Annotated in this window: 58 protein-coding genes, 3 tRNA genes and 1 pseudogene; 34 read left to right on the top strand and 28 right to left on the bottom strand. The window is 61.8% G+C overall.

Annotated elements, in window-relative coordinates:
* Positions 1-15 precede the first annotated feature (15 nt).
* Positions 16-606, top strand: a complete 591-nt coding sequence (locus NKJ67_RS12705) for a DUF2155 domain-containing protein (RefSeq protein ID WP_128309022.1) — start codon at positions 16-18, stop codon at positions 604-606.
* Between the two features lie 75 nt (positions 607-681).
* Positions 682-1,068, top strand: coding sequence for a hypothetical protein (locus NKJ67_RS12700; RefSeq protein WP_127330800.1), 387 nt, complete (start codon positions 682-684; stop codon positions 1,066-1,068).
* A gap of 28 nt (positions 1,069-1,096) precedes the next feature.
* Here NKJ67_RS12700 and aat read toward each other — a convergent pair whose 3' ends face one another.
* The 6 genes from aat to NKJ67_RS12670 all read right to left on the bottom strand — a co-directional run bounded on the left by aat (position 1,097) and on the right by NKJ67_RS12670 (position 6,408).
* Positions 1,097-1,714: a leucyl/phenylalanyl-tRNA--protein transferase gene (gene aat, locus NKJ67_RS12695; protein ID WP_352581521.1), complete on the bottom strand. Its 618-nt coding sequence runs from the start codon at positions 1,712-1,714 to the stop codon at positions 1,097-1,099.
* Positions 1,715-1,726: 12 nt separating this feature from the next.
* Positions 1,727-3,070 (bottom strand): acetyl-CoA carboxylase biotin carboxylase subunit, encoded by a 1,344-nt coding sequence (accC, locus tag NKJ67_RS12690; RefSeq protein WP_127269233.1) that lies wholly within the window; start codon positions 3,068-3,070, stop codon positions 1,727-1,729.
* Positions 3,071-3,080: 10 nt separating this feature from the next.
* Positions 3,081-3,539 (bottom strand): acetyl-CoA carboxylase biotin carboxyl carrier protein, encoded by a 459-nt coding sequence (gene accB, locus NKJ67_RS12685; RefSeq protein ID WP_023812132.1) that lies wholly within the window; start codon positions 3,537-3,539, stop codon positions 3,081-3,083.
* 26 nt (positions 3,540-3,565) lie between these two features.
* A complete protein-coding gene (aroQ, locus tag NKJ67_RS12680; protein ID WP_013531359.1) occupies positions 3,566-4,000 on the bottom strand; it encodes a type II 3-dehydroquinate dehydratase in 435 nt (144 codons plus the stop codon).
* A gap of 148 nt (positions 4,001-4,148) precedes the next feature.
* On the bottom strand, positions 4,149-4,952 hold the full coding sequence (locus tag NKJ67_RS12675; protein ID WP_127272408.1) for a DsbA family protein: 804 nt from the start codon (positions 4,950-4,952) through the stop codon (positions 4,149-4,151).
* Positions 4,953-5,013: 61 nt separating this feature from the next.
* On the bottom strand, positions 5,014-6,408 hold the full coding sequence (locus NKJ67_RS12670; RefSeq protein ID WP_127271627.1) for a M48 family metalloprotease: 1,395 nt from the start codon (positions 6,406-6,408) through the stop codon (positions 5,014-5,016).
* A gap of 144 nt (positions 6,409-6,552) precedes the next feature.
* Between NKJ67_RS12670 and NKJ67_RS12665 the strand changes: the two genes are divergently transcribed.
* Together NKJ67_RS12665 and NKJ67_RS12660 are read left to right on the top strand one after the other, a co-directional pair.
* Positions 6,553-7,701, top strand: coding sequence for a pyridoxal phosphate-dependent aminotransferase (locus NKJ67_RS12665; protein ID WP_352581520.1), 1,149 nt, complete (start codon positions 6,553-6,555; stop codon positions 7,699-7,701).
* Between the two features lie 4 nt (positions 7,702-7,705).
* The gene (locus NKJ67_RS12660; RefSeq protein WP_292460306.1) at positions 7,706-8,689 is read left to right on the top strand and encodes a glutaminase; all 984 of its coding nucleotides are present in this window, start codon (positions 7,706-7,708) and stop codon (positions 8,687-8,689) included.
* Between the two features lie 170 nt (positions 8,690-8,859).
* On the opposite strand, the gene NKJ67_RS12655 is transcribed toward NKJ67_RS12660, so the two are convergent.
* Complete coding sequence (locus NKJ67_RS12655; protein WP_352581519.1) at positions 8,860-11,802, bottom strand: Rne/Rng family ribonuclease; 2,943 nt, start codon at positions 11,800-11,802, stop codon at positions 8,860-8,862.
* 653 nt (positions 11,803-12,455) lie between these two features.
* Here NKJ67_RS12655 and NKJ67_RS12650 point away from each other — a divergent pair.
* The 9 genes from NKJ67_RS12650 (at position 12,456) to NKJ67_RS12610 (ending at position 20,988) form a co-directional block, all read left to right on the top strand.
* A complete protein-coding gene (locus NKJ67_RS12650) occupies positions 12,456-13,718 on the top strand; it encodes an N-acetylmuramoyl-L-alanine amidase (RefSeq protein ID WP_127395904.1) in 1,263 nt (420 codons plus the stop codon).
* A gap of 1 nt (position 13,719) precedes the next feature.
* Positions 13,720-13,902: a hypothetical protein gene (locus NKJ67_RS12645; RefSeq protein ID WP_127323273.1), complete on the top strand. Its 183-nt coding sequence runs from the start codon at positions 13,720-13,722 to the stop codon at positions 13,900-13,902.
* A gap of 30 nt (positions 13,903-13,932) precedes the next feature.
* Positions 13,933-16,389, top strand: coding sequence for a penicillin-binding protein 1A (locus tag NKJ67_RS12640; protein ID WP_127395903.1), 2,457 nt, complete (start codon positions 13,933-13,935; stop codon positions 16,387-16,389).
* A 118-nt stretch (positions 16,390-16,507) separates the two neighbouring features.
* Positions 16,508-17,639, top strand: a protein-coding gene (gene prfB, locus NKJ67_RS12635) for a peptide chain release factor 2 (protein WP_127272597.1) whose coding sequence is annotated in 2 segments (ribosomal slippage) — positions 16,508-16,573 and positions 16,575-17,639 — 1,131 coding nt in all. Because the reading frame shifts where the segments join, the coding sequence is not laid out codon by codon here.
* Between the two features lie 79 nt (positions 17,640-17,718).
* A complete protein-coding gene (locus tag NKJ67_RS12630) occupies positions 17,719-18,138 on the top strand; it encodes a GFA family protein (protein ID WP_352581518.1) in 420 nt (139 codons plus the stop codon).
* Between the two features lie 286 nt (positions 18,139-18,424).
* Complete coding sequence (locus tag NKJ67_RS12625; RefSeq protein WP_352581517.1) at positions 18,425-18,802, top strand: hypothetical protein; 378 nt, start codon at positions 18,425-18,427, stop codon at positions 18,800-18,802.
* 158 nt (positions 18,803-18,960) lie between these two features.
* The gene (locus tag NKJ67_RS12620) at positions 18,961-19,329 is read left to right on the top strand and encodes a GFA family protein (RefSeq protein ID WP_128363345.1); all 369 of its coding nucleotides are present in this window, start codon (positions 18,961-18,963) and stop codon (positions 19,327-19,329) included.
* A 176-nt stretch (positions 19,330-19,505) separates the two neighbouring features.
* On the top strand, positions 19,506-20,156 hold the full coding sequence (locus NKJ67_RS12615; protein ID WP_013531371.1) for a YiaD family glycine zipper/OmpA-like lipoprotein: 651 nt from the start codon (positions 19,506-19,508) through the stop codon (positions 20,154-20,156).
* Positions 20,157-20,382: 226 nt separating this feature from the next.
* On the top strand, positions 20,383-20,988 hold the full coding sequence (locus NKJ67_RS12610) for a hypothetical protein (protein WP_127272004.1): 606 nt from the start codon (positions 20,383-20,385) through the stop codon (positions 20,986-20,988).
* 73 nt (positions 20,989-21,061) lie between these two features.
* Here NKJ67_RS12610 and NKJ67_RS12605 read toward each other — a convergent pair whose 3' ends face one another.
* Entirely contained in the window at positions 21,062-22,648 is a 1,587-nt protein-coding gene (locus NKJ67_RS12605) for a DEAD/DEAH box helicase (RefSeq protein ID WP_164748844.1), read from the bottom strand.
* Positions 22,649-22,850: 202 nt separating this feature from the next.
* Positions 22,851-23,624, bottom strand: a complete 774-nt coding sequence (locus tag NKJ67_RS12600; RefSeq protein ID WP_352581516.1) for an NAD kinase — start codon at positions 23,622-23,624, stop codon at positions 22,851-22,853.
* A 290-nt stretch (positions 23,625-23,914) separates the two neighbouring features.
* Here NKJ67_RS12600 and NKJ67_RS12595 point away from each other — a divergent pair, with 290 nt between their 5' ends.
* The 5 genes from NKJ67_RS12595 to NKJ67_RS12575 all read left to right on the top strand — a co-directional run bounded on the left by NKJ67_RS12595 (position 23,915) and on the right by NKJ67_RS12575 (position 29,057).
* Positions 23,915-24,079, top strand: coding sequence for a hypothetical protein (locus NKJ67_RS12595; protein ID WP_164748845.1), 165 nt, complete (start codon positions 23,915-23,917; stop codon positions 24,077-24,079).
* Between the two features lie 274 nt (positions 24,080-24,353).
* Positions 24,354-25,325, top strand: a complete 972-nt coding sequence (locus tag NKJ67_RS12590; protein ID WP_128363343.1) for an NAD-dependent epimerase/dehydratase family protein — start codon at positions 24,354-24,356, stop codon at positions 25,323-25,325.
* A gap of 364 nt (positions 25,326-25,689) precedes the next feature.
* Positions 25,690-26,724 (top strand): extracellular solute-binding protein, encoded by a 1,035-nt coding sequence (locus tag NKJ67_RS12585; protein WP_127330772.1) that lies wholly within the window; start codon positions 25,690-25,692, stop codon positions 26,722-26,724.
* An 88-nt stretch (positions 26,725-26,812) separates the two neighbouring features.
* Positions 26,813-28,240, top strand: coding sequence for an amidase (locus NKJ67_RS12580; RefSeq protein WP_352581515.1), 1,428 nt, complete (start codon positions 26,813-26,815; stop codon positions 28,238-28,240).
* Between the two features lie 115 nt (positions 28,241-28,355).
* Positions 28,356-29,057 (top strand): TetR/AcrR family transcriptional regulator, encoded by a 702-nt coding sequence (locus tag NKJ67_RS12575; protein ID WP_352581514.1) that lies wholly within the window; start codon positions 28,356-28,358, stop codon positions 29,055-29,057.
* A gap of 4 nt (positions 29,058-29,061) precedes the next feature.
* Here the strand turns inward: NKJ67_RS12575 and NKJ67_RS12570 are convergent, their stop codons facing one another.
* The 5 genes from NKJ67_RS12570 to NKJ67_RS12550 are packed head-to-tail and all read right to left on the bottom strand — an operon-like array spanning position 29,062 to position 33,648.
* Positions 29,062-29,823 carry an MBL fold metallo-hydrolase gene (locus tag NKJ67_RS12570; protein ID WP_352581513.1) on the bottom strand — a complete coding sequence of 254 codons (762 nt, stop codon included), beginning with the start codon at positions 29,821-29,823 and terminating at the stop codon, positions 29,062-29,064.
* Between the two features lie 20 nt (positions 29,824-29,843).
* Positions 29,844-30,908 (bottom strand): ABC transporter ATP-binding protein, encoded by a 1,065-nt coding sequence (locus NKJ67_RS12565; RefSeq protein WP_352581511.1) that lies wholly within the window; start codon positions 30,906-30,908, stop codon positions 29,844-29,846.
* A complete protein-coding gene (locus NKJ67_RS12560; RefSeq protein WP_352581510.1) occupies positions 30,905-31,687 on the bottom strand; it encodes an ABC transporter permease in 783 nt (260 codons plus the stop codon). Before NKJ67_RS12560 ends, NKJ67_RS12565 begins: the two co-directional genes overlap by 4 nt.
* A gap of 1 nt (position 31,688) precedes the next feature.
* A complete protein-coding gene (locus NKJ67_RS12555) occupies positions 31,689-32,555 on the bottom strand; it encodes an ABC transporter permease (RefSeq protein WP_352581509.1) in 867 nt (288 codons plus the stop codon).
* Between the two features lie 13 nt (positions 32,556-32,568).
* Complete coding sequence (locus NKJ67_RS12550; RefSeq protein ID WP_352581508.1) at positions 32,569-33,648, bottom strand: polyamine ABC transporter substrate-binding protein; 1,080 nt, start codon at positions 33,646-33,648, stop codon at positions 32,569-32,571.
* Positions 33,649-33,740: 92 nt separating this feature from the next.
* Here NKJ67_RS12550 and NKJ67_RS12545 point away from each other — a divergent pair, with 92 nt between their 5' ends.
* From NKJ67_RS12545 to NKJ67_RS12535, 3 genes are all read left to right on the top strand, one after another.
* Positions 33,741-34,355 (top strand): TetR/AcrR family transcriptional regulator, encoded by a 615-nt coding sequence (locus NKJ67_RS12545; protein WP_127396424.1) that lies wholly within the window; start codon positions 33,741-33,743, stop codon positions 34,353-34,355.
* Between the two features lie 125 nt (positions 34,356-34,480).
* Positions 34,481-35,050 (top strand): DUF2569 family protein, encoded by a 570-nt coding sequence (locus tag NKJ67_RS12540; protein WP_127330754.1) that lies wholly within the window; start codon positions 34,481-34,483, stop codon positions 35,048-35,050.
* A gap of 13 nt (positions 35,051-35,063) precedes the next feature.
* Positions 35,064-35,294 carry a hypothetical protein gene (locus tag NKJ67_RS12535; RefSeq protein ID WP_352581507.1) on the top strand — a complete coding sequence of 77 codons (231 nt, stop codon included), beginning with the start codon at positions 35,064-35,066 and terminating at the stop codon, positions 35,292-35,294.
* 203 nt (positions 35,295-35,497) lie between these two features.
* Here the strand turns inward: NKJ67_RS12535 and NKJ67_RS12530 are convergent, their stop codons facing one another.
* The 3 genes from NKJ67_RS12530 to NKJ67_RS12520 all read right to left on the bottom strand — a co-directional run bounded on the left by NKJ67_RS12530 (position 35,498) and on the right by NKJ67_RS12520 (position 38,803).
* On the bottom strand, positions 35,498-35,797 hold the full coding sequence (locus NKJ67_RS12530; RefSeq protein ID WP_352581506.1) for a DUF1236 domain-containing protein: 300 nt from the start codon (positions 35,795-35,797) through the stop codon (positions 35,498-35,500).
* 1,300 nt (positions 35,798-37,097) lie between these two features.
* Positions 37,098-37,802, bottom strand: a complete 705-nt coding sequence (locus NKJ67_RS12525) for a Crp/Fnr family transcriptional regulator (protein ID WP_352581505.1) — start codon at positions 37,800-37,802, stop codon at positions 37,098-37,100.
* Positions 37,803-38,419: 617 nt separating this feature from the next.
* Complete coding sequence (locus NKJ67_RS12520) at positions 38,420-38,803, bottom strand: hypothetical protein (RefSeq protein ID WP_352581504.1); 384 nt, start codon at positions 38,801-38,803, stop codon at positions 38,420-38,422.
* 224 nt (positions 38,804-39,027) lie between these two features.
* Between NKJ67_RS12520 and NKJ67_RS12515 the strand changes: the two genes are divergently transcribed.
* Positions 39,028-39,171 (top strand): DUF1515 family protein, encoded by a 144-nt coding sequence (locus NKJ67_RS12515; RefSeq protein WP_352556259.1) that lies wholly within the window; start codon positions 39,028-39,030, stop codon positions 39,169-39,171.
* Between the two features lie 32 nt (positions 39,172-39,203).
* On the opposite strand, the pseudogene NKJ67_RS12510 reads toward NKJ67_RS12515, so the two are convergent.
* Positions 39,204-39,612: pseudogene (locus NKJ67_RS12510) on the bottom strand (DUF983 domain-containing protein).
* A gap of 549 nt (positions 39,613-40,161) precedes the next feature.
* Between NKJ67_RS12510 and NKJ67_RS12505 the strand changes: the two are divergent.
* Entirely contained in the window at positions 40,162-40,401 is a 240-nt protein-coding gene (locus tag NKJ67_RS12505; RefSeq protein ID WP_127291337.1) for a hypothetical protein, read from the top strand.
* Between the two features lie 227 nt (positions 40,402-40,628).
* Here NKJ67_RS12505 and NKJ67_RS12500 read toward each other — a convergent pair whose 3' ends face one another.
* From NKJ67_RS12500 to NKJ67_RS12490, 3 genes are all read right to left on the bottom strand, one after another.
* The gene (locus NKJ67_RS12500) at positions 40,629-40,868 is read right to left on the bottom strand and encodes a DUF6894 family protein (protein WP_127291335.1); all 240 of its coding nucleotides are present in this window, start codon (positions 40,866-40,868) and stop codon (positions 40,629-40,631) included.
* A 9-nt stretch (positions 40,869-40,877) separates the two neighbouring features.
* Positions 40,878-41,603, bottom strand: coding sequence for a Crp/Fnr family transcriptional regulator (locus NKJ67_RS12495; RefSeq protein ID WP_352581503.1), 726 nt, complete (start codon positions 41,601-41,603; stop codon positions 40,878-40,880).
* A gap of 168 nt (positions 41,604-41,771) precedes the next feature.
* A complete protein-coding gene (locus tag NKJ67_RS12490) occupies positions 41,772-42,050 on the bottom strand; it encodes a hypothetical protein (RefSeq protein ID WP_352581502.1) in 279 nt (92 codons plus the stop codon).
* Between the two features lie 74 nt (positions 42,051-42,124).
* Between NKJ67_RS12490 and NKJ67_RS12485 the strand changes: the two genes are divergently transcribed.
* Positions 42,125-42,532: a response regulator gene (locus NKJ67_RS12485; RefSeq protein ID WP_352581501.1), complete on the top strand. Its 408-nt coding sequence runs from the start codon at positions 42,125-42,127 to the stop codon at positions 42,530-42,532.
* Positions 42,533-42,758: 226 nt separating this feature from the next.
* Here the strand turns inward: NKJ67_RS12485 and NKJ67_RS12480 are convergent.
* Positions 42,759-42,834, bottom strand: a tRNA-Thr gene (locus NKJ67_RS12480).
* A gap of 156 nt (positions 42,835-42,990) precedes the next feature.
* Here NKJ67_RS12480 and NKJ67_RS12475 point away from each other — a divergent pair.
* The 3 genes from NKJ67_RS12475 to NKJ67_RS12465 all read left to right on the top strand — a co-directional run bounded on the left by NKJ67_RS12475 (position 42,991) and on the right by NKJ67_RS12465 (position 44,357).
* Positions 42,991-43,158: a hypothetical protein gene (locus tag NKJ67_RS12475; RefSeq protein WP_352581500.1), complete on the top strand. Its 168-nt coding sequence runs from the start codon at positions 42,991-42,993 to the stop codon at positions 43,156-43,158.
* A 231-nt stretch (positions 43,159-43,389) separates the two neighbouring features.
* Positions 43,390-43,605 (top strand): hypothetical protein, encoded by a 216-nt coding sequence (locus tag NKJ67_RS12470; protein WP_023812096.1) that lies wholly within the window; start codon positions 43,390-43,392, stop codon positions 43,603-43,605.
* Positions 43,606-44,051: 446 nt separating this feature from the next.
* Complete coding sequence (locus NKJ67_RS12465) at positions 44,052-44,357, top strand: BA14K family protein (RefSeq protein WP_352581499.1); 306 nt, start codon at positions 44,052-44,054, stop codon at positions 44,355-44,357.
* Positions 44,358-44,437: 80 nt separating this feature from the next.
* Here NKJ67_RS12465 and bhcR read toward each other — a convergent pair whose 3' ends face one another.
* The gene (gene bhcR, locus NKJ67_RS12460) at positions 44,438-45,259 is read right to left on the bottom strand and encodes an HTH-type transcriptional regulator BhcR (protein ID WP_352581498.1); all 822 of its coding nucleotides are present in this window, start codon (positions 45,257-45,259) and stop codon (positions 44,438-44,440) included.
* A 212-nt stretch (positions 45,260-45,471) separates the two neighbouring features.
* Here bhcR and gcl point away from each other — a divergent pair, with 212 nt between their 5' ends.
* Genes gcl through NKJ67_RS12445 form a run of 3 tightly spaced genes read left to right on the top strand, consistent with a single transcriptional unit; the run spans position 45,472 to position 49,018 of the window.
* On the top strand, positions 45,472-47,253 hold the full coding sequence (gene gcl, locus NKJ67_RS12455; protein ID WP_352581497.1) for a glyoxylate carboligase: 1,782 nt from the start codon (positions 45,472-45,474) through the stop codon (positions 47,251-47,253).
* Between the two features lie 10 nt (positions 47,254-47,263).
* Positions 47,264-48,067: a 2-oxo-tetronate isomerase gene (gene otnI, locus NKJ67_RS12450; RefSeq protein ID WP_352581496.1), complete on the top strand. Its 804-nt coding sequence runs from the start codon at positions 47,264-47,266 to the stop codon at positions 48,065-48,067.
* Between the two features lie 33 nt (positions 48,068-48,100).
* Positions 48,101-49,018: a 2-hydroxy-3-oxopropionate reductase gene (locus NKJ67_RS12445; RefSeq protein WP_023812091.1), complete on the top strand. Its 918-nt coding sequence runs from the start codon at positions 48,101-48,103 to the stop codon at positions 49,016-49,018.
* Positions 49,019-49,125: 107 nt separating this feature from the next.
* Here NKJ67_RS12445 and rlmB read toward each other — a convergent pair whose 3' ends face one another.
* Positions 49,126-49,974, bottom strand: a complete 849-nt coding sequence (rlmB, locus tag NKJ67_RS12440) for a 23S rRNA (guanosine(2251)-2'-O)-methyltransferase RlmB (protein ID WP_023812090.1) — start codon at positions 49,972-49,974, stop codon at positions 49,126-49,128.
* 198 nt (positions 49,975-50,172) lie between these two features.
* On the opposite strand from rlmB, the gene NKJ67_RS12435 reads away from it, so the two are divergent.
* Both NKJ67_RS12435 and NKJ67_RS12430 read left to right on the top strand, forming a co-directional pair.
* Positions 50,173-50,257, top strand: a tRNA-Tyr gene (locus NKJ67_RS12435).
* 89 nt (positions 50,258-50,346) lie between these two features.
* Positions 50,347-50,420 (top strand) — tRNA-Gly (locus NKJ67_RS12430).
* A 76-nt stretch (positions 50,421-50,496) separates the two neighbouring features.
* On the opposite strand, the gene NKJ67_RS12425 is transcribed toward NKJ67_RS12430, so the two are convergent.
* Complete coding sequence (locus tag NKJ67_RS12425; protein WP_127268141.1) at positions 50,497-50,967, bottom strand: YidB family protein; 471 nt, start codon at positions 50,965-50,967, stop codon at positions 50,497-50,499.
* A 132-nt stretch (positions 50,968-51,099) separates the two neighbouring features.
* Here NKJ67_RS12425 and NKJ67_RS12420 point away from each other — a divergent pair, with 132 nt between their 5' ends.
* A complete protein-coding gene (locus tag NKJ67_RS12420) occupies positions 51,100-51,357 on the top strand; it encodes a GlsB/YeaQ/YmgE family stress response membrane protein (protein WP_127322984.1) in 258 nt (85 codons plus the stop codon).
* Positions 51,358-51,432: 75 nt separating this feature from the next.
* Here NKJ67_RS12420 and NKJ67_RS12415 read toward each other — a convergent pair whose 3' ends face one another.
* The 3 genes from NKJ67_RS12415 to NKJ67_RS12405 form a co-directional block, all read right to left on the bottom strand.
* Positions 51,433-51,570 carry a hypothetical protein gene (locus tag NKJ67_RS12415; RefSeq protein ID WP_164749104.1) on the bottom strand — a complete coding sequence of 46 codons (138 nt, stop codon included), beginning with the start codon at positions 51,568-51,570 and terminating at the stop codon, positions 51,433-51,435.
* A gap of 114 nt (positions 51,571-51,684) precedes the next feature.
* Positions 51,685-52,572, bottom strand: a complete 888-nt coding sequence (locus NKJ67_RS12410) for a DMT family transporter (RefSeq protein ID WP_352581495.1) — start codon at positions 52,570-52,572, stop codon at positions 51,685-51,687.
* A 12-nt stretch (positions 52,573-52,584) separates the two neighbouring features.
* Positions 52,585-53,682, bottom strand: a complete 1,098-nt coding sequence (locus NKJ67_RS12405) for a helix-turn-helix transcriptional regulator (RefSeq protein ID WP_352581494.1) — start codon at positions 53,680-53,682, stop codon at positions 52,585-52,587.
* A 342-nt stretch (positions 53,683-54,024) separates the two neighbouring features.
* Between NKJ67_RS12405 and NKJ67_RS12400 the strand changes: the two genes are divergently transcribed.
* Positions 54,025-54,463, top strand: a 439-nt coding sequence (locus NKJ67_RS12400) for a GTP-binding protein (RefSeq protein WP_352581493.1), incomplete at its 3' end; no start/stop codon positions are given.

Below are 54,463 nucleotides of genomic sequence, written 5' to 3'. Positions count from 1 at the left end.
CACCGGTATCTTTGCATGAGCTTTTCTTACTCAATATCGGCCAGTCTGGCGCTAGCCGCCGGTCTTGCCGTCAGCACCGTGGCCTTCGCCGCTTCGCCTGAGCCCGCGGCACCCGCGCCGGCGCTGCCCGCCGGAGCGGACCGGGTCACCAATGCCGTTGCCGAGTTTGCCGGTATCGACAAGATCACCGGCCGCATCATCACCTTCGATGTCTATATCGACGAGACGGTGCAGTTCGGCGCTTTGCAGGTGACGCCGCGCGTCTGCTATTCGCGGCCGCAGGCCGAGGCGCCGAAGACCGATTCCTTCGTCGAGGTCGACGAGATCACGCTCGACCGCAAAATTCGCCGCATCTTCACCGGCTGGATGTTTGCCGAAAGCCCCGGCCTCAATGCCGTCGAGCATGCCGTCTACGACGTCTGGCTGAAGGAATGCAAGCAGAAGTCGGATGTGCCGGCGCCCGACGGCGCCAAGGCTGACGCAACCAAAGCCGAGGCGCCCAAGCCCGCGGCGGCCAAACCGAAAGCCGCGACCGCTCCGGACGTGACAGAGCCTGGCGTGACGGAGCCGGACGCTTCGGACCCCGATACGACCGACACCAACTGATCCTCCGGAACCGTCCTTGCCACCATACGTTGGGGCACGGATGAGCGCGCATCTATGCGCAGGGAGGATCTTCCGATGTCAGACAGCAAGCGGATCACAGCCGGCAAGGCAGAGTTGCTGGAACTCGAAAAGGGATTCTGGACGGGCGACGCGGCCTACTATGCGGCCAATGTCGACACCGAATGCCTGGTGGCGTTTCCGCAGATGGCACAGGCGATGGACAATGCGGATCTCGCCAAGACCGCAACCAAGCCCAACCGCTGGCGCGACCTGAAAATCGACCTCAAGGGTATTATCGAGCCGGGCAGCGACATCATCATGCTGACCTACGAGGCACATGCGACACGCGAGAACGGCGAACCTTACGCCGCGCTGGTCAGCACCGGCTATGTCCATCGCGTCAACGGCTGGAAGATGATGTTCCATTCGCAGACCCCATTGGAAGCCGCCACTGGGAAGTAGGCTCAATCTTCAGGGATAGAATTGGGCGTCAGGGATAGAATATGGCCTCGCCCTTCAGCGCGTCGGCCAGCAACTTTTCATATTTGCCGCGCGGCACGTCGACGGCGCCGAAGCGCTTGAGGTGCTCGGTGGTGAACTGCGTATCGAGCAGCGCGAAGCCGCGTGCCTTCAAGCGCTCGACGAGATAGAAAAGGCAGGTCTTGGAAGCGTCCGTCTCCCTGGCGAACATGCTCTCGCCAAAAAACACCCGGCCGAGCGACACGCCATAGAGGCCACCGACCAGCCGGTCCTCGCGCCACGCCTCCACCGAATGACAATGGCCTATGCGATGCAACTCGACATAGGCTTCGCGGATCGGCGCATTGATCCAGGTCGAGCGCCGTTCCACGCGCTTTTCGGCGCAGCCGTCGATGGTCGCTTCGAAATCGAAATCGAAACGGATGTCGAAGGGGTTCTTCCTGATCGTTTTCCTGAGGCTTTTCGGCGCGTGAAAACCATCGAGGGGAATGATGCCGCGCGTCTCCGGCCGCACCCAGAACACCTCCGGGTCGCCGGCACTTTCGGCCATCGGGAAGACGCCCGAGGCGTAGGCCTTGAGCAGAAGGTCGGTGGGGATGCGATAGCCGGGCGCGTAGGGGCGGGTCATCGCGTCTCCGCGCTAGTCTTCCTTGGCCAGGTATTTTTCCAGCCAGTGGATGTCGTAGTCGCCATTGGCGATGTCGGCATTGCCGACGAGATCGCGAAACAGCGGCAGCGTCGTCTTGATACCGTCGACGACGAACTCGTCCAGCGCGCGGCGCAGGCGCATCATGCACTCGACGCGATTACGCCCATGCACGATCAGCTTGCCGATCAGGCTGTCATAGTATGGCGGGATCTTGTAGCCGGAATAAACGCCGGAATCGACGCGGATGCCCAGGCCGCCCGGTGTGTGGAAATGGGTGATCGTGCCGGGCGAGGGGGTGAAGGTGCGCGGGTCCTCGGCGTTGATGCGGCATTCGATGGCGTGGCCGTTGAACTTGATGTCCTCCTGCTTCACCGAGAGGCCGCCACCGGAGGCGACGCGGATCTGCTCATGCACGAGATCGATGCCGGTGATCGCTTCCGTCACCGGATGCTCGACCTGCAGGCGCGTGTTCATCTCGATGAAGTAGAACTCGCCATTCTCGTAGAGGAACTCGATGGTGCCGGCGCCGGAATAGCCGAGGTCGGCGATCGCCTTGGCGCAGATGCCGCCGATGCGGGCGCGCTCTTCGGCATTGAGGGCGGGCGAGGGCGCCTCTTCCCAGACCTTCTGGTGGCGGCGCTGCAAGGAACAGTCGCGCTCACCGAAATGCACGCCGCGGCCAAAGCCGTCACCAAACACCTGGACTTCGATATGGCGCGGCTTTTCCAGGTATTTCTCGATGTAGACGGCATCGTCGCCGAAGGCGGCACCGGCTTCCGTGCTCGCCGTCTGCAGGGCGATCTCCAGGTCAGCCTCGGTGAGGGCGACCTTCATGCCGCGTCCGCCACCGCCGGCCGATGCCTTGATGATCACGGGATAGCCGATCTCGGCGGCAATGCGCCTGGCTTCCTTCTGGTCGGTGACGGCGCCGTCCGAACCGGGCACAACCGGAATGCCGAGGCGCTTGGCGGTTCGCTTGGCCTCGATCTTGTCGCCCATGATGCGGATATGGTCGCCGGACGGACCGATGAAGGTGATGTTGTGCGCGGCCAGTATGTCGGCGAACTTGGCGTTCTCCGACAGGAAGCCGTAGCCCGGATGCACGGCGTCGGCGCCGGTGATTTCGCAGGCCGCAACGATCTGATGGATGTTGAGATAGCTGTCGCGCGATGGCGGCGGACCGATGCAGACGCTCTCGTCGGCGAGCCGCACATGCATGGCGTCGGCATCGGCGGTCGAATGCACCACCACCGTCTGGATGCCGAGTTCCTTGCAGGCGCGCAGCACCCGGAGGGCGATTTCGCCGCGATTGGCGATGAGGATCTTCTGAAACATCAGGCCCGCTCTATTCGATCACGACGAGCGGCATGCCATATTCGACCGGCTGCGAATCCTCGAAAAGGATCGCGGTCACCGTGCCGGCACGTGGCGAGGGGATCTGGTTCATCGTCTTCATCGCTTCGATGATCAGCAGCGTCTGGCCTTCCTTGACCTTCTGGCCGACTTCGATGAATGCCTTGGCGTCCGGCGACGGCGCCAGGTAGGCGGTGCCGACCATCGGCGAGGTGACTGCGTTCTTGGAAATATCTGCCACAACGGGCAGAGCTACGGAGGCAGCTTGCGCTGCTGCCGGCGCATAGGCCTGCTGCGGCGCTGCGATTGCATGAACAGCCGGCGCCTGCCGCGAGACGCGCACCTTCAGGTCGCCCAGTTCAACCTCGATCTCGGTGAGATTGGTGTCGTTCAGTATGCCCGCCAGATCGCGGATCAGTTGCTGGTCAACACCGGTCTTCTTTATCGACATTTTCGAGCCTTCTGTTTGTTGGCCGGTCATAGGCGTGCGGCCAGCGCCTGTAGCGCCAGCGTATAGCCGAGCGGCCCAAAGCCACAGATCATGCCGACGGCGACCGGCGCGACCATGGAGACGTGGCGGAATGGTTCCCGCGCATGGATGTTGGAAAGATGAACTTCGGCCACCGGCAACGGCGCGACGGCGCGGATGGCGTCGTGGATGGCAATCGAGGTGTGGCTGTAGGCGCCCGGATTGATGACGATGCCGACAGCCTTGTCGCCAGCTTCCTGAATCCAGTCGACAAGGTCGCCCTCATGGTTCGACTGGCGGAAATCGATCTCGAACCCCAGCGCCGTGCCTGCCTGCTTGCAGTCGTCGGCGATCGCGGCAAGCGTCTTGCCGCCATAGATGCCCGGCTCGCGCTTGCCGAGCGCGTTGAGATTGGGACCGTTCAGGACGAAAACCGTTTTCAAAAAGCCGACCTTTCCCGGCGCCGTCATCAAGCCGGCGCGCTGGGCCCTCTATAATGGGCATAGCCGCCCGCGGAAAGAGCACAAGTGCGTTCTTTCACTGTCCACAACAGGCGGAAATGTGCCCGTGAGAAATAGCTGGCGAGCAAGATCAGAGCGCGGCTTTCGCCGCCTCGATCTTTTCTGCCAGCACTTCCTGCCCGAGTGCTCCGAACACCACCTCGTTGCCGATGACATAGGACGGCGTTCCGGTGATCGCCAGCTTGTTGGCAAGATCGTAGGTCTTGGCGAGGGCCTCGTTGATTGTCGGGTCCTTCATCTTCTCGCGCAGCGCCGCTTCGTCGGCGCCGAGCGACAGCGCGACCTTGATTGCCGACGCCTCGGTGGCGCGTCCCTGGCCGCCGAGCAACGCATTGTGGAACTCGCCGTACTTTTCCGGGTGCATCAGGTGAAAGGCCATCGAGACCACGCTCGCCTTCTGCGATTCCGGTCCAAGGATGGGGAATTCCTTGAGCACGAAGCGCAGGTCCGGATCGGTCTTGGTCAGCGCCTGCATGTCGTCCATGGCGCGTTTGCAGAAGCCGCAATTGTAGTCGTAGAACTCGACGATGGTGACCTTGCCGTTCGGATTGCCGACGACGCCGTCGAAGGCGGAGTTGAAGATCTGGTCCTTGGCATTCTTGATCACGCCGAGATGAGCGATGCGCTGCTCTTCCTTCTGCTTGGCCTCAAGCGCGTCCTGGACTTCCAGGAGGACTTCCGGGTTTTTCAACAAATAGTCGCGGATGATGCCTTCGACCTCGGTGCGGTCGATCTTGGTATCGGCCGCCGCGGTCTCGACCGGCTGTGCGGTACCGGCCTTGGCGATCTGCGGGTTTCCGGCAACGAATCCGAAAGCCAGCATGGCCAGGGCGACCGCAACCCCCGTGGTGCCCAGCAGCAGTGCCTTTTTCATCGTTCCTGTTCCTTCTACCTGTTTTCCGGTCTGGCTATGTCGTGGCGCGCGGCCGGAAGGTTCACTTGATCTTGGTTGACGGCTTGTAGTTTATGATATCCTGGGCGCGAAGCCAGCGCGGCTCGCCGCGTTTCATCTGCTGCTGCGCCCGCATGGCGAAAATCTTCGCATCCTTGTAGTTGCCGGAATAGAAATGGCTTTCGGCGGTGGCAAGTTCGGCGCCCGGTATGTCACCCAACTCACCGTAGGCCTGTGCCAGATAGCGATACCCGGCTGAATTTTCCTTGTCGCGCCCGAGGCCGTTGTTGATCTGCACGACGGCTTTTTTCAGAGAGTCGGGCGTGCCGACGGCCATCAGCGCCTGGCCCATGGACACCGGCAGCAGACCGGACCGCGCCGAATCGAGGCTGACCGCCTTGGCGTAGGCGTCCGCGGCTTCCTTGGGTTTGTTTGCCTTCATCAGGATGTCGCCGCGCAGTTCCTGGAAGTAAGCGTTCTTGGGCTGCGCCTTGATCAGTGCATTGGTCTTGGCGAGCGCGGCGGCGATGTTGCCGAACAGGTAGGTCGACTGGGCGTCGCCATATAGCGCGGCGAGTGTCCCTTGCATCTTTCGCATCAGCCGCGACGCAGCCGCCTGGCCTTCCATGTAGACGGCGATCTTCACCCGCACCATGTCATGGCGCTGCTGCAGCGCGGGCGGGTCCGGCCTGTCGACATTGGGGCTCTGTTTCACCAGCACTTCGAGATTGGAGATACGATCCCGCGGCATCGGATGGCTGATCCGGTAGGGATCGACTTGCGCGCCCGAGAGCGACAGCGCAGTCTGGAAGCGGTGAAACGTCTTCAGCATGCCCATGCCGGACTGGCCGGTGGCGTTGAGATAGGTGATCGCCGAGCGGTCGGCCGTCATCTCCTCGGTGCGCTGGTAGGCGAGGATGCTGCGCTGTGCCATCTCGCCGCCGCCGGCGGCCACGCCCACGCCCGCACCGGCAAGGCCGCGGCTATTGGTTGTCGCGCCGGCGACCATGGCACCGGCACCCAGCAGCGTCGCGATGATGGCCATCGTCTTGGCGCGTTCAAGCTGGTCGCGGAGTTTCTGCTGGTGGCCGCCGGCGATATGACCGGCTTCGTGCGCGATGACGCCGATGATCTCGTTGGGCGTTTCAGCCGTCATCAGCGCGCCGGTGTTGATGAACAGCCGGCGCCCGGTGACGAAGGCGTTGAAACTCTGGTCATTGACCAGAACGATGTCGATGCCGTCATTCGCCAGGCCAGCCGCCCTGAAGATCGGCCGCGCGTAATCGCGAACCAGCGCCTCGATCTCGGCGTCGCGCACCACCGGCACGTTCTGGGCAAAGGCGCTGACCGAACTCGCCATTGCAACGGCAACGCCAAGCGAAAGCGTCGCGAAGACGCGCGCTGCCTGGGCAATCGTCGATCTGGGTCGGCTCAACATGATGGCTCCACTGGTAGACGAGCGGGCGAAAGATGAAAAGTCGGCGCCGGAAACTTCCTCAACTTGTGATCCTCACATCAATCGGGCATTTGTGCGGCACATGCGCCAGTGCCTGGCGCCGTCAATCGTCGGGAATACTGGTTAATGGTCGTTTCGCTCTCACGTCGTGGCAATGTCGAGCCCTTCCATGCGATGGACATTCTGGCAGAGGCAAACCGGCTGAAGTCCCAGGGCGTGCCGGTTGTTTCGATGGCCGTCGGCCAGCCCTCCGATCCCGCACCGGTTCTGGTTCGCGCCGCAGCCGCCAAGGCGCTGCAGGACGGACGCATCGGCTACACCGACGCGCTGGGACTGGCAGGTTTGCGCAAGGCGATCGCCGGACACTACGCCGATCATTACGGGCTTGATATCGAGCCCGGCCGGATCGCGGTGACCACTGGATCGTCGGCCGCCTTCAACCTTGCCTTCCTGGCGATGTTCGACGGGGGTGACCGCGTCGCCATCGCGGCACCCGGCTATCCCGCCTATCGCAACATCATGGCCGCGCTCGGCATCGAGGTGGTCGAGATCGAGCTCGGCGACGCCGCCTACCTGCATGCCGGCCATCTCGAGACCGCGCATCGTGAAAAGCCGCTGAAAGGCGTTCTCTTCGCCAGTCCCGCCAATCCAACCGGCGCGGTCATACCGGCCGATGAACTGGCGGCCCTGGTGAGGACGGCACAAGACCTCGGCATCGCCGTCATCTCCGACGAAATCTATCACCGGCTCGCCTATGCCGCCCCCGACACCACGGCGCTTGCCTATGGAGGCGACGTGACCGTGATCAACTCCTTCTCCAAATATTACTGCATGACCGGCTGGCGCATCGGCTGGATGGTGCTGCCGCAAGAGCTGGTGCGGCCGGTCGAGCGCGTCGCCCAGAGCCTCTATATCTCGCCGCCGGAACTGTCGCAGATCGCGGCGATCGAAGCGTTCAGGGCGACCGAGGAGTTGGAGGCGGTCAAGGGTCGCTATGCCTGGAATCGCGAGCTTTTGATGAAACGCCTCCCGGAACTCGGCTTTCCGCTGGCGGCGCCCATGGACGGCGCCTTCTATGCCTTTTGTGACGTCACCAGGCATACCAATGACAGCATGGCCTTCGCGCGCAAGATGCTGGCCGAGGCGCATGTCGCGGCAACACCCGGCCAAGACTTCGACACTCAGGCCGGGCACCGCACGATGCGTTTCTCCTACGCCGGCAGCCACGACGACATGGTTGAGGCAATGGCGCGCATCGAACGCTGGTTGAGGTAGCGCCATGCCGGAACTCGAACAGGCCCTCAAACTTGATCAGGCCCACAAACTTGATCCGGCCCCCAAACTTGATCAGGCATTGGCCGAAGTTGCTGCCGAAATGGCTGATCGCACCGATCGCGGTGACGTCGCTTCCTACATTCCGCAGTTGGGTAAGGTCGATCCGAAGAAATTCGGCATCGCAGCGGTCACCAATGACGGCCGCGTGCTGACGGCGGGGGACGCCGACCAGGCCTTTTCCATCCAGAGCATCTCGAAAGTGTTCACCCTGACACTGGCGCTCGGCAATGTCGGCGACGCGCTGTGGCAGCGGGTCGGCCGCGAACCGTCAGGCAATCCATTCAACTCGATCGTGCAACTCGAGCATGAGAACGGCATTCCGCGCAATCCGTTCATCAATGCCGGTGCCATCGTTATTTCCGACATCCTGCTTGCCGGCCACCAGCCACGCGAGGCGATCGGCGAGATCCTGCGCTTCATCCAGTTCCTCGCCGACGACGAGACCATCATCATCGACCGCGAGGTCGCGGCGTCCGAGCGCGCCACCGGCTACCGCAACTTCGCGCTTGCCAATTATATGAAATCCTTTGGCAATCTCCACCATGCGCCGGAACTGGCGCTGGGCGTCTACTTCCACCACTGCGCCATCGCCATGAGTTGCCGGCAACTGGCGCTCGCCGGCCGCTTCCTCGCCAATGGCGGCAAGAACCCGGCGACCGGGCATTCCGTGGTGTCGGCCGAGCGGGCACGCCGCATCGGCGCCATGATGCTGACCTGCGGCCATTATGACGGCTCCGGCGATTTCGCCTTCCGCGTCGGCATCCCCGGCAAGAGCGGCGTCGGCGGCGGTATATTGGGCATCGTGCCGGGCGTGGCGTCGCTTGCCGTCTGGTCGCCGGGCCTCAATGCCAACGGCAACTCCAAGCTGGGGTCGATCGCGCTGGAAAAGCTGGCCAGGATGATGAACTGGTCGATCTTCGCGCCGTGATGCATGTCACCCAAAAGTGCGCAGCGGTTTTGGGACAACGACATGCTTGGAATCAAAGAAGCGTTTTAGCCTTTCGCGATCCAGCATAACGCCAGATAAGAAAATCCCGCGCCGTCTTCGAGACGGCGCGGGATTTTTTGTCAAAGAACTAGCTCATGCGATTGAAAGGCTTAGAAAAAGCCCTTCCGCTGCCACCAGCCGCCGCGCTTCGGCTTGTCCTCGGTCTTGTCCTCGGCCTTGGCCGCGGGCTCTTCCGCGACGATCGAAGACACGACCGGCTCGACCGGCGCATTCGCCGCCGCCGGCTTGCGCCGCGACGGGCGGGCCTTCGGTGCCTCCTCGACAGAAGCGATGGCTGCCTCGTCGGATGCGGTGACCGGCGTGTCGACCGGTGCTTCCACCTCCGCAGCCGGCTCATCGGCGACAATTTCGGCCGCGGCCTTCTTTGGCTTGGCCGCGCGACGTGGCTTCTTCGGCTTCTCCGTGGCCGGCGCGTCGTCATTTGCCGGGGCAAGCGCCACCGGCTCTTCGGCTGGTGCAGCAACGACCGGCTCGCTGGCGATCACCTCGGTTGCCCGGACTTCGCCTTCAGAAGCGTCTGCTGTTTCGCCAGCACTTGCCTCAGCCTCGCCTTCACCGTCTTCGCGACGGTTGCGCTTGCCGCCGCGCTTGCCGCGCCGGCGCTTTTTGCCCTGGCCTTCGTCCGAAGCTTCAGCTGTCTCAGACGTTTCGGCAACACCGACAGGGGCGTTGTCGTCCGCTTCCGTGTCGCCATCGCTGGCGGCCGAGTCCGGGTCCGAAAACTCACCGGCCGGAGCCGAGACGGAAGCACCGTCCGCAGGGGCGCCATGTTCGCGATCGCGATCCTTGCCGCCGCGCCGGCGCCGACGCTTGCGGCGCTTGCGGTCGCGGCCGTCGCCTTCCTCGCCACCGGCAGCGGGCCGGGGCTGTTGTTGCTGCGGCTGCTGGCGTGGCTGTTCGGCCTGCACCGGCGCCTCGTCATCTTCCTCGACGACGACAATCTCGTCCTCGGGCTCTTCCAACTCGACATAGGCCGGGAAGCTGCGCGCCTCGACGAAGCCTTCCGGCTTTTCAGCCAGCGCGCCACGGAAGATCGCATAGTGTTGCGAACCCACCGAATCGTCGGCCTCGACGGTGATCGTCAGCCCGAAGCGGCTTTCGAGTTCGACCAGCGTGCCGCGCTTGTGGTTGAGCACATAGAGTGCGGTCGCCGCCGGCGTCCGCACCGTGATGTGGCTGCGCGAATCCTTGAGCAGGAATTCCTCGATCGCCCGCACCACCATCAGCGCGACCGACGAATCGGAGCGTACATGGCCGGTGCCGCCGCAATGCGGGCAGGGCTTCATGGTCGATTCCAGCACGCTGGCGCGGATGCGCTGGCGGGACATCTCCATCAGGCCGAAATGCGAGATACGGCCGACCTGGATGCGCGCACGATCGTTCTTGAGGTGATCCTTCAACCGCTTCTCGACGGAGCGGTTGTTGCGGTTCTCCTCCATGTCGATGAAGTCGATGACGATCAGGCCGGCGAGATCGCGCAGCCTGAGCTGACGCGCGACTTCCTCGGCCGCTTCCAGATTGGTGTGGAGCGCGGTGTCCTCGATCGAGTGCTCCTTGGTGGAGCGGCCCGAATTCACATCGATGGCAACCAGCGCCTCGGTCTGGTTGATGATGATGTAGCCGCCGCTCTTCAGCGTCACCTGCGGCTGCAGCATGCGGTCAAGCTGTGCCTCGATGCCGTTGCGCACGAAGATCGGCGTCGTGTCGCGGAACGGCTGAACCACCTTGGCGTGGCTCGGCATCAGCATGCGCATGAAGTCCTTGGCCTCGCGATAGCCTTCCTCGCCGGAGACAAGAATCTCGTCGATATCCTTGTTGTAGAGGTCGCGCACCGAGCGCTTGATCAGGCTGCCTTCCTCGTAGACCAGGGCAGGGGCCGTGGACTGCAAGGTGAGATTGCGGACATTTTCCCAAAGCCGCATCAGATATTCGTAATCGCGCTTGATCTCGGCCTTGGTGCGGCTCTCGCCGGCGGTGCGCAGGATCACGCCCATGCCCTGCGGCACTTCGAGATCGGCAACGACCTCCTTCAGCCGCTTGCGGTCGACCGCGCTGGTGATCTTGCGCGAAATGCCGCCGCCACGCGCCGTGTTCGGCATCAGCACCGAATAGCGGCCGGCAAGCGACAGATAGGTGGTCAGTGCCGCACCCTTGTTGCCGCGCTCTTCCTTGACGACCTGCACCAAGAGGATCTGCCGGCGCTTGATCACTTCCTGGATCTTGTACTGGCGGCGCACCGGCTTGCGGCGGTTGCGCACTTCTTCCAGCGCGTCCTCGGCGCCGACCGATTCGACCTCGTGATCGTCCGGATGCGAGGACTGCACTTCTTCCAGCATGCCGCGATCATTGTCGCCGGAGGTCGCCTCGCTGCCTTGTTCGGCCTGCGGAACGGCTTCGGAAATCACATCGGCCTCGACCGAGGCGGCGATCGACGTCGGGCCGCCTTCGCGGGTTTCGCCTTCGTCCTGCTCGGCGGAATCCTCGCCATGTTCGGACGCATCGGCATGTTCGGACGCATCGGCCGCATGTTCGATGATCTCGGACGTGTGCGAGATCTCCTCGAAACCAGCGTCGGCGCCCTCTTCCGCCTCGTCGGCAGTGTCGCTTGCCTCGCTGGAATCGGCAGCATCACGCTTGTGCTCGCCCCGGTCGCGGGGCTTGCCGCCGCGCCTGCGGCCGCGCCGTCCGCGATCGCGGCTCTGGCGATCATCGCCGTCGCCGTCCTCGTTCTCTTCGTCCTCAGCCTCCTGCGCTTCCGCGCGCAGCAGTGCCTGACGATCGGCGACCGGAATCTGGTAATAGTCGGGGTGAATTTCACTGAAGGCGAGAAAACCGTGACGGTTGCCGCCATATTCGACAAAGGCTGCCTGAAGGGAGGGCTCTACGCGCGTTACGCGGGCTAGGTAGATGTTTCCTTTGAGCTGCTTCTTGTCCTGGGATTCAAAGTCGAATTCTTCAATACGGTTACCGCGTATGACGACAACGCGTGTTTCCTCCGGGTGGGAGGCGTCTATCAGCATTTTGTTGGGCATTATTTCGTTTCCCCCCGGCAGCCGTCAGCCGCAGCTTGCGAGGCAAAGCCTGCTGCTGCGTGTCTGGAGTGTGGGTGCCGGATATTTGAACGTCCGTCGGCCGCCGCTTGAGCGCCATGGCGGTGCCGCCCGCAGCCATAATGGCGCGGTTTGATGCGGACCTTTCCATGATTGCGCTTGAAGCCATCGTCACCAACAGAACCTTTTGAACCAAAGCCCGGATGAACCGGACCAGCTTGTTTGCTCCTACAGAGCCGGCGCGGGAACAAACCCGGCCGTTTTCCTCACGCAGGCGATTCCCCCGCCACGGGAGCACGCCTGCGAAATTCGTCGCGATCACCTGAACCCTTTTCGCCTGAAGCGAAAGGAGCCGCCTTTACGTCTGACCCTGTAGCAAGAAGCTGCGGAGGAGGGCGGTTCCAGGATTGCAGTGATCCACCATCGCTTTTATGATTTGGCGGGGTGGAAGGCAACCCCGATTTCCGATGCCGGCAAAAAGCCGTTCCGTAGCGTAAGCCAGCTTGCCGCCCTTGCATGAAAAGGCTTGGTTAACCTTCTCTGGATACCAATCGTTAATCGAGTTCGCGGCCTAACCGGCATTTCGACGAAACGACCCGGCGCCGGGCGCCAAACCGGGAGCGACTGGAAGAGAGATGGGATTGGCGGACTTCACAGACAAGGGATGTCGTGTCGGCGGCCGGATCCTGGCCGCTTTCTGCCTCTTGCTGCTGCTGGCGGTCTCATCTGCCTTGTCCTCAAAAGCCAATGCCGCCGACGCTCCGCTCGTGGCAAAAGGTTACAAGATGGCCGGCGATGCCACCAAGATGCGCATCGTCATGGACTTCGATCGCGAACCCGATATCAAATGGTTCCTGCTGCGCGGTCCCAACCGCCTTGTCATCGATCTCGCGAATACGAGATTCGCCGTTGATGCCAAGGACTTGAAGGCGCGGGGCCTGGTCAAGGGCGTGCGCCTGGGCGCGCTCGGCGAGGGCGTTTCGCGGCTGATCCTCACCGGCAAGGGACCGTTCGCCGTCGACAAGCTCGACGTGCTCAAGAACGAGGACGGAACCGGCTACCGCATTGCCATCGACATGTCGGCGGCATCCGAGCGCGAGTTCGACGTGGCGCTGGCCAACCAGGCGCTGACCACCGGATCGACCGTTTCGACCGACAAGGGAGGGCGGGTCGGCACCGGACCGGTTTCCAATCCGGGTCATCGGTTCACCGTCGTCATCGATCCCGGCCATGGCGGCATCGACGGCGGTGCCGAGGGCCTGAACGGCACCATCGAGAAGAATGTCACGCTGGCCTTCGCCACGGAGCTGCGCGACAAACTCGCAGCCGTTGGCAATTATGATGTGTTCATGACGCGCGACACAGACGAATTCCTGCGTCTTGATGACCGCGTGCGCATCGCCCGTCAGCATGAGGCCGACCTGCTTATTTCGATCCATGCCGACACGATCAGCGTCAAGGGCATTCGCGGCGCCACCGTCTACACCGTCTCCGACAAGGCCTCGGACCCCGAGGCGCAGGCGCTCGCCGACCGAGAAAACCTCTCCGATCAGTTCGCCGGCATGGAAATCAAGAACGACAACAAGGAAGTCACCGACATCCTGATCGACCTGATCCGCCGCGAAACGCACAATTTCTCGATGAGTTTCGCCCACACGCTGGTTGGCCAGTTGTCGACCAGCGTCGGCCTCATCAACAATCCGCAGCGTTCGGCGGGCTTCAAGGTGCTCAAGGCACCCGACGTGCCGTCGGTGCTGGTCGAACTCGGTTATCTCTCGAACGCCAAGGACGAGGCGCAGTTGCTCAACGCCGACTGGCGCGGCAAGGCGGCCCAGAGTATAACCAACGCCGTCGCGCTGTTCGCGTCGGCCAAGGCCGGACCGGGAACCGGAGGTTGACATGACCGGCGGCGCCTGCAACCAGAGGCGGCGTTGCGCGACGACAACACCCAATGCTTTTTATTTCCGGCTCGCGACCGCGAAATCAGGCATTGCCGTATTTTGTCCACATGGCGGCGACAAGGGTTTTCGATTACGGATTGGGACCGGCTCGAAAGCTTGCGCGAAAGGCGGCTTCGTTTAGGAAATTCCCGAACCAAGGACTGGAGCGGGTATGATTCGTCTCATTGGCTATTTTTTCGGCATCGGCACGACGCTGGCCCTTTTGGTCGCGGCGGGCGTTGCGATCTACATCGGCCATTTGTCGAAAGATCTGCCCGACTACGAGGTGCTGGCCAAATACGAGCCGCCGGTGACCACCCGCATCCATGCGTCGGACGGCGCGCTGATGGCCGAATACGCGCGCGAACGGCGCCTGTATTTGCCGATCCAGGCCATACCGGACCGCGTCAAGGCGGCCTTCCTGTCGGCCGAAGACAAGAATTTCTACAATCACCCAGGCATCGATGTGACCGGCCTCGGCCGCGCCATCATCGTCAACCTGCAGAATCTCGGCTCGGGCCGGCGTCAGGTCGGCGCCTCGACGATCACCCAGCAGGTGGCGAAGAACTTCCTGTTGTCCTCGGACCAGACCTACGAGCGCAAGATCAAGGAGATGATCCTCGCCTTCCGCATCGAGCAGGCCTATCCCAAGGATCGCATTCTCGAGCTCTACCTCAACGAAATCTTCTTCGGCTTCGGCGCCTATGGCGTCGCCGGTGCGGCGCTGACCTATTTCGACAAGTCGGTCAACGAACTGTCCGTGGCAGAGGCCGCCTACCTGGCTTCCCTGCCCAAGGGGCCGAACAACTACCACCCTTTCAAGCATGCCGATCGCGCGATCGAGCGTCGCAACTGGGTCATCGACCAGATGGTCGAGAACGGCTACGTCACGCGTGAGGAAGGCAACAAGGCCAAGGCCGAGCCGCTGGGCGTGACGCCGCGCCGCAGCGGCACCTATCTGTTCGCCGGCGAGTACTTTACCGAAGAGGTGCGCCGCCAGATCATCGCCCGCTACGGCGAGAACGCGCTTTACGAAGGCGGCCTCTCCGTCCGCACCACGCTCGATCCGAAGATCCAGCTCATTGCCCGCAAATCGATGCAGAACGGGTTGATGAAATACGACACGCTGCGCGGCTATCGCGGGCCGGTAACATCGATCGACGTGTCGGGCGACTGGGGCGTGCCGCTTGGCGCCGTCAAGGGGCTGGAGGATGTTCCCGAATGGTCGCTCGCCGTCGTGCTCGACAGTTCGGCGACCGGGCTGTCGATCGGCCTGCAGCCCGCACGGCAGGCGTCGGGCGAGATCGTCAAGGAGCGCGTCGAAGGCACCATCAGCAAGGAGGACATGGGTTTTGCCATGCGCCATGTGGTTGCCGGCAAGACCGTCAAGGCCAAGTCGCCGGCGGAGGTGCTGAAGCCGGGCGACGTCATCTTCGTGCAGAAAAACGATGGTGCCGATGGCGCCTACAGCCTGCGCCAGGTGCCCGAAGTGGAAGGCGGCCTGATCGCCATGGACCCGCACACCGGCCGCGTGCTGGCCATGGTCGGCGGCTTCTCCTATGCGCAGTCCGAATTCAACCGCGCCACGCAAGCCATGCGCCAGCCGGGCTCCTCGTTCAAGCCGATCGTCTATTCGGCCGCACTCGACAATGGCTATACGCCGGCCTCGGTGATCATGGACGGGCCGATCACGATCCAGAGCGGCAACACGAGCTGGACGCCGAAGAATTACGACGGCACCGTTGCCGGTCCGGCGACCCTGCGCTCCGGCATCGAGAAGTCGCGCAACCTGATGACGGTGCGGCTTGCCAATGACATGGGGATGAAGCTGGTCGTCGAATATGCCGAGCGCTTCGGTGTCTACGACCATCTGGCACCCTATCTACCGATGGCGCTGGGTTCCGGCGAAACCACCGTGATGCGCATGGTGTCGGCCTATTCGATCATGGCCAATGGCGGCAAGTCGATCAAACCGTCGCTCATCGACCGCATCCAGGACCGCTACGGCAAGACGGTGTTCAAGCAGGACGAACGTGGCTGCCAGGGCTGCAATGCGCCCGAATGGCAGAACCAGCCGGAGCCGGAACTCGTCGACAATTCCGAGCAGGTGCTCGATCCGATGACGGCCTACCAGATCACCTCGATGATGGAAGGTGTCGTGCAACGCGGCACCGGCGCCACCATCAGTGAACTCGGCCGTCACATCGCTGGCAAGACTGGAACGACCAACGACGAAAAGGACGCCTGGTTCATCGGTTACACGCCCAACCTCGTCGTCGGCCTCTACATGGGCTACGACACGCCGCGCGGCCTTGGCCATGGCGCCACCGGTGGCGGCCTCGCAGCCCCGATCTTCAAGGACTTCATGCGGGTGGCGCTGGACGGCACGCCCAATGTCGATTTCAAGGTGCCCGAAGGCATGAACCTGGTCGCCATCAACCGCAAGACCGGCATGCGTGCCGCATCGGGCGATCCGGGCACCATCATCGAAGCCTTCAAGCCGGGTACCGGTCCTGCCGACAGCTATTGGGTCATCGGCATGGGCGCCGACGGCTCCAATGCCACCGGTGGCGCGTTGTCGCCGCAGGCCAACCAGGCCATCCAGTCCGGCGGCGGCGGCCTCTACTGACGATTTTCATGAGCGGATGGGCTGGCCTTGGCGCCAGCCCATTTTGCTTTACAGCCGGCGGCGGCCTGCCTATGTATCGCGCCGACCGACTTCAGCAAACAGGACAGAACAGCCAGCCATGCGCGCGGAAACGCAGAATATTGTCGACGAGATCAGGCAGGCGATAACCCTGCTGAGGAGGCATCTTTGACTGGGATCAGGCCATAAAGCGGCTTGAATACCTCAATGTGCGCGCCGAGGACGCCAGCCTCTGGAACGAGCCGCTGGAAGCGCAGAAGCTGATGCGCGAGCGCCAGGGCCTCGAAGAGGGCATCGCCTCGGTGAAAGGTCTGACGCAGGCGCTGGAAGACAATATCGGCCTGATCGAGCTCGGCGAGGAAGAGCGCGACGAGGGGGTCATTGCCGAGGCCGAAGCCGCGATCCGCTCGATGCAAGGCGAAGCGAAGGCCCGCCAGGTCGAGACGTTGCTGTCGGGTGAAGCAGATTCCAACGACACCTATCTCGAAATCCATGCCGGTGCCGGCGGCACCGAAAGCCAGGACTGGGCCTCGATGCTGCTGCGCATGTACACGCGCTGGGCCGAGCGTCGTCGCTTCAAGGTCGAAGTGCTGGAAATGCATGACGGCGAAGAGGCCGGCATCAAGTCGGCCACGTTGATGATCAAAGGCCACAATGCCTATGGCTGGATGAAGACGGAATCGGGCGTTCATCGCTTGGTGCGTATTTCGCCCTATGACAGCAATGCGCGCCGGCATACGTCCTTCGCCAGCGTCTGGGTCTATCCGGTCATCGACGACACGATCGAGATCGACGTCTCGGAATCGGATGTCCGCATCGATACTTATCGCTCGTCCGGCTCGGGCGGCCAGCACGTCAACACCACCGATTCGGCGGTGCGCATCACGCATCTGGCCACCGGCATTGCGGTCGCCTGCCAGGCCGAACGTTCGCAGCACAAGAACAAGGCCAAGGCCTGGGAGATGCTGCGCTCGCGCCTTTACGAGGAAGAGCTGAAGAAGCGCGAGGCGGTTGCAAACGCCACCGAAGCGTCGAAGAGCGATATAGGCTGGGGTCACCAGATACGCTCCTATGTGCTGCAGCCCTACCAGCTGGTGAAGGATCTCCGCACCGGCGTCGAGAGCACCAGCCCGTCGAGCGTGCTCGATGGCGACCTCGACGATTTCATGGAAGCCTCGTTGTCGCAGCGCATCGAAGGCGGTGCGGGCGAAGCCGTAGCAGACCTGGATTAGGATATGTCCATATTCAGGTGAGGCTAGCCTGACCTCAATCTGAACATATCCCTGCGCACCACAGCGACGGAGGAGAGGATTGGCGAGCAAGCTCACCGGAAAGTGCTTTTGCGGCGCGGTTCACTACGAGGTCGCCGACGAATTCCTCTATGCCGCGAATTGCCATTGTTCGGACTGCCGGCGCACCACCGGATCGGCCTTCAAGTCTTTCGCCGGTATCGAGCGTGAAAAGCTTGTCCTCACCGAAGGCGGGGACAAGCTCCTGATCTTCGGCGACGAAAGCGGCCATAATGCGCATTGCGGCCGGTGCGGCTCCTTGCTTTATTCGCTGGTGCGCGACGGCGCCTACGTCCATGTCGCCATGGGAACGCTCGTCGACGACCCATCCATCCGCCCGACCGAGCACATCTTCGTCGGTTCGAAGGCGGGCTGGTTCACCATCACCGATGACCTGCCGCAGCATCAAGAGCACGTGATTGCCGGCTCTGACCAGCAATAGGCTGGAACCACAGCGGGCCAATTCCGTTTATTCGACGCCCGTTTGCCGGGAATTGACCTTGGCCTCATCTCGTCGGCGGTAGCGGATACCTGACGTTTATAGAACGACGTCGGGAATGCATCTTCTTGCGCCGACCAAGGAATCAGCCCAGCATCCAAACGCTGGGAGAGAAAAAGCATTTATGGCCGGACGCGGCATATCTGCGACCCGACGATCCGGCCACTGGGAAGATACGTTCCGGGAACGGGCAAGCGAAACGCTTGAGCTCGTTTGAAAGGAACGCGTCATGTCTGCTGCCACACTCAGATCGGCCAATGCCGTTCAACCGGCTGGCCGACTTTTGTTTTCCCTGTTCGCGATCGGCGCGATGGCAATGCTGACGGCACCTGCCTTCGCGCATGACGCCACGCCCACGGCGGCAAAGCCACAGGGCTGGAATTATCCGTTCGCATGCTGCGCCAACTATGATTGTCGCACGACCCATACAGGCGAAGTGCTGGAGAAACCCGAGGGCTATGTCATCGCCGGAACGGGTGAGATCGTTCCAATGACCGACAAGCGTGTCAAGGACAGCCCGGACGGCGAGTTCCATTGGTGTGCGCACCAAGCGGGCCTCGACGCCGGCAAGACTATCTGCCTGTTCGTGCCGCCGCGCTCTTATTGACGACAGGACGGCGGTCGGACGTCCGCGGTCGCGTGTGACCGGGGCCGCAGGCCGGGTTTGCGCGGTTCGGGTGATGCCTGCTGACAGACAGTTGTCAGGAGCACCTCTTTATGCTGCCTTTGCCGCACAGGGCGGCGGGCGACAGGAGGAGTTCGTTGATGACCATCAAGGCAAGCTGTCATTGCAAGGCGACGACATTCGAGGTTTCGCAGGCACCGCAGACGGTGACGCAATGCACCTGTTCTTTCTGCTCGAAACGCGGCTCGCTCTGGGCCTACTACGTGCCTTCGCAATTCAAGCTCACCAGCCCGATGGAGAGCGTCTCTTTCTACCGCTGGGGATCGAAAACCGTAAAGCACGGTTTTTGCGCCGCCTGCGGCTGCGGCACCTTTACCGAAACGCCGGACTGGTCGACCGGCGAGCCGGATTTCGACAATCCCAAGATCAGCGTCAACTCGCGACTGTTCGACGATTTCGATCTCGACAAGGTCGAAGTGGTGGTCATAGACGGCAAGAACCTCTGGTAGCCTGATCCGAACGATTGCGGCCCGGCGATGCGGCGCTATCACTGTGTATCGGTCCCTCGGGAAAAGCCGTGAGCGGCGCTTTTGCCGTTCCGCTTTTCGCCGCAATTCGTGGTACAAGTCGCGGGAAGGGCTGATTTGGCGCCACCGCAAGGCGTGACTTGGAGAGGGACCATCATATGAAAAAGACTGTGCTCGTCGTCGTGGCGACGGCTGTGCTCGTGAGCGCCTGCACCACCACCGATCCGTATACGGGCGACCAGAAGATTTCCAACACGGCGGCCGGCGCCGGCCTTGGTGCTCTGGCGGGTGCAAGCCTTGGCCTGCTTGCCGGCGGCAATGACCGCCGCAACGCACTGATCGGCGCCGGCATCGGCGCGCTGGCCGGCGGCGCCATCGGCGCCACCATGGACCAGAACGAGGCCGAACTGCGCCGGCAGCTCGAGGGCACCGGTGTCAGCGTCACCCGCAGCGGCGACCAGATCATCCTCAACATGCCGTCCGACATCACCTTCAACTCGGATCAGGATGCGGTGAAGCCCGGCTTCTACCAGGTCCTGAACTCTGTCGCGCTGGTGCTGAAGAAGTTCAAGCAGACCACGGTCGACGTGTTCGGCCACACCGATTCGACCGGTGGCGACCAGCACAATTTCGATCTGTCGCAGCGTCGTGCTTTGGCGGTGGCGAACTATCTGTCCGGTCAGGGCGTGGATCAGCGACGCTTCGCAGTCACAGGCTTCGGCAAGACGCGCCCCGTCGCATCCAATGCCACGGCCGAAGGTCGCGCCCAGAACCGCCGCGTCGAGATCCAGCTTTCGCCGCTCACCTGATTTGTACGGCAAACCAATGCGAAACGGCTCCCATGGGGGCCGTTTTTGTTTGAGCGGATATTGGTGTTATTCAATTAGTCATTGCTAAAATACATCTTTCCCGCAGCTATGGAAAGGAATAGCATCATCGCTGTTCCTGAGGGGATGAGGCGGTGTCACTGGCCGCGCAATCAGCATTTTTCCGCCTCGGTCTTGCACGGCCAGATCAGAAATCTGGGAGGAATGCATGACAAGAACAGCCAGCCTTGGGCGCTGCGGCGTCCTCGTTTTGACAGGTTTGGTAGGCGCGTGGCTGAACGTTGCTTCGGCTCGCGCCGAGGACGCCAACAAGGCCGACATCGAAGCCTTGAAGAAGTCGCTCGCCAAATATGAGGATTACACCGCTGCCGTTCGCGACCTCTATCTGTCGACCGTCGGCTGCGTCCACTACAGCGGAGAAAAGATACCGGGCGCGATGGACTACCCGAAGGGCGCCATGGGCATCCACTTCGTCAATGTCCCGAGTGTCGGCCAGAAGCTCGATCCGATGAGGCCGAACGTGCTGATCTACGAACCGACCAAGGAAGGCCTGAAGTTGGTCGGAGTGGAATGGCTGGTGCCGCTGACGCCGGACACCAAGGAGCCGCCCAAGCTGTTTGGCCAAACCTTCATGGGACCTATGGAGGGGCACTACCCTCTCATCCCGAAGGAGTTCGTCCATTACGACCTTCATGCCTGGCTCGGGGACAACCCGAACGGCATGTTCAGTCCGACGAACCCGAACGTGAAATGCAACAAGGCCGAGTTTCCGATGCTGGAAAAACCGACCAAGATGATGCCTGGGCCGATGTAACGGGCGAGCCAGGCTGAAAGAGCTTTGCCGAGAAGGCAGCCGAGTGGCCGGCTCGCCTTCGAAGCGGTCGGGATCAGACCTTGGCGACGATCCGCATGAAGGCCGGCATGTCGTCGCCGAAGCCAACGGTGGAATCATTGTCTTCCTGGTGGCGTTGGCGGGCAGGGCGGCTGTTGTCGCGCTGCGGCCGGGTGTCGCCGCGTTCGGGTGCGCGCTGTTCATTGCGATCGGATGATTTGCGCTCGGTGTTTTCCGAACGGATCGCTTCCTTGCGCGAACGCCGTTCGCCGATATCGGCGGCTGCGGCCTCGGCCACCGGCTGATCCTCGCGGACTGTTTCCGGTGCGGCATCTTCGCTGCGCTTGGCGTGGCGTTCGCGCGGTTTGCGCTCGCCGCTCTTTTCCCTGCCGCGGTCGTCGTCCTTGCGGCCGGCACGGCGCGGCGCGCCCTTGCCACGGCGCGGAGCGTCGTCCTCGCCTTCGCTGGCAACCACCGTCGACAAGTCGCCGTCATGCCACTCGATCTTGTTGCCGATCAGACGTTCGATGGCATCGATGTATTTGGTGTCAGATTTGGTCGCGATGGTGAAGGATTTTCCGGAGCGTCCGGCGCGCCCGGTGCGGCCGATACGGTGGACATAGTCCTCGGCGTGGATCGGCACGTCATAGTTGAAGACATGGCTGACATCGGGGATGTCGAGGCCGCGCGCGGCAACGTCGGAAGCGACGAGGTAGCGCAGCTTGCCGTCGCGGAAATTGGCCAGCATCTGCATGCGCGCGCGCTGGTCCATGTCGCCATGCAGCGCACCGGCGTCGAAATCATGCTTCAGCAGTGAGCGGAACAGCTCCGACACTTCGACCTTGCGGTTGCAGAAGATGATGGCGTTCTTCAGTTCGGCGTCTTCGGCCTTGATCAAATTGCGCAGCGTCTCGCGCTTGTCCCACGGCTTGGAGCCTGATTTGACCAGCCGCTGGATGATGTTGGTGGCGGCGGATGCTGCCTTCGAAACCTCGACGCGGACCGGCGCGTGCAGGAACTTTTCGGTGAGCTTGGTGATTTCGGGCGGCATCGTCGCCGAAAAGAACAGCGTCTGCCTGGTGAACGGGATCATTTCGCAGATGCGCTCGATGTCGGGAATGAAGCCCATGTCGAGCATGCGGTCCGCTTCGTCGATGACGAGGATCTCGACGCCGTTGAGCAAAAGCTTGCCGCGCTCGCGGTGATCGAGCAGACGGCCGGGTGTCGCGATCAGCACGTCGGCGCCACGCTCCAGCTTCTTGTCCTGTTCGTCGAACGACACGCCGCCGATCAGAAGCGCGATGTTGAGCTTGTGGTTCTTGCCGTATTTGACGAAGTTTTCCTCGACCTGAGCGGCGAGCTCGCGCGTCGGCTCCAGAATGAGCGTGCGCGGCATGCGAGCGCGGGCGCGGCCCTTTTCCAGCCTTGTGAGCATCGGCAACACGAAGGAGGCCGTCTTGCCGGTGCCGGTCTGGGCAATGCCCAGCACGTCCTTGCCCAGCAGGGCATGCGGAATGGCGCCCGCCTGGATCGGCGTCGGCTCGGTGTAGCCGGCGTCGGTGACTGCGGAAAGGACCTTCGGCGACAGGCCGAGGTCTGAAAAGGTCAACGCTTCTGGAGCGGTCGTGGTGTCTGAGGACAAGTGTTGTTGTCTTTGGCTGGTTCGGGGAAGCGCAACGGCGTCTAATGGCGTCTGTCGCGGCAAGCGCCACGCGCCTGCAAGATTGGTATTGCAATTAGGAGCAAGCCCTCGATTTGTCAACAGAAACGGGCAGCAATGGCACGATTGTGAAGTTGTAACCTTAATCGGGATGCTTAATCGACCTGTCGGTCGCAGCGCCGGCTCAATAGCGGAACTGTTCGGCGAGAATACGCTCGTTCCAGGAATGATTGGGATCGAACAGCAACGTTGCTGTCGCCGTTGGTGATTCTCGCACCGTCACCGAGGTCACGGCCTTGACCTCGGTATGGTCGGCGGCGGCGTTTACCGGCCGCTTTTCCGGCTCGCGGATGTCGAAGCGGACGGTCGCCTTGTTGGAGAGCAGCGCGCAGCCCCCCCGGCGCGGGCGAAATGGGCTGACCGGGGTCAGCGCCAGCAGCGGCGCGTCCAGCGGCAGGATCGGTCCATGCGCCGAAAGATTGTAGGCGGTGGACCCGGCCGGGGTTGCGATCATGACGCCGTCGCAGTTCAGTTCCTCAAGCCGGACCTGTTCGTCGACGGTGATGCGGATCTTGGCCGTCTGGTACGACTGGCGCCACAGCGCCACCTCGTTGATCGCCAGTGCTGAAATCGTTTCGCCTTCCGAGGTCACGGCCAGCATCTCCAGCGGGCGGATCGTTTCGGCGACGGCGGCCTCGAGACGCTCGGTGAGGCCACCGGACCGGTATTCGTTCATCAGGAAACCGATGGTGCCACGGTTCATGCCGTAAACCTTCTTGCCGGTCCCCATCGTGTCGCGCAGGGTCTGCAGCAGGAAACCGTCACCCCCAAGCGCAACGACGATCCCGGCCTCCTCGACGGAAGACTGGCCATAGCGCGCCGACAGGCTTTCCAGCGCCGTCTTGGCGTCAGCGGTGTCGGACGAGACGAAGGCGATGCGGCTGGCGGCTTTGCTCATGGCTCCCCGATGACGACCGATTGGCAGCGGCCCGTTGCTGGGCCGCGCCAGCGCCGGGGTAGCATGGGCGGGGTACGTCTGCAAAGGGAGGTGCCATCCCGGATGGCAACGCCATTCCGGATGGTACGGCCATGCCGGTCGGCCGATGCGGGCATGCCGTTCGCGTATCATGTCAAAGGCTACGCGAATGTGATGGTTAAGACGGGCCTTAAAGTCTCGTAAAGCCGGATCGGTCATGTTAGCCGGCAGTGGATGGGTGGCGTGGGGGCTAGCCAGTCGAGGCCGACATATTGCCGGTAACACGCCTGATCATCGTCTTCCTGATGCTGGGAAGCTTCGCGCTGCTCTTTGCCGAACTGGTGCGCCAGTCCGAAGAGACGAGCTTCCGGCCGCAGCCCACGGCGTCGCGCTGTGGTGATGCAGCCGGGGCGCCATGCCCGCAAAGGGCGCTGTAGCCCTGAAATGTCCTGATCATCCTCGCGATGACGGGCAGCATCGGCGGTCGCTTCGATGCGCGACATCGCGCGGCAGTTTCTCTGCTTAGAAGCAGAGGCCGGTCGGCCGCCGCACGTTCCACTCGTGAAGGCTTGCTGTTTGCACTCGCGGCGCTTGGCGGTGTAGATGGGTGCATCGATTGGCGGAAAGGCTTTTGGGTAGCTCGCATCCGCTGTTGTTGGGAAACAAGCCCTGGGCTCGTTGACTGGCCGGTGTCTGGAGCGGGGGTTTTCCATGTCACGCAGCGTGTTGATCTCTGGCGGCTGCGGTTTCCTGGGCTCGCATCTGGTCGACCGTCTGTTGCGGCGAAGCGATCTGGAAAAGCTGGTCGTCGTCGACAATCTTTGGACCGGGACGCGAGACAACATCGCGCATGTCGCCGATCCGCGTTTCGATCTGCAGATTGCCGACGCCGAAAGCTTTTCATCCCTTCAGCGCTTCGATGAGATCATCCATCTCGCGTCGCCGGCGTCGCCGCTTTGGTACATGCGCGAGCCGGTACGCACGATCAAGGCCAATATCGGCGGCGCGCTCAATCTCCTGACGCTGCTCAAGCCCGGCGGTCGCTTCTGCTTCGCCTCGACCTCGGAAGTCTACGGCGACCCCCTGGTTTCACCGCAACCCGAGAGTTACAGGGGATCGGTGGACTGCACCGGTCCCAGGGCTTCCTATGATGAAAGCAAGCGCTGCACAGAGGCATTGCTGTTCGAGCAGCAGCGGGTCGGCGGGCTCGACATTCGCGTCGTCAGGATATTCAACACATATGGGCCACGAACCCGCATCGACGACGGACGCGCCGTCTCGAATTTTGCCATCCAGGCACTGACAACCGGGGTTCTGACGGTTTATGGCGACGGCTCCCAATCGCGCAGTTGGGGTTATGTCGACGATATCGTCGAGGGGCTGGAACGTTACTTCTGGCGCGACGGCATCTCGCATCGCGGTCCTCTGAACATTGGCAACGACCACGAGGTTTCGGTCCTGCGCATCGCGGAATTCGTAAGATCGCTTGTCCCCGGCAGCCGCATCGAGCACCACCCTCCAGCTCCCCAGGATCCGACAAATCGGTGTCCGGACCTGACTTTGGCGAGGCATGTCCTTCCTGGCTGGGAAGCGAGGACGAGCTATCAGGAAGGCATCGGGCGCACCTTCGATTGGTTCCGCCAGCGAATTGCGGCCGCGAGCATTTCGGCCTCCACGGCCTGACGCGTCCGGTATCGCGGCTAAACCTCTTTCTGCCTGCTCACTCAGTCACCATCTCATCGGGCGCATCGTCAATCGCCGAGCAATGGCAGTACCCGCGGAAAGATATTGACTGTATGTTTAGTCATAGTTACTCCTGAGGTCGCGAATTGAGTTGGACAGCCGGCGCCAGCCGGTGAATGGCCACAATGAAGAGGGGAATATCTCGACCGCGATGCGGCTTGCCGTTGCCGGCGCGCCGCATGCCGCAACTGCGATGTCGACGGCCGGGCTCGAGCCGGTCGGCATTGCCGCGGCCATCTTTTCGTCGGCAGGAAACGGACCTGAGGCCGTAACGCCGCCGGTCCCAACAATGGGAGCATGCAGCATGAACTGGAAACTGACCGCGACGGCCATCGGCCTGTCGCTGCTGACTGTCACGGGCGTGGCCCGTGCCGACGGCGAGCTCAACATCTACAATTGGGGCAACTACACCAGCCCCGACCTGATCAAGAAGTTCGAGGAGACCTACAAGGTCAAGGTCACCGTCACCGACTATGACTCCAACGATACCGCCTTGGCCAAGGTCCGGCAGGGCGCCTCCGGCTATGACATCGTCGTGCCTTCGGCGAGCGTCGTGCCGGTCTGGATCAGCGAAGGTCTGCTCTTGGAGACCGATCCCAACAAGATGGAAAACTTCAAGAACGTCGATCCCAGGTGGGTCGATGTTCCATTCGATCCAGGCCGTAAATACACCGTTCCATGGCAGTGGGGCACGACCGGCATTTCGGTGAACAAGTCGGTCTATGCCGGCGATCCGAACACATCGGCGATCTTCCTCGACCCACCTCCCGAACTCGTCGGCAAGATCAATGTCGTACCCGAAATGGGTGACATCATGTTCCTCGCCATCGCTTACGAGGGTGGCAAATATTGCAGCAGCGACATGCAGATGCTGAAGAAGGTGCATGATAAGCTGGTGGAGGCGAAGGCGAAATGGCTTTCGCTCGACTATGCGGCCGTCGATGGCCTGGGCAGGGGCGACATCGCCGCGGGCGTCAACTGGAACGGCATATCGCTGCGCGAGCGGCTTGAGAACGACAAGATCGTCTATGGCTATCCCAAGGAAGGCTATCCGATCTGGATGGACAATGTCGCTGTCCTCAAGGACGCCAAGAATGTCGACAACGCCAAGCTGTTCCAGAACTTCATCATGGATCCGCAGAATGCGGCGCTGATCTCAGCCTTTGCGCGTTATTCGAACGGCATCAAGGGCTCGGAAGCCTTCATGCCCGACGACATGAAGACCGCACCGGAAGTCAACATTCCCGCCGAGTTCGCCGCCAAGGGCCAGTTCATGCTGGCCTGCCCGCCCGACGTGCAGGCGCTCTACACGAAGATCTGGACCGACCTGCAGAAATGACCTGACCCGGCTTTCCCGCGCCGCCGCACGCGGCGCGGTCATCTCCCGTCCATGCCAAACGCGATGCGCAGATCGCAGGAGACTTCCCATGACCGATCTCGACCTTTGCTACATGCCGGCCAGCGAGGCGCTGCGGCTGTTCAAGACGAAGAAGCTTTCGCCCGTCGAACTGATGCAGGCCACCATCCGCCGCGCCGAGGCAACCAAGGCGACGATCAACTGCCTCACCTTCACGCATTTCGACGAGGCGATGGACCTGGCCGGGAAAGCCGAGGCGAAATACGCCAGCGGTGCCAAGACCGGGGCGCTCGAGGGCCTGCCGATCGGCATCAAGGACGAGAGCTACATCAAGGGCAAGCCGACCTCGCACGGCTCGCTGCTGTCCGGGGATGCTATCGGGGGCCATACCTCGACGATGAACGAGCGCATCATCAAGGCCGGAGGCATTGTCCATGCCCGCACGGCGACGCCTGAATTCAGCTGCGCCGGCTACACCTGGTCGAAACGCTGGGGCGTGACGCGCAATCCGTGGAACCCGGATTTCACGCCCGGCGGTTCGTCGGGAGGCTCCGCGGCGACGCTGGCATCCGGCACGTCGTCGATCGCCACCGGTTCGGACATTGCCGGATCGATCCGGATTCCCGCGTCGGCCTGCGGTCTTGTCGGCTTCAAGCCGCCTTACGGGCGCAATCCGGACGAGCCGCCATTCAACCTCGACTTCTACTGCCACACCGGACCGCTGGCGCGAAACGTCGGGGATGCGATCCTGCTGCAGAATGTGATGGCCGGACCGAGCCCGCTCGACATCGCCACGCTGCGCCCGAAACTGCGGCTGCCGCTCGACTACAAGCCGATCAAGGGCTGGAAGATTGCTTTCTCGATGGACCTCGGTTCTTTCGAAGTCGACCCGGACGTGCGCAAGAACACGCTTGCCGCCTGCGATGTGTTCCGCTCGCTCGGCGCCACGGTCGAGGAAGTCGATCTGGGCTGGGGCGACGAAGTGCTCAGGGCGGGCATGGCTTATCTCGAGCATCTGTTCGGCGCATCGCTGTCGCAGCTGCTCAAGCAGCACGGCAAGGACATGACGAGCTATGCCAGGCAGTTCGCCGAGGACGGGCAAAAGTCGAAGGCGACGGACTTTGTCGGAACACTCGACGTGGCGGCCAGGATGTACCAGACGCTGGGGCCGCTGCTGGAGACCTACGATGTGCTGATCTGCCCGACCAACGCGCTTCCCTCCGTTCCTGCCGAATTCGATCAGACCACGGGCACGGTCGAGATCAACGGCAAGCAGGTGAATCCGTCGCTTGGCTGGGTGATGACGACACCGTTCAACATGATGAGCCGCTGTCCGGTTCTGTCCGTGCCATCGGGCCGGGCGGCAAGCGGCGTGCCGACGGGCATCCAGATCGTCGGCCGCACCTATTGCGATGCCGATGTTTTCCGCGCGGCCATGGCCTATGAGACGGCTAAGGGGCAGTGGTACACAAACGCCGAAACGCGTCCGTCGCTATAACAGGGCGATGCGGCTCTTGCCGCGGTTGGAGAGCCGACGCCGGACACCTCGAATAGACGGATCTGTGGTGGCGCCGGCGATCGCCGCCAGAAGGTCCGAAAGGAGCTGGACGAAGATGGCGCAACAAAAGGCTGCGGCGGCAAAACGCAAAGGCGCAACGGCGAAGAATGGAAGTGCGGCAAACGATGCCGCGCCGCCCAAGGACCGTCGGCGCGAGCGCGGCGAAGCCAGCGTGCAGCGGATCATCGACGCCACCATCGAACTCATCGCGGAGGAGGGGCTGGCAAGCGTCACCATGCAGCGCATCGCCGAGCATGTCGGCTCGTCCAATGCCTTGGTCGTCTTCCATTTTCGCAGCAAGGAGAACCTGTTTCGCGCCGTCCTGCAGTATCTCAGCGATCGATACGATGAATTGTGGGTTACGCTGGTGCGGGCGCCCGGCCTGTCGCCGGTGGAACGCCTGCTCGGGGCGGTCAACTGCGCGCAAAACTTCGCCCGGCAGCATCCGAAATGGGTTTCGGTCTTCGTCGTGTTCTCCAGCGACCGCAAGAGCATGCAGATCTATAACGAGATCGGCTTGCCGAGCGACCTTGCCTACACCGCCGAGGCGCGCGAGCTGCTGATCGAGATTTCGCGCAGCGGCGATTATACCGGCGTCGACATAGACACCCTGTCGGAGAGCCTGAATTATCTGGTTCATGGCGCCTGGTATTGGGATCACCTGAACCCTCGCGGGCGTGACACCAACGTGCTGCGCAAGACCATGCTGCTCCTGCTGCACCAAGCGTTTCCGCGGCATTTCGAGCTGATGCGCTAGATGCTTAGGAGCCCTGCCGCAGATGGCAGCCGGCCTGCCGCTTCTGTTCCAGATACTCGTCGACAAGCTGGCGGTAGCGCACCTTGCCGAAACTTGGGAAATGGCCGCCATGCACCACCGAGACATCGAGGTCGCGCAGGCGCAGGAGTGTCGCCATGTAGTCTGATATGTCCGAGTGGTAGACATCGTCGATCAACGGGCCGTCATAGATGATGTCGCCGGATAACAGGATGCCCGTCCTGTTTTCATAGAGCGCGATGCCGCCGGGTGAATGTCCGGGCGTGTGGATCACTTCGAAGGCACGGTCGCCGAGATCGACGACATCGCCATGGTCGAGCAAACGACCAGCGGGTGCGGGCAGAATGCCGTAGCGCGCCGTGTCCCAGCCTTGCGGCATGCCATCGAACATCTCGTCGGTCGCATAGGTGCCGGCCGCCGTCCATTCATTGCGCGGATCGGCGAGGATGTCGGCCTCGGCGGCATGTACGCAGCGCTCGGGAAATTCGTGGTGGCAGCCGATATGGTCGAAATGCGTGTGGCTGGCGACGCAGGTCAGCTTGCGCTCGCTCACCAGCGGCACGTGACGCCGGAGGCTGAAATGGCCAAGCCCGGTATCGAACAGAAGGTCGCGGTCGCGGCCGCGCACATGCCACATGTTGCAGCGGAAGAACGGTTTTATCCATGGCTCGTGGATCAAGGTCACGCCATCGCTCATGCGGATGGTCTCGTACCAGTCGGGTGCGTCGATGACCGCAAGCGTGCCCATTTTCAATCCGTCAGAAAAGCTCAATCCGTCAGCAGGATGATCTGGTCGGTATCGCACGAAACGGCAACCGTGTCGCCCGGCCGGGCGGTGGCTGTCGCGGGCAGCCTGGCGATGAAGTGAAGCGACGGGTCCTCGACGGAAACGGCGAGCACGCGCTTGAAGCTGCCCTGGAAAACGACGTCGCTCACCTCAGCCGTGCCAAGCCTGACACCGCCTGCGGCCTCGCCGAGGACAAGATGCTCCGGCCGTATGGCCAGCGCAACGGCGGAGCCCACCGGCAGCGCGCCGGGCAGCGAGACCGGCCCGACCGGCGTCGCGACAGTGCTTGTCCGGTCCTTCGCCTGCGTGACCGTGCCGGCAAGGATCGTGCTCTCGCCCATGAAGGTCGCGGAAAAGCGCGTCGCCGGCCGTGCGTAGACGCGCTCGGGCGGGCCTTCGTCCTCGATGCGCCCGTCATTCATCACCACGCAATGGTCGGCCAGCGCCATCGCCTCTTCCTGGTCGTGGGTGACATGGATGAAGGCGGTGCCGACGCGCTTCTGGATGGCCTTCAATTCGTCCTGCATCTGCCGGCGCAATTTGAGGTCGAGCGCGCCGAGCGGCTCGTCGAGCAAAAGCACCGCCGGCTCGATCACCAGCGCACGCGCCAGCGCCACGCGCTGCCGCTGGCCGCCGGAAAGCTGGTGCGGTTTCTTGTCGAAGGCAGCAGCGAGACCGACCAGGGCCAGCGCCTCGCGCGCTTTTGCCGCGCGCGTCGCGCCGTCGACGCCCTGCATGCGCAGGCCGAAGCCGACATTGCTGCCGACGCTCATATGCGGAAACAGGGCATAGTCCTGGAACACCGTCGTCGTCGGCCGTTTCGCCGGCGGCACCGAGGTGCAGTCCTCGCCACGGATGAACACCTTGCCTTCGCTGGGGGTGACGAAGCCGCCCAGAATGGAGAGCAGCGTCGTCTTGCCGGAGCCTGATGGGCCAAGCAGGATCGTGTAGCTGCCGGGCTCGATCTGCAGCGAGACATCCTTCAGCACGGTGTGCTGGCCGAAGCGATGCGAGACGGAACGAATATCGACCAAAGGCGCGGTCATGCCTTTCTCCTGCGCAGCAATGTCAGTTCGAATAGAACCACCAGCACGATGGAGACGGCAAAGACCAGCGAGCCGACGGCGTTGGTCTTCGGGTTGAGGCCGGAACGCAGCAGGTTCCAGATTTCGACGGGCAGCGTGGTGTCGAAGCGGGTGAGCAGGAAGGAGATCACGAACTCGTCCCAGGAGAATGTCATCGACAGGAAGAAGCCGGCGAAAATGGCAGGCGCCATGACCGGTACGGTGATTAGCAGCAGCACTTTCCATTCCGGTGCGCCGAGGTCGCGCGCGGCGCGCTCGATGTTGATCTGGTGGTCGCCCATCTGGCTGTAGATGATGGCGAAGCACAGCGGCAGGTTGATCACGACATGGCCGATGCCGGCGGCCAGCAGCGATTTCGGCACGCCGGCCCAGTTGAACAGCACCAGGAGCCCCATGCCGATGATGAGGTAGCTGACCGTCAGCGGCAGCGTGATCAGCCCGCGCAGCAGGCCGGAGCCCGGCAGGACGAAACGCGCAAAGCCCCAGGCGGAAAGGAAGCCGAGCGTGACGGCGGCGAGCGACGAGATGGACGCGACCAGCAGCGAATTGACCAGCGCCGAGGTCAGCCGCGTGTCCGATAGCACCGCGTCGTACGAGCGCAGCGACGGGCCGGTGAAGGGCGGGATCGGGAACGACGTCGCCTGCAGTGAGAAAAGCACCAGCACGACGACCGGCAGGAAGATGAAGGCATAGACGGCCAGCGCGTAGAGCCAGGAGGCGATGCGGACGAGCTGGCGCATCTCAGGCCCGCTCGATCTTCAGCCAGCGGGCGCAGGCGAGGTAAGCAATGGTGACCACCGCCATCAGGATGATCGACAGCGCCGAAGCCAGCGGAAAGTCGCCGCGCCGGCCGATCTGCATCATCACCAGCTGCGGCATCAGAATCTCGTTGTTGCCGCCCAGGATCTGCGGCGTGATGTAGTCGCCGATGCACAGGACGAAGGTGAGGAAGGCGCCGACCATGATGCCGGGCAAGGTCAGCGGCAGCACGACATGCAGGAAGGTGCGCACCGGCCCGGCGCCGAGATCGGCCGCCGCCTTACGGTAGCTCGGGCTGAGCTGCTTGAGGTTGGCGAAGATGGTCAGCGTCAACAGCATGACGAAGAAATGCACGAAGCCGGTGACGGTGGCGAAACGTGTGTTGGCGAGCTGCAGCGGGTCGCCGATGAGGCCGGAGCCGGTCAACGCCCGGTTGACGACGCCGTTCTGCGCCAGCACCAGCAGCCAGGAGTAGGAGCGCACGACATAGGAGGTCCAGAACGGCAGCACCGCCAGCATCAGCGCCAGCCGCTGCCAGCGCTCCGGCACCTGTTCGGCGAGGATCCAGGCAAAGGGATAGGCAAGCAGCACCGAGATCCCGGTGACGATCACTGTGACCTGCAGAGAGTTCACCATCGCCTGCCAGTAGGACGGGTTGGTGAAGAACTGGCTGTAGTTGGACGCCGTGAAGCCGCCGCCCTCATGCGCCGTCAGGCTGGAAAACCCCATGGCGATGAAGGGCAGCACGAAGAACAGCAGCGTCCAGCCGAGCGCCGGCGTGACCAGCGCCCAGGGGAGGGCTCGGCCCGCCCGAGGCAGGCTAGGGCCGTTGTTCCCGGTTGAGCTCATGAGCGGTATCTGCTCATTTTGCCTGCAGCATTTCGGTCCACATGTCCTGCATCTTCTTGTCGAGATCAGCGCTCGGCGCCGGATAGGCCTGGGCGCGGGCGAGGAAGCCCGGCTGCTCGTCGAAGCGCAACACCTTCTTCTGGTCGTCGGTGAGCGCGGCCTTGGTGTTCGCCGGCATGCCCCAGTAGCAGGACGAGGTGGCAAGGCGCGCCTGGCCCTCCGGGCTCATAATGTACTGGATGAATTTCAGCGCCATGTCCTTGTTTTTGGAATCCTTGAACATGGCCAGCGACTGCGACCACAGAATCGCGCCCTCCTTGGGGATGGAGAAGTCGAGTGCCGGGTTCTCCTTGGCAAGGCCCGCCGTGACCCATTCGCCGCCGCCGACCAGTATGTCGACCTCGCCCGTCGCCAGCGCCGTCTGGCTGGCGGTCACTTCGCCGACCAGCTTGGCATTGGCCTTCATCTTCAGAAGCTCCTCCTTGAGGGCGGGAAGATCGGCTTCGGTGAGCTCAGCCGTCTTCTTGCCGATGGCGAGTGCGGCCATGCCGATGACCGGCAGGTAATAGTCGTAGATGGCGACCTTGCCCTTGTACTTGTCGCCAGTGAGTGCTGCCATCGACTGCATGTCGGCCGGGTCGACCTTGGTCTTGTTGTAGCCGATCGTGTTGTAACCGAATTTTTCGGTGATGCCGTAGCGCTTGCCGCCGACGACGGTGGAACCGTCCATTTTCACCTGCGCAAACAGGTCGGCCAGCGGCAGTTTGTCTTCCGGCAACGGCTCGAACAGGCCCTTCTCGACGCCGCGCGGCACGTCGATGCTGTCGATCACCATCACATCCCAGTCGCCGGGCTGCGACTGCTCGACGATGGCGAGGCCGGCGCCGGTGCCCTCGAATTCCTTGACGTTGACCTTGACGCCATTGGCCTCCTCGAAAGGCTGCAGCAAGGCCGGATCGGCATGATCGCACCAGATCAGCGCGTTGAGATCGGCGGCCTGCGCGCTCGTCGAAAGCAGCAGCGCCGCGGCTGCGGCAGCTGTGCGCAAACGGGTCTTCAGGATGGAAAGCGGATTGCTGGCTGTGTGTGACATCGAGTGTTCTCCCTTGCCTTTGTGGCTTCTTGCAAAAAATTGAACCAATTCTAAAATTGAGTCAATTCTGTTTTTGTGGCAAGAGGCTGGGAATGAGCGGATTGCGGGCTAGGCAAAAGGCGGACCGGCACCGGCGTATCATCGAGGCGGCGGCCGAACTGTTTCGCGAGGCCGGCTACGAAGGCGCCAAGATCGAGGCGATCGCCGCGCAGGCCGAGGTCTCTGTCGGGACGATCTACAACTACTACGAGAACAAGGGTGACATCCTCGGCGCCATCGTCTCGCTGGAGGTCAACGAGGTGCTGAATGCCGGGCAAGGCGTCGTCGCCAAGCCGCCGGCCAATGTCGGCGACGCGCTGGACACGCTGGTCGGCATCTATATCGAGCACTCGCTGCACTATCTCAGCAAGGAGATGTGGCGGCAGGCGATGGCAATCTCGACGCAACTGCCCGACAGCCCGTTCGGCCAGGCCTACACCGCGCTCGACCGCGCCCTGACCGAACAGATCCGCGCCCTGATCGCCCGGCTGCAGGAGATTGGCCTGGTGCGCCAGGACATCGACGGTGCAGCGCTCGGCGAACTGATCTTCAACAACATGAACATGATGTTCATCGAATTCGTGAAGCGTGACGCGGCGAAGATACCGGAACTGCGCGCGGCGATACGGAGGCAGAATAGGATATTGGTGGCGGCGATTGGGGTGTGACACGTCAGGAGCAGGCAGGAGAAAGCGTCGCTTCCGCATAAGACCTGGTTTCAGACGCGGGTCGCCTCTTGAGTTGAGTTTGAAATCTGGTACAACCTAGGAGGGCATAATAGGGGGAGGGGTAAATGGGGACGTTTTCAGTCTGGCATTGGGCGATCTTGCTGCTGTTGATCGGTGTGCCTGTTTTCCTTGCCGTTCGATCAGCCGCGAAGCCGTCACAGAATCCTGAGGCTCTTGTGGGCTTCGGCGGCTGGCTGATGCTGCTGGCTATCGGTCAGGCAGTGTCACCATTGCGGACGCTTGCCGACTTCGCCAATTCGACCGACGGCTACCAGCAACTCATGACCCTCTCGAATGGGCCGCTGGCGGTGTATGGCGAGGTTGCCCTCAATCTGGCGTTTCTGGCGCTTCAGCTGGTTGTGCTCGTTTCGATGCTGCGGCGTAGCCGCCGCTTTCCGCAATTGTTTCTGCTCCAGTGGCTGGCGATTCCCGTCGTGTTTATCCTGGACACGATCTGGGTTGCGTCAGTTCTGGGCGTTCCGGTGAGCCTGGTGCTCGCAGGCGATGCGCTGGTGGCCCCCATAGTCTCGTTTGTGGTGACAGGGCTCTGGGTCGCCTACGTCTACAAGTCTGTCAGGGTGCGGAACACGTTCACCAGGATTGGGGCATCCGCCCAGGTTGCGAGCGCGTCATAGAAGGCAGCCCAATTTGGGATATTTTGGAGCATCGGGGCTCGACGAACTGATCTTCAATGACATGATGTTCATCGAGTTCGTGAAGCGCGACGCGGCGAAGATACCCGGAGCTGCGCGCGGCGATCCGCAGGCAGAACTGGATTTTGGCGGCGGCGATCAGGGTGTGACCTCGTGCACCACTATGTCGTCATCGAACCTGGAATGGCCAAATCCCGAGCCGAATGACCGCAGCTGTCGTCCGTGACGGCTGCGAGCTTTTGGAAGGTCTTTATTTCGGCCTCGTTTATAGGTGCTGCCCGCGCTTTCGCCTGGAGATCAGCCAGGCGCGCCACGAGGGCTTGCGACGTCTCGACTTCAGGGCTCATCATTTTCATTGTCCGATTCAGTGGCGATTGACGAGCACAACCCGCCGCCATCCCTGCCGGCGGGCGTGGCCGGTTCGAAGTTTCAGTCGTAGACTTTCACAATCTTGCGTGTGCTCGGGTCCACCAGAACCGTTCGGTTATCGACCACAGTATAGCGGTATTTGACGTTGGGAACCTCGTGGAGCTCGACCGTGTCTGGCAGAGCCGTGCCGACGTTCAGCTCCACCCCCGGAAGCTTCACAGAAGCCAAGGGTTGCTTCTTCACGTATTCGCGCACGACGGTGTCCTGTTTCTGTGTGATAACCACATCCTGTGCCGCAACCGCGCCGACGCTGGCCAGCAGCAAGAGCGCCGCAGCGGCGCTGCTTAGGTGCATCCTCATTGTTTTTCTCCTCTTAACCTGGCGGCAGCACGATCGGCTGGCCACCCGAACACGTCGCCAGGCCAAACGTTCCTCATACGGGCTTCTGGCTGAACCCGCGCAGGACCAAAGTCTGATTGGCAAACGCAATGGTCTTACCCGTTGGGAGTAGGCGGAACGGCTTAGGCCTAAAGGTTGTTGTCTCTCCGAATTCGGAGAGAAACAGTGGAAAAAAGTGTCGGCCAGGCGCGATGGTTGCTCGCACCGATTTTGGCAACAGCCATCACCTTCCTGGTGATGGGAATAGTCCTTGGCTGACATGGCTTGGATCGGCGCAGCTACGTCCCTTCCTGCGCGGATAGGACCCGTGAGCCGCTTTTGGCGGCTGGCGGGTCCTGTATTTCACCGTGCGCTGGGCTGCTCATTCGGCAGCGCGCGCTTTCTAGCTCATGTACCTTGGGAGGTTTATTATGGATCGGCGATCCTTCTTGACTGCAATGTTTGGTGTTGCCGGGGCAGCGGCCCTTGCAAGCGCTGTCCGCCCAATCGACGCAATGGCGGGTGTTCCAGGAGCCGGACGCGGCATCCTCGATGAACTTGAGACGCCACAAACAGCGACCTTTGACGAAGATGCACAGGCAGAAGTGCAGCAAGTCTACCATCGGGACTGGCACCACCGTCCCCACCGCCGCCGCCGGCGAGGCTGGAGACGGGTTTGCCGCAGTTACTGGCGGCATGGTCGCCGCCGCGTCCGGTGCTACCGCCGACGTGGTCCTTCGGTCGTCCTTCGATTTTAACTAGTTTTCCGCCTTGGCCCGTTCCGGCTCACGCGCCGAGAACGGGCCGCTTGGATTCTTTGGTGAACGATAACAATGACATTGGTCCAGAGATCGAATGAGAGTGGCAGCGCAAACCAACCGGGAAATGACAATGATGATCATGCGCCCGGGTTTGCGGACGCCGTCTCGTTGCCGGACGAGGAAAACATTGCCGACCTTGTCAGGCGAACAGAGCGCATGGCCATTTTGGTGGTTCTAGGAATGGGCGGCTGGTTGATGTTAGTCCCCGCCATTTACCTTGTACTGACCCACGGGATATGAACGGCTTTCGGTATCGCGGCGGCTGACTGCAGCATGTCTGCAGAAGCTAACGCAACATCCATGCGCGTCCAAAGTTGAATTGCGGGAGCATCGCATCGCGGCTTCCGCACCCCGTTTCCTGTATCGGCAATATGGGGACGGGCTGTTTTGCTGGCGCGAGGCACAAGTGTCTGGAACCACCTATTATAGTGGTCCACGTCCGGCGTGCTGGGAAAGCGCTCTCATCCAACCAGCCGCGCATACTCGGCCTCCGGTTTGCCGTAGGTGCCATTTGCGCAAGCCGCAAGGCCGCTGCGGTCCCTGATATGCACTTCGCCACGTCGAGAATAGATGAAACCGCGCCCTTCCAGCACTTGCAGTCCAACGGTAACCCCTGGGCGTCTTGCTCCAAGCATGACGGCGAGAAACTCGTGGGTGATCGCAAGGCGTTCGCCGTGGACCCGATCGTCACACATCAGAAGCCAGCGCGCCAACCGCTCTTCAAGGTTTGATTTTGCGTTGATCAGGGCCGTATAGCTGGTCTGGATGTGGAAGTAGTGGACATAGCGCAACAGGAACAGGCGCAACGTTGGGCTGTTCGCAAGGGCCTCCTTGAAGGGCTCGGTTCCGATCCTGAAAGCGCTGCCGGGCGACTGAATGTAACATTGATGCGCCGCATAGTCAGCGCCCATCACGAGCGCGGAACCGGTCATTCCCTCAAAGCCGACAAGACCTACCTCGGCCTCCTTACCTGAAGCCGTCGCGACCACGGAGGCAATGCCGTCTTCCATGAAGTAAACCGTCTCGATCTCCGAATCGGCTTTCTCCAAGGTCATTTTCAGCTCGAGGTCACACAGTCCAAGGTGTGGCTGCAAAAGCCCCAGGTCACCAGGGTTAAGCCGACGCAACAATTGGTTCTTATAGGAAGCGTTCTCTGGATTGGTCATAGCTCAATCCCGCTTGGGGCAAGAGCTTTCCAATCTCCCTGCCGTCCGCGCCCGTAAACACGTGCAGACGATTTGGAGAAGATACGCCCTCTGGCGCGCGATTGACAGTGAAATGCGACCTGATGCACGGCGTCCCCCCAGCCGCCGAATTACAAAACAGGGGTGTACAAAGTTAAAGGGTTGGAATCGTACAGAACTCTGCTTCGTACGAATCCGACAATTTCGTGATCGCGGCCAACGCCGGCATGATGTGCATGGTTATCGATGTCGAGGTAGAGCGACGAGAAGGCGACTGGCAGGACCGACTGGCAAGGCGAAGGCTGTGCTCCATAACGGGTCAAACAATTTGGCATCTAAATTGCTTTGACGGGTATGGGGTGGGCGAGAGCCCGTCGCTTCGCAAATGGAGCGGCGGGTCTACTCTACCTGCGACTGTCGAATGGCCACAGCAGCAGGATGTACCCGCTTTTCAGCAGAAGCTAACGGAACATCCGTGCGCGTCCAAAGTTGGATTGCAGGAAGCACCGCATGCCGGCTTCCGCAGCCCGTTTCGTGTCACCGGCAATGTGGGCGGAACGGGCTGTTTTGCGTCGGTACGCGATTTATCCAAGCGGTGACTACTTGTGGGTAATCCAGTCCAACAAGCCTGCGTCAACCTGCTCGCACCCGACATATTCGCGGACCAAGCTTTCAGCCAGGTGGCGCCATTCACACGCGGGAACGCTTGTTTCCCTTACCAGGTTTCGAAATGCAGAGCGGAGAATGTCGGCATCGAAGGCCGAGACGGCAACAGGATCTGGATCCGGATCTTCCCAACCTCGGGCCAGGTCATCGCGGTGACGTTGGCGAAGGCCCTTGAGCAGTTCGCGCGAGGCCTCGATTGCGCGTCGGGAGTGATCCATATCCCGGCGAAACGAGGCAGTTCCGGCCAGGGAATGGTGCCGCAACCGAAAGCTGGTTTCGATAGCCGCGCGTGCGACTTCCATATGCGTTTCAACCATCGCGGCCTCCCTTGCTGCGAAGGGATTTATTTACTCTCTTCTCACGCGTGACCCAAGAAGGATTCAACGTACGGTTTGATACGCAAGGGCCGCGCGCAGATGGGCGCGGATCGCGGCGGCGTCTCTAACGAGCATTCGGGCGTGAGTAAGCTGTTCAAACAAGACGTGCATTCGCGTTCGCTCATGGAATCCGCTGTTACCAAGCTCAACGGGATATTACGGGCGTGAAGCCGGTAACTGCCGAGGTCACCCGTTGGAAGTTGATGGGCCTGGGGGCCTTGGGCGTCACTGGCATGGCTGCGGCGGCGCCGGCCTCGCTTGTCACAGCCTATTGGGCGGATATCTGGCGCGTGCTGCGGGGCGGGTGATTGATATCACGCGGCAGGGGCCAATGCCTCATCTATTTACCGTGCGGCTCCAACCTTTGGCGGTCGGCCTCAGCGGCATGCCAATCTCGGTCAATCGAACCTTCTGCTGCCTTGTGGAAATATTGAGAACACACGAGCCAGCCTTTAAGTGGTCGAAGCAACAATATGCATGCCCCGATGGTCAGGGGCAGGCTTGTGAGAATGTGTATCCAGAAAGGTGGCTCGAACCGCAACTGAAGCCAAAGAGCAAAGGCAAGGGATCGACATTGAGAAAAATGCAGGCCCATCAGCCGGGTCGGCAAAGGAAAAATCGAGCCCACAGACATCACAACGTGGAGCAAGCTTCAGGTAACCTGCGAACAGGTGTCCCTGCTGACACCGTGGGCACTGGCCCTTGAAACCGGTCAGGATCGGGTTTGTGGTTTCGTTGTAGTCAGTCATGACCGGCAACGCGGCAGACTCGGCATAGTTCCGGTCCGCTGTGGATGGGCGCCCTTAGCGCGATGTCATCCAGGACAGGAGGCGGGAGCTCGACGAACTACCAATGCGGGTTGGAAAAAGCGGCAGCGTGCCCGCTGCCGGTCGAGGCACCCAAGCCCCGGCCGGTCCGCCTCTGCCCGGAAGTGGGGGCGGCCCCACTGAAACTCCGATTTTTGGTCAAGGGAACCTGGTTCTGAAAATGAAGTTTGGTTGTTAGCTTGGCTTAGCCCCCCGGCCAAGTGGTCTCGAGGCAGGGCCCGTCATTGCTGATCAGTGACGGGCCTTCGCGTTGACGCTGCTACGCCAACCCTCTGCCAATGACGCAACCGCCAAGGCCTTGTTTGGGTCCGACTAAAGCCCGATGCCGAGGCGCAAAGGTCTGACCCCTGAAACAACACAGCCTTTTCGACATTTGGAACGTGGCCGTCGATCATCGTCCCTTCATCGCCGGTTCGTTGATTACCCGCCACGGCTCGCTTGGCGTGGCGGGTAATCATTCACGGAGAGCGCATGCAGCTTGGCCAGATCATTGCGAACGCATTTGCAGCGGGTTTGGTCGCCGTCCTGATAGCAGTCGCGTTCCTGATCTTCGGAAAGCCGCTCTGGCCTGAACGAAACGTCCGGATGGTAATCATCCCGCCCGTCCATCGAATGACGACCACCGCCATTCACAATACGGGACCCGACCTGCCAACCAAGTTTGATTTGAACATTGTGCGGCCGAGACCGCTTACCAATGAAGGGACATGAGGGCTGCCCGATGATTTAGGGGTTCTTAGCGGCAGCGCGCCCCGCGCTGCTGGTCGAAGAAAGGGCAACCTTGGTCGGACCCGCATCGGTACTCACCCAAGTGGTCCGGGCCTACTTGATGGAACATCAGGTAATGCTAATGGTTATGGCTTGGCAGGGACCGCCCTCCCGGCACGTCCTCCTTGGACACGCCCGCTGCTGCCGTGAATGGGGCAGCGGGTGGCAGTTCAGAACCGATCCTCAACCACCTCGCTGAACGGCATCACGAGCACCGTTCTGCCGCTCTCGTCCGTGACTTCGAAGCTGCAGTCGAACCAACTGCGCATCGTGTCCATGCGAGTGTTGAAAACGAGATCACGCGCGTTCGCCAATGCATGGCCGTGCACGGCGCTGTCATCGGCCAGTTCGTCGCCCTCGTGGTCGGGGATTAGCCTTCCCCGGCAGCGCACGTTCATGAAGTAGCGCAAGTGCCCCTCTCATTGCTCTCGCTTGATGGGGAACTGGAACACGTTCGAGTATTCCCTCTCGGCATAACCATAGGCCTGTCCTGCGATCGATTCCAGCTTGGCGCGATCCTTCAGCAGGATCTGACCACGCGTGTTCTTGATCGCACCGACGCCCTCCAGCATCTGCACCGCAAGGGTCACACCGGGGCGACGCGCGCCCAGCATGATGCTCATGAACTCATGCGTTACAGGCATGTCGTCCTGTTCCAGCCGATCATGGGTCATAAGCAGCCAGCGCGCCAGCCGCTCCTCGATGGAGTAGCCAGCATTGGCATACGCGGTCTGACTGACTTGCACGATGAAGGTATGCACGAAGCGAAGAAGAAGCTCGCGCAGCGTGGCGCTGTGGTCCATCGCCGCCTGAAGCTCGACCGCCCCGATACGGAATGCTTCACCCGCAGCCTGAACCATGCAGGTGTGAGGCGTGCGGTCGACGCCGAGCACGACAGAAATTCCCGCGAGGCCCTCTGATCCGACCATGCCTACCTCAAACCGTCCTTCCTCGGTGTCGGCGACAATCGAGGCAATCCCTCGTTCCGGGAAGGTTACATGCGTGATCTGCTGCTCCGCTTTGAACAAGTGTTCGCGGGCCCCCAACGTGACCGGTTCGAGATGCGGCGCGATGAGCGCGAAGTCATCTGGCGACAAAGACGTCAGTAGCCGATTACGGATGTGTGGTTGATGAAGCTGAGCCACGCTCTCGCCTCCCAGTTTGGGGCAAGAGCACCGCACCTCAGCTATCTCTCAGTCGCCTGCGCCCAAAAAGTTAGCAGGCGATGGAGATTTATCCTCCTGAAATCGATCAAAGGCTACATTTAAACGTCTAACCAGCCGTTGGGTACGATTCGTACAATGGCTCCGCTGCTATGTTGCGGGCGGGAAGAGACACGGCGCGCTGGCCTCTTCAAACCGTAAGAACTTTTTGTCGTCGGGTGAAGAACGCACATGAAACCGGATTGCGGCGGCGTCTCTGACTTCCATGCGAACATGAGCAATATCGTCGAGCAGCGCACGCATTCGGGCCCGCTCATGCGCAAGGCTGGCGCGCAGGGCACGTGCTAGCTCCAGGTCATTCAGCACGGTGTCAATGGCGTTCATAGGCGGGTCAAAAGCGAGGCGTAGGTTGGTTTCATACCAAGCCATATCACATCCAAGTTACCCTTTAGATGGAACTAAAGTTCTGTCCCGCCGTTGCTTTGGCCGATGTAGGGGGCCTCATGAGCGACATTGCTATTCTGGTCGTCGAAGACGAACCCCTGATCCTGCTCGACCTTGAAACAGCTTTGCAGGAAGCTGGCTTTCTCGTCGTAGGAGTGCCGAATGCCGAAGCCGCCGTGGAGGCGTTTGATGAGGATCCAAGCAAGTTCGCCGGCCTCCTTACGGACATTCGCCTCGGCTCAGGAGAATCTGGGTGGGAAATAGCCAGGCATGTAAGGCGAGGCAACTCAAGCCTACCTGTGGTCTACATCAGCGGCAATAGTGCGGATTTGTGGGGGTCTGAAGGCGTCCCAGACAGCGTGATGATCGTCAAGCCATTCTTCCTCCCCCAGATTATTACGGCGCTGTCGACACTGCTCAATCAGCAACACCCAACAGCAGCGAACGGAGGCGAACCCTCTCATTAGAGCAAGTCGGCGTATTGGAAGGCGAATACTGCTTCAGTGGGCGGATCACTATGTGCACCTACTTCGAAAGCCCCATAGCCCACCCCAGAGACAAGGCTAACGCGAACCCAATACAAACAGCCGCCAAGATCCACATTGTTGCTATCTCCGCTCGTTATGCGGGTAACAATGCAGAAAGCGATCAATGGTTGCACGCGGCCGCGCGGCGCTGCCATTCGCACTGTGCTGGTGCCCCCGGACGGAATCGAACCGCCGACCTTCGGTTTACAAAACCGCTGCTCTACCAGCTGAGCTACAAGGGCACGGCGCTCCGGTTAGCATATTTGTTGCGCCAGTAAAGACAAAACTCCGTTTTTCCCCGGCATGTCCCATGCGCTGTCGGGGCAGGGCATCCTGAAAAGCGCCGGATTGCTTCCTACATCTAGGGAAGGTGCAATCGCTTCGCGCAGGGGTGTCGCATGATCAGACTTGTCATCATTCTCCCTATCGTCTTCGTGGCCTGGATGCTGCTGGTGAAGATTATCAGCGATGTGAAGAAGGCCAATGTCGACTGGACCGGCGTGACCACCATCGTCGGTTTCATCGCGCTGGCGTTTTGGCTGCGTCACGTCACCGGCATGGGATGAGGGTGAAGAGAGGGAGTAGGGAGTAGGGAGTAGGGAGTAGGGAGTAGGCAGTAGGGGAGTCGCAACCCGTAGTCTGCGTTTCCCCAATCCCTAATTCCCAGGACCTATTCCCTCGTCCCCGGCCGCCGCTCCACAAAAAATCTGCAAAACCTTTCGAACCTTTTGCCGCGTCGCGCCGACTGATGCTCAGGGGCGAATGGGTCGCCTCGATCAAGGATCCAGGAGATCATCATGTTCAAGCGCACTCTTACCTCAGGCCTCGTCGCCATCTTCGTCGCCACCGGCGCGCTCGCCGGCACTGTCGGCACGTCGTCAGCCCATGGCATGCACGGCCATCACCACAACTACAACCATCACAAGAAGCACTTCAAGAAGTACTGGTGGAAGCACTACAACCATCACCACAACCATCACCACAGGCATGGCAGGGTAATCATTTTCCTTTGATGGAGGGACCCATTCTTCCAAGAGGGCGGCTTCGGTCGCCCTTTTCGCGTTGGGCGATCACTTTGTGAAGTGGGGACGGCAAAGCTGCCGATCTCCCCCTTTGCGGGGGAGATGTCCGGCAGGACAGAGGGGGGTGTGAAGGATCACCGGCTTCCCCATGAACTTTCTCTATTTTGTCCGTGCGGTTGCCTCGCCCTGATTGGTTGACAAGCTGGCGGGACAGCACCCCCTCTGCCCTGCCGGGCATCTCCCCCGCAAGGGGGGAGATCAGCCGCATCAACTTCTTCGCCAAGCTCTCGCAAGGTCGCCGTCAGCATGACCTCGGTCGATCCGATTTCCCCGATCGCAGAAAAATCGAAAAAAGATTCGAACCTTTTTCCTGGCCGCGACGACAGATGATCAAGAGGCGGATGGATCGCCTCGGTCAACGAAGCAAGGAGATCGTCATGTTCAAGAGCACACTCGTTTCCGGCCTCATCGCCACTGCAGTTGCCGCCGCCACGCTGGCCGGCACCGTCCAGCCCTCGGCCGCCCACAGCCATCACCACAACCGCGAAATCGGCATCGGCATTGCGGCCGGCGTCGGCGGCTTTGTCCTCGGCAGCCTGCTCGCCCAGCCGCGCACCGTCTATGTCGACGAAGGCGGCGGCTCATGGCACGTCCGCCGCTGCTATGACCGCTACGCCAGCTACGACGTCGACTCCGACACCTATCTCGGCCATGACGGCTATCGCCACTACTGCCGTCTCTGAGAGGAGGTGGCGTTTCAATCAGCCAGAAGAGGGGCGCCCCCGCAGCCCCTCTTTTCGCTGTGCTTGAAACGATCGGACCGTCAGGGCGCCCTGATGCCGCCAATCATCCTGGTCACCTCGGCGGCGGCATCGCGCACCAGCGGGCCGATCTCGGCCAGCCGCTCCGGCGTCACCCGCACCGTTGGTCCCGACACCGAAACGCCGCCGATCGGCTCGCCGAATTCGTTGAAGATGGCGGCTGCCACGCAACGCATGCCGGGGTGCCGCTCCTCGTCGTCGACCGACCAGCCGCGCAGCTTGATCCGCGCCAGATCGTGGGCAAGCGCCGAAATGTCGGACAGCGTCCTGTCGGTGAAGCGCTGCAGGCCTGCCTTGCGCAGGATGGTTCCGACGCGCTCCGGCTCGAGATGCGCCAGCACCGCCTTGCCGATGCCCGACGCATGAAAGGGGCTGCGCGTGCCCGGCCGGAAGAAGGCGCGGATCGCCTGGTGCGTCTCGACCTGGCTGACGAAGACCACGCAATCGTCCTCGGCGACGCCGAGATTGGCCGTCTCGCCGGTTCTTTCCATCAGCTCCTGCATGACGACACGGGCGCGGTCGACCAGTTTGCGGCGGCGCAGGAAGGCCGCGCCCATGCGGTAGGTCTCGACGCCGATCGACCAGAGCTGGTCTGATGTGTCGAATTCGACCATGCCGTGGTTTTGCAGCGTCGTCAGCATGCGGTAGGCGGTGGAGGCGGCAAGGCCGCTCTGCGCAGAGATCTCGCTCAGCGACAGGCCGCTGCCTTCCGCGACAATGGCCAGGATGCGCAACGCCCTGTCGAGCGACTGCACCGAGCTGGCCTCCGATGGCCCGTTGAAAGCGCGCGGCCGGCCGCGCTGGCGTTTTTCGGTCGTTTCCATGGCGCCATTCTCAGCCGATTTCGCCAACACACAATGAAAAAGTTTTTCACTCGATCGAAGGGATGAATTCCTGGAAAACGGAAAATCCAACAAAATCAGCATATAGCTGCCGTTTTCTAGAAATGAAAAAATATTCTGAAAAAATTGAAAAATAACCGGCGTGCTGACATCTTGGCCAATCCAACAATGACAAACCCGTGGAGGGCTGGAAAATGGCCAGGATGCGCGCTGTCGATGCCGCGGTTCTCGTTCTCGAAAAGGAAGGCATTTCCTGCGCTTTCGGCGTGCCGGGCGCGGCGATCAATCCGTTCTATTCGGCAATGAAGGCGAGGGGCACGATCCGCCATGTGCTTGCCCGTCACGTCGAGGGCGCCTCGCACATGGCGGAAGGTTTCACCCGCGCCAAGGCGGGCAATATCGGCCTGTGCATCGGCACTTCGGGTCCAGCCGGCACCGACATGATCACCGGGCTCTATTCGGCCGCCGCGGATTCCATTCCGATCCTGTGCATCACCGGTCAGGCGCCGCGGGCGCGGCTGAACAAGGAGGATTTCCAGGCCGTCGACATATCAGCCATTGCCGCGCCGGTCGCCAAATGGGCGGTCACCGTCATGGAACCCTATCTCGTCCCCATGGCGCTGCAGAAGGCGTTTCACCTGATGCGCTCGTCACGTCCCGGCCCGGTGCTGATCGACCTGCCGGTCGACGTGCAACTCGCCGAAATCGAATTCGACATCGACGCCTATGAGCCGTTGACGCCGTTCAAGCCGGCCATGACACGCGCCCAGGCCGAAAAGGCGTTGACGATGCTCAACGCCGCCGAAAAGCCGCTGATCGTCGCCGGCGGCGGCATCATCAACGCCGATGCATCGGATCTGCTCATCGAATTCGCCGAAATTTCAGGCGTGCCGGTCATCCCGACCTTGATGGGCTGGGGCGCGATCCCCGACGACCATCGGCTGATGGCCGGCATGTGCGGGCTGCAGACCTCGCACCGCTATGGCAATGCGACGATGCTGGAAGCCGACTTCGTCTTCGGCATCGGCAACCGCTGGGCCAACCGCCACACCGGCTCGGTCGACGTTTATACAAAGGGCAAAAAATTCATCCATGTCGACATCGAGCCGACGCAGATCGGCCGCGTCTTCGCGCCGGATCTCGGCGTCGTCTCGGATGCTGGCGCGGCGCTGAAGATGCTGCTCGACGTCGCCACCGAATGGAAGACGGCGGGCAAGCTGCGCGACTGGTCGATCTGGGCGAAGGAATGCCAGGCCCGCAAGAAGACGATGAAGCGCAAGACGCATTTCGACCAGGTGCCGCTGAAGCCGCAGCGTGTCTATGAGGAGATGAACAAGGCGTTCGGCCGCGACGTCACCTATGTCACCACGATCGGCCTGTCGCAGATTGCCGGCGCGCAGTTCCTGCATGTCTACAAGCCGCGCAACTGGATCAATTGCGGCCAGGCCGGCCCGCTCGGCTGGACCTTGCCGGCGGCCCTTGGCGTTCGCGCCGCCGACCCGGACCGCACCATCGTGGCGCTGTCGGGCGACTATGATTTCCAGTTCATGATCGAGGAACTGGCGGTCGGCGCACAGCACAAATTGCCCTATCTGCATGTCGTCGTGAACAACGCCTATCTCGGCCTGATCCGCCAGGCGCAGCGTGGTTTCTCGATGGATTTCGAGGTCGATCTTGCCTTCGAGAACATCAACCGGTCAGGCGATCCCGAGGCCGGCTACGGCGTCGACCACGTTGCCGTCGCCGAGGCCATGGGCTGCAAGGCGATCAGGGTGCGCAAGCCCGAAGAGTTCGCTGGTGCCTTCAAGGAGGCGCAGCGGCTGATGAAGGAGCACCGGGTTCCGGTCGTGCTCGAATTCATCCTCGAACGCGTCACCAACATCTCGATGGGTACCGAGATCGACAAGATCACCGAATTCGAGGAGCTTGCCGAACATCAGGAAGATGCGCCGACAGCGATCGTGATGTTGGATTAGGAGAAAAAGAATGCCGCGGTTTTCAGCCAATCTTTCGATGCTCTTTGGCGAGCATGAGTTCCTCGACCGTTTCGATGCCGCCGCTCGCGCCGGCTTCAAGGGCGTCGAATATATCGGCCCCTACGACCATGCGCCCGATGTCGTCGCGGCCCGGCTGAAGAAGAACGGTCTGACCCAGGTGCTGTTCAATCTTCCGGCCGGCGACTGGGGCAAGGGCGAACGCGGCATTGCGGTGCTGCCGGACCGTGTGCCGGAATTCCGCCAGGGCATCGCCAAGGCGATCGCCTATGCGCAGGCGCTCGGCTGCCAGCAGGTCAATTGCCTGGCCGGCATCGCGCCGGCGGGCGCCGACCGCAAGGTGCTGGAGGATGTCTTTGCCGAAAACCTCGCCTTCGCGGCGGAAAAGCTGGAGCAGGCCGGCATCAGGCTGCTGATCGAGCCGATCAACACGCGCGATATTCCGGGCTTCTTCCTCAACTATTCCGATCAGGCCTCGGCGCTGATCGATCGCGTCGGCTCGAAAAACCTGTTCCTGCAATACGACATCTATCACATGCAGATCATGGAGGGGGATCTCGCCCGGACCATCGAGGCTAACCTTGGCCGCATCGCGCATATTCAGCTTGCGGATAATCCCGGCCGTCACGAGCCGGGGACGGGCGAGATCAATTATCCCTTCCTCTACGAGCATATCGACCGCATCGGTTATGCCGGATGGGTCGGGGCTGAGTACAAGCCGAAGGCCGGGACGGAGGCTGGCTTGGGGTGGCTTCGGAGTTGGCCGGGCAGGGAAGTGCTGCGGCGTAAGCACTAGGGGGCGTTTCACACAGTCATTTGGAGAACCACAATGGAAACCATCGGCTTCATCGGCCTCGGCATCATGGGCGCGCCGATGGCGGGGCATCTGCTGGACGCGGGTTACAAGGTCATCGCCAGCGACCATCGCTCCAAGCCGCCGGCCGATCTCGTCGCCAAAGGCCTGAAGACCGTCACCGGCCACGCCGCCGTGGCCAAAGCTGCCGACATCATCATCCTGATGGTGCCCGACACTCCGCAGGTGGCCGATGTGCTGTTTAGCGACAATGGCGTCGCGTCCGGCCTGGCCAAGGGCAAGCTGGTCATCGACATGAGTTCGATCTCGCCGATCGAGACCAAAATCTTCGCAAAGAAGATCAACGATCTCGGCTGCGACTATCTCGATGCACCGGTCTCGGGCGGCGAGGTTGGCGCCAAGGCGGCGTCGCTGACCATCATGGCCGGCGGCGAGGAAAAGCCGTTCGAGCGCGCCAAGCCCGTCTTCGAGAAGATGGGCAAGAACATCACCCTGGTCGGGCCGAACGGGGTTGGCCAGACCACCAAGGTGGCCAACCAGATCGTCGTCGCGTTGACCATTGAAGCCGTCGCCGAAGCGCTTGTTTTTGCATCGAAAGCTGGCGCCGACCCGGCCAAGGTCAGGCAGGCGCTGATGGGCGGGCTGGCGGCTTCGCGCATTCTGGAAGTGCATGGTGAGCGCATGGTCAAGCGCACCTTCGCGCCTGGTTTCCGCATCGAACTGCACCAGAAGGATCTGAACCTCGCGCTGGAGGGCGCGAAGGCGCTCGGCGTTTCCTTGCCCAACACCTCGACGACTCAGCAGCTGTTCAATTCCTGCGCGGCCAATGGCGGCGCCAAGGAGGATCATTCGGCGCTGGTCAGGGCGCTGGAGCGGATGGCCAATTTCGAGGTCGGCAGCGAGGCAGCCGACGCCAAGGGCAAAGCGGCATAGGTCAGGAGAGGGCGGCGCAACGTTCCCAAGCCGCAAACTCTTGGCCCGTCGAAGAACGGGTTCCGGCGTCTGTCGGAACCCGTTTCTCGTTTCGAGATATTTTTGGCTTAGCCGCGCTTCAAAAACGCCCGCGCCACGTAAAGGCTGATCGCCGCGGCATTCGACACGTTGAGCGAATGGATGGCGCCGGGCATGTCGAGCCGCGCCAGCGTGGTCACCGTCTCGCGCGTCTTCTGGCGCAGGCCCTTGCCTTCGGCGCCCAGCACCAAGGCGATCTTTTCTCCGGCAAAGCTCTTTTCGAGTTCGGCCGGCGCGTCCGAATCAAGTCCGATGGTGCGGAAGCCGGCCTCGTGCAACTGGCCGAGTGCGTCGGCGAGGTTCTTCACCTCGATCTGGTCGATGTGCTCCAGCGCGCCGGAGGCGGATTTCGCCAGCACGCCCGATTCCTGCGGGCTGTGGCGGGCTGTGGTGATCAGCGCGCCGGCGCCGAAGGCGACCGCCGAGCGCAGGATAGCGCCGACATTGTGCGGGTCGGTGATCTGGTCGAGCACCAGCACCAGCTTCGCGTCGCCAAGCGCATCGAGCCGCTTGGCTTTCAGCGGCTCGGCCTCGATCAGCACACCCTGATGCACGGCGTCCGACCCGGTGATCTTGTCGATGTCCCTGGGTTCGACCAGTTCGGTCTTGAAGGGCAGGGCGGCGAGATCGGCGATTTCGAGGCGCTCGGCCGCGTTGCGCGTCACCAGCATCTTCCTAATCTTGCGGCGCGGATTGTCGAGTGCGGCGCGCACGGTGTGCAGGCCGTAGAGCCGCACCAGGCCATCCGCGGCATTTTCGCCCGGCGGAACCGGCTGTCGGGGCCGGAACGCCGGCGCGCCGCCGCTTTTCTCGTCGCGATAGGCGCGGCGCAGCTTGGCGTAATGGGTGTCTTTGGGGGTGTTGGTTTTGTCGCTCATGGCTGGCTTCTATAGCTGTGTCCTCCGGCCAAGGATATGGCCCGCCGTCACAGCCGGCGAACAGAAACGAAAAACCATGGTTGCGCGGTTGACACCCAATGGGCTTGCCGCCATAAGGCGCTGCGCTGGTTTCGGAGAACACATAACTCGGGTCCGGATCGGCGTGAATGCCTCGTTGCATGGCTCCGGCGGCAGACTGGAGAGGTGCCCGAGTGGTTAAAGGGGACGGACTGTAAATCCGTTAGCTTAGCTTACGTTGGTTCGAATCCAACCCTCTCCACCACTGCCGGCCCGGAAGCCCTGAAACGCGACAAGAATCGGACCGAAAAGTGCATGGCGCTTTTCGGATGAATCCGGTACTTCAGGTAAGGCGCGGGTATAGCTCAGTGGTAGAGCAGCAGCCTTCCAAGCTGAATATGCGGGTTCGATTCCCGCTACCCGCTCCAGACACTCATCCCATCACCGGCAAGCCGAGACACTGCGCACGAGGCGCAGCGCTCCAATTGTCGTGGCCGTGCCGCCTCAGCTGTTGAACGCGGTGGCGACCTGGTGCTGCTGCGGCACCTGGCCGTTCGGCGTCAGTCTGTCGACGATGCCGGGCAGGGCGGTGGACAGTTGCTTGAGCAGTTCCTGCTCGTCCAGCCCGGTCCGTTGCGCGATCTCGCGAATGATCTGCGGTCCGATCGCGGCGCCAAGATCGTTGGCGTTGATCGGCTGGTTCTGCCCGGTGCCGACCCAGGAGTCGGCGGCATTGCCGTGGCCGGCATTTCTGAGCTTGTCGAGCAGGCCGCCCAAGCCGCCAGCCAGGCCACCATCGGCGGATGTGGTTTCCGTCGGGACGGGAACGGGGGCGGTCGGAGCGGGCGCGGGAGACTGTTCTGGCGCTTCGGCACTTCTGCCGCTCAGCATCTTGCCGACCAGCAATGCGCCGAGCGCGATCATCAGGGGTTTGGTGATGTTGCCGCCGGGAACGGCATTGTCAAAAAGTCCCATAGTGGATCCTCCATAGCGACCAAGGCCCGACCCCTCCTCAACAATGAAGCATTCGGGCGGAATTTCAAGCTGGCTTGAGGTTTTGACAATCCTATGAAAATGTTCGGCTGGCGAGGGGATGGAGAGGAAAAAATGGGTATCATCAGCTGGATCATTCTCGGCGTGGTCGCCGGCTTCATAGGCAGCAAGATCGTCAACAAGACCGGCCAGGGTGTCGTAATGGACATCGTGCTGGGCATCGTCGGCGCCATTGTCGGCGGTCTGATCTTCAGTGCCTTCGGCGCGTCAGGCGTCACCGGCCTCAACATCTACAGCCTGATCGTTGCCGTCATCGGCGCGGTGGTCGTTCTGTGGGCCTACCATCAGTTCAGCGCAAGGCGGACGCTTTAGGCGCCTGCGGATCGTCTGAGGTTTCGAGTTTCTGAAGGCAAGACCGGCTTCAGGCCGGTACGTGCAGCGGCTCGTCTATGGCATCAGCACTGCATCGGCGGCGACGAAAAAGATCAGCGTTCCGGCGATGAACACCGCCCAGCCGACAAGCGACTTGCGGATAGCGGCCTTGTGCTCGGCGTCGGAGTTGTTGTTTTGGTCAAAATCGGTCACGGGGAACTCCGCTGGCTGATTGATCATGTCGTCGTCGATCGAACGTTGCTTCGCCGATTAGACGATCTTTTTCGGCCCGGCAACGCCTCGTGAGCACCTGCCTGGGTGCCAAGGTTACGCCACGACGGCCAGCCGGCGCTGACGCTGATCCAGCGACACGATGGTCAGCCCGCTGCCGATGACCAGCAGGATGCCGCAGATCGCCAGCGCGTTGGGGAATTGCCCGAACACCAGCAGGCCGGAAATGACCGCCCAGACGGTGAAGCAATAGTAGAACGGCGCCACGGCGCTGGTCGGTCCGATGCGATAGGCCATGAAGATGAAGAAATGGCCGAAGATCAGGAAAAATCCGGCGCCGGCCATCAGCAGCAGGTGATGTGCCCCGGGCATGACCCAACGCTCGGAAACCAGATGCGCGGCGCCGGCGCCGATCAGCACCACCACGACCGCGGAAATCGCCACGATCATCCCCGGCACCTCGGCCGCGACCCGCCGGCCGGCAAGGTCGCGCGCCGCCGCAAATGTGGCATTGCCGAGCGCCAGCAAGGCGTAGACCGAAATGCCTTGCATGGTCGGCTGCGCCACCATCAGCGCTCCAACGAAGCCGAGCCCGATCAGCGCCATGCGCCGGCCGCCGATACGCTCGCCAAACAGGATCGAGGAGCCGACCAGCATCAAGAGCGGCGTGATCTGTCCGAGCGCGGTAGAATCGGCGATCTGCATGTTGGCGAGCGCGACGACATAGCAAAGGATCGCCGCCAGCTCGAGCATGTTCCGGCTCAGGACGCGCTTGTCGAAGATCAGCGGGATCTGCTTGCCGTAGCCCAGCGCGAACAACAGCGGGAAGCCCCAGAGGGCTGCCGCGGCACCGCGCAGAAACAACACTTCGTAGGACGGCAGGCCTGCCGTCGCGAGCTTCATCATCGTGTCGTTGACGAGATACGACCCCGTCGAGACGATCATGAACAGCGGGCCGCGGATAGAGGCAGGGATGAAATGCATCCGGCCACAAGATCAGAGGCGGGTGGTGGCGGCAAGAGGTGCCAATGGGGCAGCGCCGCTCAACAACGCCACCAATTCGCTCTGACGGCCGGTGCCGGTCTTGTAGAAGACGCGCTCAAGGTAGGTACGGGCGGTTTTGACCGTGATCCCGTGGTCAAGTGCCGCCGCTTTCAGCGGACGGCCGGATACCAGCGATGCGGCAAGCTTTGCCTCGGCCGGAGACAGATCGAAGAGCGCGCTCAGAATTTGCGGCGACGGCTCTTGGTTGCCCATGCGGATCGACGCTGCAACGACAAGGATGTTTGCACCTGCGAATATGTCCCTTGCCGATCGGCGAAGCGGCAACACATGCAGGACGACAGCGGGCTGATCGATCGTCTGGCGAACGGGAATGGACCTGACGATTGGCACGATGGCAGCCGAAGTGCTCCTGACTGCCTCCTGGAACAGCAAATCGGCTTTCGGATCGCCGATTGCCAAGCCGTCATACGCCAGCGGCTGAAAAACGGATGGCAACGCATCGAACAGTCCGTTGGTGGCAACCACCTGTCCGCCGGCCGACATGACTGCGGCGGGAAGCCCAACGCTCTGCAAGGCCGACACGGTGGCCAACGCCCTCTCCAGGCCAAGCCTTGCCGCAACAAGCCCGGCGCGGGCAAGATGAGGGCGAAGGACGTTGAGCGAGGCGATGGAGGTTGGGTCATGCGGACCGTCCTGCAGACGACGCTCCACACTGTAGATCACGACCTCGCCATTGGTCATCGGTATGACCATGCCGGTTTGCCAGCCCAATCCGTACCTGATCAATTCGTGTCTCATCGGATCGGTTTCCAATTCGTCCGGACTGAAGAGTTCGACGTCGCGAAGAAACCCATCGACACTAGGCTTCCAGCGCAACGGACGATCGTTGTTTCGCCACGCGTCGGAAGAGAATTCAATCAGCGCATCCATAATCGATGCCGATGCCGCAAACCGCGGCGGATGAGCCTCGCTGGCGACCAGCAAGGCGCCGCCTACCGATCCCGACATCGTGCTCAAGCCGTCAAGCACCACCGGCCACAGCTCTGGCACGAATGCGGCTTCGTAGATTCGGTCGATCAGATCTTCCATGAAAGTTGCCCCTCAATCGGCACGGGAACGAACGATCCGCCCAGCCATCACGCTAGCGATATGAATGACCTGTATCGGCTGAGCAAACCAGATATTCGCCATATCGACAAGCGCCCGATCCTCGGCTTCGGATCCAGTATGCAACGCCCATTCCATTTGACGGTTCGCCTTCCTATATCTGCGTCTCATCCCGCAATCGGATCGATGGTTCGGACTGAGTGAGACGGCACCCGGCCAAAAGACGCTTGTGTTTTTTGGCCTTTGTCGCTAATCGCCCCGCATTCGACTGAACTGAAGGTCTTCGACCGAACTGAAGATCCGGGCCGTCCAAGGAAAGAGACAATGGCAAAAGGTAAATTCGAGCGTAACAAGCCTCACGTGAACATCGGCACGATTGGCCACGTCGACCATGGCAAGACGTCGCTGACGGCGGCGATCACTAAGTATTTTGGCGAATACAAGCGCTACGACCAGATCGACGCTGCTCCTGAGGAAAAGGCGCGCGGCATCACGATCTCGACGGCGCATGTCGAATACGAGACGGCCAACCGCCACTACGCTCACGTCGACTGCCCCGGCCACGCCGACTATGTGAAGAACATGATCACCGGTGCCGCGCAGATGGACGGCGCGATCCTGGTCGTGTCGGCTGCCGACGGCCCGATGCCGCAGACCCGCGAGCACATCCTGCTGGCCCGTCAGGTCGGCGTGCCGTCGATCGTGGTGTTCCTCAACAAGGTCGACCAGGTCGACGACGCCGAGCTGCTCGAACTGGTCGAGC

The sequence above is a fragment of the Mesorhizobium sp. M0088 genome (assembly GCF_040322895.1).
GTDB lineage: Bacteria > Pseudomonadota > Alphaproteobacteria > Rhizobiales > Rhizobiaceae > Mesorhizobium.
Note: the sequence above shows the minus strand (reverse complement) of the source record. Positions and strands in the feature narration are given on the sequence as shown.

What these genes read in the sequence shown, in the direction of transcription:
- NKJ67_RS12405 (WP_352581494.1), bottom strand. Translation starts at nt 53,682, where the DNA reads ATGGAAGATCTGATCGACCGAATCTACGAAGCCGCATTCGTGCCAGAG.
- NKJ67_RS12700 (WP_127330800.1), top strand. Translation starts at nt 682, where the DNA reads ATGTCAGACAGCAAGCGGATCACAGCCGGCAAGGCAGAGTTGCTGGAA.
- NKJ67_RS12600 (WP_352581516.1), bottom strand. Translation starts at nt 23,624, where the DNA reads ATGAGCAAAGCCGCCAGCCGCATCGCCTTCGTCTCGTCCGACACCGCT.
- aat (WP_352581521.1), bottom strand. Translation starts at nt 1,714, where the DNA reads ATGACCCGCCCCTACGCGCCCGGCTATCGCATCCCCACCGACCTTCTG.
- NKJ67_RS12645 (WP_127323273.1), top strand. Translation starts at nt 13,720, where the DNA reads ATGACCGGCGGCGCCTGCAACCAGAGGCGGCGTTGCGCGACGACAACA.
- NKJ67_RS12530 (WP_352581506.1), bottom strand. Translation starts at nt 35,797, where the DNA reads ATGAGGATGCACCTAAGCAGCGCCGCTGCGGCGCTCTTGCTGCTGGCC.
- NKJ67_RS12525 (WP_352581505.1), bottom strand. Translation starts at nt 37,802, where the DNA reads ATGACCAATCCAGAGAACGCTTCCTATAAGAACCAATTGTTGCGTCGG.
- NKJ67_RS12475 (WP_352581500.1), top strand. Translation starts at nt 42,991, where the DNA reads ATGATCAGACTTGTCATCATTCTCCCTATCGTCTTCGTGGCCTGGATG.
- NKJ67_RS12425 (WP_127268141.1), bottom strand. Translation starts at nt 50,967, where the DNA reads ATGGGACTTTTTGACAATGCCGTTCCCGGCGGCAACATCACCAAACCC.
- NKJ67_RS12570 (WP_352581513.1), bottom strand. Translation starts at nt 29,823, where the DNA reads ATGGGCACGCTTGCGGTCATCGACGCACCCGACTGGTACGAGACCATC.
- accB (WP_023812132.1), bottom strand. Translation starts at nt 3,539, where the DNA reads ATGTCGATAAAGAAGACCGGTGTTGACCAGCAACTGATCCGCGATCTG.
- NKJ67_RS12610 (WP_127272004.1), top strand. Translation starts at nt 20,383, where the DNA reads ATGACAAGAACAGCCAGCCTTGGGCGCTGCGGCGTCCTCGTTTTGACA.
- NKJ67_RS12625 (WP_352581517.1), top strand. Translation starts at nt 18,425, where the DNA reads ATGTCTGCTGCCACACTCAGATCGGCCAATGCCGTTCAACCGGCTGGC.
- NKJ67_RS12670 (WP_127271627.1), bottom strand. Translation starts at nt 6,408, where the DNA reads ATGTTGAGCCGACCCAGATCGACGATTGCCCAGGCAGCGCGCGTCTTC.
- accC (WP_127269233.1), bottom strand. Translation starts at nt 3,070, where the DNA reads ATGTTTCAGAAGATCCTCATCGCCAATCGCGGCGAAATCGCCCTCCGG.
- bhcR (WP_352581498.1), bottom strand. Translation starts at nt 45,259, where the DNA reads ATGGAAACGACCGAAAAACGCCAGCGCGGCCGGCCGCGCGCTTTCAAC.
- NKJ67_RS12580 (WP_352581515.1), top strand. Translation starts at nt 26,813, where the DNA reads ATGACCGATCTCGACCTTTGCTACATGCCGGCCAGCGAGGCGCTGCGG.
- rlmB (WP_023812090.1), bottom strand. Translation starts at nt 49,974, where the DNA reads ATGAGCGACAAAACCAACACCCCCAAAGACACCCATTACGCCAAGCTG.
- NKJ67_RS12585 (WP_127330772.1), top strand. Translation starts at nt 25,690, where the DNA reads ATGAACTGGAAACTGACCGCGACGGCCATCGGCCTGTCGCTGCTGACT.
- NKJ67_RS12665 (WP_352581520.1), top strand. Translation starts at nt 6,553, where the DNA reads ATGGTCGTTTCGCTCTCACGTCGTGGCAATGTCGAGCCCTTCCATGCG.
- NKJ67_RS12420 (WP_127322984.1), top strand. Translation starts at nt 51,100, where the DNA reads ATGGGTATCATCAGCTGGATCATTCTCGGCGTGGTCGCCGGCTTCATA.
- NKJ67_RS12540 (WP_127330754.1), top strand. Translation starts at nt 34,481, where the DNA reads ATGGGGACGTTTTCAGTCTGGCATTGGGCGATCTTGCTGCTGTTGATC.
- otnI (WP_352581496.1), top strand. Translation starts at nt 47,264, where the DNA reads ATGCCGCGGTTTTCAGCCAATCTTTCGATGCTCTTTGGCGAGCATGAG.
- NKJ67_RS12490 (WP_352581502.1), bottom strand. Translation starts at nt 42,050, where the DNA reads ATGGCTTGGTATGAAACCAACCTACGCCTCGCTTTTGACCCGCCTATG.
- NKJ67_RS12485 (WP_352581501.1), top strand. Translation starts at nt 42,125, where the DNA reads ATGAGCGACATTGCTATTCTGGTCGTCGAAGACGAACCCCTGATCCTG.
- NKJ67_RS12655 (WP_352581519.1), bottom strand. Translation starts at nt 11,802, where the DNA reads ATGCCCAACAAAATGCTGATAGACGCCTCCCACCCGGAGGAAACACGC.
- NKJ67_RS12565 (WP_352581511.1), bottom strand. Translation starts at nt 30,908, where the DNA reads ATGACCGCGCCTTTGGTCGATATTCGTTCCGTCTCGCATCGCTTCGGC.
- NKJ67_RS12675 (WP_127272408.1), bottom strand. Translation starts at nt 4,952, where the DNA reads ATGAAAAAGGCACTGCTGCTGGGCACCACGGGGGTTGCGGTCGCCCTG.
- NKJ67_RS12575 (WP_352581514.1), top strand. Translation starts at nt 28,356, where the DNA reads ATGGCGCAACAAAAGGCTGCGGCGGCAAAACGCAAAGGCGCAACGGCG.
- NKJ67_RS12470 (WP_023812096.1), top strand. Translation starts at nt 43,390, where the DNA reads ATGTTCAAGCGCACTCTTACCTCAGGCCTCGTCGCCATCTTCGTCGCC.
- NKJ67_RS12620 (WP_128363345.1), top strand. Translation starts at nt 18,961, where the DNA reads ATGACCATCAAGGCAAGCTGTCATTGCAAGGCGACGACATTCGAGGTT.
- NKJ67_RS12615 (WP_013531371.1), top strand. Translation starts at nt 19,506, where the DNA reads ATGAAAAAGACTGTGCTCGTCGTCGTGGCGACGGCTGTGCTCGTGAGC.
- NKJ67_RS12640 (WP_127395903.1), top strand. Translation starts at nt 13,933, where the DNA reads ATGATTCGTCTCATTGGCTATTTTTTCGGCATCGGCACGACGCTGGCC.
- NKJ67_RS12410 (WP_352581495.1), bottom strand. Translation starts at nt 52,572, where the DNA reads ATGCATTTCATCCCTGCCTCTATCCGCGGCCCGCTGTTCATGATCGTC.
- NKJ67_RS12505 (WP_127291337.1), top strand. Translation starts at nt 40,162, where the DNA reads ATGCAGCTTGGCCAGATCATTGCGAACGCATTTGCAGCGGGTTTGGTC.
- gcl (WP_352581497.1), top strand. Translation starts at nt 45,472, where the DNA reads ATGGCCAGGATGCGCGCTGTCGATGCCGCGGTTCTCGTTCTCGAAAAG.
- NKJ67_RS12560 (WP_352581510.1), bottom strand. Translation starts at nt 31,687, where the DNA reads ATGCGCCAGCTCGTCCGCATCGCCTCCTGGCTCTACGCGCTGGCCGTC.
- NKJ67_RS12650 (WP_127395904.1), top strand. Translation starts at nt 12,456, where the DNA reads ATGGGATTGGCGGACTTCACAGACAAGGGATGTCGTGTCGGCGGCCGG.
- NKJ67_RS12705 (WP_128309022.1), top strand. Translation starts at nt 16, where the DNA reads ATGAGCTTTTCTTACTCAATATCGGCCAGTCTGGCGCTAGCCGCCGGT.
- NKJ67_RS12555 (WP_352581509.1), bottom strand. Translation starts at nt 32,555, where the DNA reads ATGAGCTCAACCGGGAACAACGGCCCTAGCCTGCCTCGGGCGGGCCGA.
- NKJ67_RS12520 (WP_352581504.1), bottom strand. Translation starts at nt 38,803, where the DNA reads ATGGTTGAAACGCATATGGAAGTCGCACGCGCGGCTATCGAAACCAGC.
- NKJ67_RS12465 (WP_352581499.1), top strand. Translation starts at nt 44,052, where the DNA reads ATGTTCAAGAGCACACTCGTTTCCGGCCTCATCGCCACTGCAGTTGCC.
- NKJ67_RS12590 (WP_128363343.1), top strand. Translation starts at nt 24,354, where the DNA reads ATGTCACGCAGCGTGTTGATCTCTGGCGGCTGCGGTTTCCTGGGCTCG.
- NKJ67_RS12660 (WP_292460306.1), top strand. Translation starts at nt 7,706, where the DNA reads ATGCCGGAACTCGAACAGGCCCTCAAACTTGATCAGGCCCACAAACTT.
- NKJ67_RS12445 (WP_023812091.1), top strand. Translation starts at nt 48,101, where the DNA reads ATGGAAACCATCGGCTTCATCGGCCTCGGCATCATGGGCGCGCCGATG.
- NKJ67_RS12545 (WP_127396424.1), top strand. Translation starts at nt 33,741, where the DNA reads ATGAGCGGATTGCGGGCTAGGCAAAAGGCGGACCGGCACCGGCGTATC.
- NKJ67_RS12550 (WP_352581508.1), bottom strand. Translation starts at nt 33,648, where the DNA reads ATGTCACACACAGCCAGCAATCCGCTTTCCATCCTGAAGACCCGTTTG.